Here is a 50,199-nt window from a genome sequence, read left to right as displayed (position 1 = left end):
TATTCTATTTACATAATATTGCACGCCATTGATGAATATGCTATATCACTAAAAGAGAGGTAAAAAATACCTCGTTCTTGTAACTTATTTGCTGGAAAACTTTGAAATTCAACAAAATACAATTATCTTTGTCTTACAAAAAGAATGTGACAATGTATAACTCATTAATAATCAATAAGTTATAATGACTAAAAATGACAAAAAATTAGACTTCTGTACCTTTTAGAGCTCCAAATGATTGATAATCAAAAACTTGCAATTACTGCATCGGGAAATAACCTGTAAAGCAATAAAAAGTAGCACACCAAAATACATAAACACATAACTTACAATCCATTAGATTAATAATTCAATAATAAAACAATAACTCAGCCCACTGATACAGTGACCACTAATATCCACTGAGCAAAATCAGAATACCCCATTCATAAATAGTTAAAAAATATACACAACAATCACACCTCATTCCCCAAACTCCTATGCGTTTTATTCTTTCGAAAATTTTATAACTAGCCACAAAAATTTTCCCAGTTAGCAAAAAACTTTTTCCTAACTATAAAAAAATCAAGCATCCAAATATCAATCACCACCAAACACTGAATAATAACAATGCGATAAAAACAAGAGCATTAAAAAAAGATAAAGAGATATTACAAATAATACAAGATCCCAATATAACATGTTTCCGATTGACCAAACATTTTCATCTCCTCTTCAACCCAAATTCCTCAAAAACTTATATATTTGGAAAGAGATTACAATAAAAATTGTATTGTATAAAGAGAAGTAACAGAAAATAAAGGTACTATAGATGGAAAAGGGAACATTGCATTCTTGCCCCGAATTGATTGACTATATCAACCACATCGGATTTCTGCCACTATTACGCATGGGCATTCCTGGATGGTCGGCCGAAGAAATAACGGATGAAGATTGCCAGTATACCCGCCTGCCCGATGGCGGATGGGAATGGCCGCTGTGGGAATGGAAAGGTGCTATCCTGCAGGAAAGTGGTTGTGCATACGGTAAGTTTTTCAATCGTAAAGCTGCCTTTATCAGTCGCGAATGGTGGCCTGACTTCTGCAACTACCGTCGAAGCGTTTTCCCTTCCCCCGAAGAGGGAAGCATCGAAGAAGCTATTCTTGATGTTTTAAAAACAGAAGGAAGCCTTATCACCCGTGAACTTCGCGCTGCATGTGGCTTCACTGGAACTAAAATGCGAAGCCGATTCGATGCTTATCTCACTCGCCTGGAAATGGGCGGATACATCGTTACACAAGACTTCATCTATCCTCGCGACCGCCACGGACACGAATACGGCTGGGGATGGTCGCTCTTAACCACTCCCGAAGCACTCTTCGGACGAGAAGCTTGCCACCCCAAACGCACCCCACAGGAATCACGCCAACGAATGCTTATCCAGTTAAAAAAAATATTGCCTGAAACTTCACCAAAAGTGTACGACTTCTTGTTGAAATAGTTCCCAAAAGTCAAACAAACCAATAAATAGACTACTTCTACAAGAACAATGTCAGCAAAGGAATGGTCAACACCGAAAGCAAAGTTGTAATAAAAGTTCCCTCGGCCATAATAACCTCCCCTTTAGCATATTGAATACAAAACAGTGTTCCATACGAAGCCACAGGCATAGCTGCCAGCACCACATTAATATTGGCAATAGTATTGTCGACACTGCAAAGGCGTGATATGTATAAGATGAACAGAGGAATTAGCATCAAACGCAAAGCCGACATAAGGTAAATGGCTACATTACCGAACATCCGAAGGACAGGTACCCGAGCTATCGACGACCCTATGATGAGCAAGGCTGCAGGTACGGTTACATTGCCCAATAATACAAAAGGTGTGCTGACAACACGGGGAGGCACCCATCCCGTCAGTACAACAAGGATAGAAAGGTACGAAGCAATCATAGCCGGACAATAAAGAGTATGCCAATTGAAACGCATATTGCCCTGGTCACCCGAAATAAAAAAGGTGCAAAAACAAAAATCAGCAAAGTGCTTGGAAAATTAAGGATACTGGCATAGAATACTGCATTCGGTCCGAAAATAGAAGCAACAATGGGATAACCGATAAAACCAACATTACCGAAAGCCAACATAAAGCTATAAATTCCACGGTCGGCCGCCTTGACAGGCAAATAACGAGGAAGCAGAAAAGCCGCACCTATCAACACCACATAAGTGGCAAACCCCACGAGAAGCAAGGGAACGATGAATGTTTTGTCAGGAAGCGTATCGCCCATCACCGATGAAAGTATCAGGCAAGGACACGTTACATTAATAACCAATCCCGAAAGCTTGCGGTCAAAATCCGCATCCATCATCTTCTTTTTACTCAGATAATAGCCGACGACTACCAGTACGAACAAGATAATCATCTGCGTTACTATTGCATCTATAAATCTTTTTACCTCCTAAAAAACTGGCGCAAAGATACAGATTATAGAATTTGGATATTCTCCACTCGGGCGGAAAATTGATAGCTAATATACTTTCCTCCTCACACTCACTTTACAGAAAAGTCATTGAACACCAGCCTATCCGTATCGTAACCACGCCGACGGAGTTTGTCAAGAAGTTCTTGAAGTACATTATCTGGTAAAGTCGCCTCACGACTCATAATCCAAAGATACTTATCGCTGCTACTTCCTACCAGCACATAACGATAGTCGGGATCGATGTCGAGCACATAATAATCAGCATAAAACCACAAGAAGAACGATACTTTCAACTTGCCCGGATCAGCAGCATCAGGTTGTTTGGCTTTTCCTTTAATCTCTTTGTACTTGCCGTCTTTATAACCAGCATTCAGCACTTCAATCCGTCCGTTATCAAGCAAGGTATAAGTAGCTGTCACCCGATTCATTCCCTCTTCAAAGCGATGATCATAACGTGCTATCTCGTACCATTTTCCCATAAAACGAGTCACATCGAAAGTCTGCACCGTCCGGTTGTCAATCTCCTTACTTGCAATATCAGAGCCACAACCACTCAATCCTAAGATAGAGCACAAAAGAATCAGAATGTTTTTCATACGCTTTCAAGTTTATTATGTGTAGAGAAGTCAACAAAATCGGTAATGTCACACAGTTGCCACCAGCATGTGCCACTCACTTCTCTCGTTCTACTCTTCCTATTGACAAAGATAAAACATTGCAGACACACAACCAAACAATCAGCCCTTGAATATTACGCAAACTTTACGTAATTTTGCCAACATCTTTTGTTCAGAAAATGAAAATCTACACATGGAATTGTTAGTATACAAAGCATCCGCCGGGTCAGGAAAAACATTCACTTTGGCCGTCGAGTACATCAAACACCTGATAGCAAACCCAAGAGCCTACCGGCAGATTCTGGCTGTGACCTTTACCAACAAGGCCACTACCGAAATGAAGGAACGTATCTTGCAGCAACTGTACGGTATCTGGCAGGCCGACCCCGCATCCGACGCTTACCTGAAACGTATAGAAGAGGACCTCACACGCCATCACCAGACAGGCATGCCCAAGCCCTGTACAACCAGCGAATTGAGGCAACGCGCCGGCATGGCTTTACAGTACATTCTACACGACTATAGCCGCTTCCGCGTAGAAACCATTGACTCCTTTTTCCAGTCCGTCATGCGTAATCTTGCACGCGAGCTGGAACTGAGTCCTAACCTGAATATCGAACTGAACAACAACGAAGTATTGAGCGATGCCGTCGACACCCTTATCGACCAACTCACTCCCACATCACCCGTATTGGCATGGCTTCTGGCCTACATCGACGAACGTATTGCCGACGACAAACGCTGGAATGTATCTGATGAAATAAAACGATTCGGACGAAACATCTTCGACGAAGGCTACATTGAACGTGGCGAAATGCTACGCCAGAAATTACGCGATCCGCAAGCCGTCAGACTTTATCGCGACGTGCTGCGTGAAATGCTGACAGATGCCCTTGAACAGATGAAAGCTTTCTACGATCAGTTCGTCGGCGAACTCGAAGCCCATGCCCTCACCTCCGACGATCTGAAAGGAGGGACACGAAGCATTGGAAGTTATTTCCGTAAATTGCGCGATGGAAAACTAGCCGACAAAGATGTATTGAACACTACCCTGAATAATTGCCTCGACGACCCGCAAAACTGGGCATCGAAGACCTCGACACGGAAAAAAGACATCATCCACTTGGCCGAAAGCAGTCTGATGCCCCTTTTGCGCGACTCAGAAAGACTACGTCCACAACGCAACCAAACGGTAAACAGTTGCCGCCTCTCTCTGCAACATCTCGACAAACTACAGCTGCTAAACCACATAGACGAACAGGTACGTATCCTTAATAAAGAACAGAACCGTTTTCTGCTGTCCGACACGAATGCCTTGCTGCATCGACTGCTGGGTGAAGGCGACTCATCGTTCGTCTTCGAAAAAATCGGAGCCAGCATACACAATGTGATGATTGATGAATTTCAAGACACCAGTCGGATGCAATGGGACAACTTCCGCATGTTGTTACTTGAAGGCCTCGCACAAGGTGCCGACAGCCTCATCGTGGGCGATGTCAAACAATCCATTTATCGCTGGCGCAACGGCGACTGGAGCATTCTGAATAACCTTGGCAGTTCTACCAACAAAGACTCTTTTGGTTCTAACCGTTTTCCCATTCGTGTGGAAACGCTGAAAACAAACCGTCGAAGCGAAACCAATATCATCCAGTTCAACAACCATTTCTTCACCCAAGCCGTCGATTATCTGAATGCTCTGCACTTGGACGAACTGCACGAAGAATGCTACCCACTGAAGAATGCCTACGCTGACGTCGCCCAAGAATCACCACGCAGCCTGTCGCGCGGCTATGTAAAGGCCAGTTTCCTTGAACCCGACAACGACCACAACTACACTGAACAGACTTTGATTGCATTAGGCAACGAAGTACGTCATTTACTCGATAGCGGTATACAGCTAAACGACATCACCATACTGGTACGTAAAAACAAAAACATTCCTCTCATTGCCGACTATTTCGATCAGGAACTCCACCTGCCTATCGTCTCTGACGAAGCTTTTCGTCTTGATGCATCCGTAGCAGTCGGCATGCTGATAGATGCCCTACGCATCCTGCTCGATTCTGATGACAAAATATCGCAAGCCTCGCTTGCGACAAACTACACCCAATACGTGGCTACCTCCCCGGTTCAATGGCATCAGTTATTCGCCGAACCGAACTCTGGCATACTGCCCGAAGCTTTCTGTGCACACACCGCAGAACTTCGCCTCATGCCTCTATACGAACTGTTAGAAGAACTATACAGCATCCTGCACCTCAACCTCGTCGCAAAGCAAGATGCCTACCTGTTCTCCTTCTTCGATGCCGTGACACAATATCTGCAAGACAATCCTTCGGACATCGGTCACTTCATCCGCCATTGGGAGGACACACTATGTGCCCAGACAATCCCTAGTGGCGAAGTGGATGGCATACGTATCCTCTCTATTCACAAATCGAAAGGACTTGAATTCCACACCGTGCTCATCCCATTCTGCGACTGGAAACTGGAAAACGAAACCAACAACCAGCTTGTCTGGTGCCAAGCGCCTTCTGCCCCCTACAATGCACTTGACTTGGTTCCCGTTACCTACAGTCCTCTCATGGCTGAATCTGTTTACCGTTCCGACTATCTGGATGAACGCCTTCAGTTATGGGTCGACAACCTGAATCTATTATACGTAGCTTTCACCCGCCCCGAAAAAAACCTCATCGTATGGAGCAAAAAGGACCAGCGTGGCACTGTAGCCGAATTGCTGGCCAACGCACTTCCTTCCGTAGCCAAAGCCATCGAAGGAAGCCTGTGGAACGAAGAATTCGCTACGTTTGAGAGTGGTTCTCTATGCCCTTCGACCCTATCCGGACAGGAAAATAAAACTTCTGCCAACAAGTTGGCTTTCAGTCCCCATAAACAACCGGTACGTATGGAAAGCCTGAAGCACGACATCGAATTCAGACAATCCAACCGCTCAGCCGATTTCATTGCCGGTATCGATGAAGAAGAATCTGCACAACGTTTCATCAACCGCGGACGCCTGCTTCACACCCTCTTCTCAGCCATCGAAACCGAAGCCGACATTGACAATGCAGTCTCACACCTTGTAGCCGAAGGTGTCATCGGCCACCAAACAACCGCAGACGAAATCAGAGAGCTTACCAGACGTGCCTTCTCCCTACCCGAAGTCAAACAATGGTATTCGGGAGAATGGCGCCTGTTCAACGAGTGCGACATCATCTGGCTTGACAACGGAAAACTGCTTAACCGCCGTCCCGACCGTGTAATGATGAAAGGAGATGATATCGTGGTTGTCGATTTTAAATTTGGTAAGCCTAGTAAACGATATAACCGACAGGTTCAAGACTACATGCGCCTGCTGGTACGTATGGGCTACACTGCCTCTCACATAAACGGTTACTTGTGGTATGTAGACATGCAACAAGTAGAAAAGGTAGATTTCGAGAAACAAGAAAAAACAAAAAACAAATAAAATAAAAATTCAGCAAGATGCAAACTTTCCTCCAACTGGTAGCCCACGACCTTTATCATAAGATAGGTAATGACCTGTCACGCACAGCCATTGTCTTCCCCAACAAACGTGCCAGCCTTTTCTTCAACGAATATCTGGCAGCCGAAGCCGACCGTCCCATCTGGTCGCCTTCGTATGTCAGCATCAGCGAATTATTCGGTCAGCTATCCCCCCTGAAACTTGGTGACCCCATTCGCTTGGTATGCGAACTCTACAACATATTCGTCCAAGAAACCCATAGCGACGAAACCCTCGACGACTTCTATTTTTGGGGTGAATTATTGATCAGCGATTTTGATGATGTCGACAAGAACCTTGTAGATGCCGACCGCCTTTTCACCAACTTACAAGACCTGAAAAATCTGATGGACGACTATAGCTTCCTCGATCACGAACAGGAAGAAGCCATCCGCCAATTCTTTCAGAACTTCTCTATCGAAAAACGTACGCTGCTGAAAGAACGTTTCATCTCCCTTTGGGACAAACTGAACGATATTTACCATCATTATCGCGACAGCCTGACCCAACTGGGCATTGCTTACGAAGGAATGATGTATCGCAACGTACTCGAACAACTTACAGCCGACTTCAATGCCGGTATCCCTCTGCTTCCCCGCTACGATCGTTATGTCTTCGTAGGCTTCAACGTATTAAATAAGGTAGAGAAAGCCTTCTTCTCCCTTCTGCAAGAGGCTGGCAAAGCTCTTTTCTACTGGGATTACGACATCTTCTACACCCGTCTGCCTCATGAACAGCAGCCACCCTATACACACGAAGCAGGTGAATTCATCTTGCAAAACCTCAAGATTTTTCCCAATCAGTTACCCGAATCGGTTTTCGACACCTTGCGGAGCAACAAAAAAATACAGTATATCTCCTCTCCCACCGAGAATGCACAGGCACGCTTCATTCCTCAATGGGGTCAAAGCATTGACACTACAAAGAACCTGAAAGAAAACGCCATTGTTCTTTGTAATGAAGCCCTTCTCTTGCCAGTGCTTCACTCGCTCCCGGCAGACATTAAAGACGTCAACGTCACCATGGGATTTCCACTGGCACAAACACCTGTGTACAACTTCATCAACGCCCTTGTCGAACTGCAAACCTCCGGCTATCGCACCGACACGGGCCGCTACACCTACGAAGCTGTGCTTAACGTGTTGAAGCATCCCTACACCCGTCAGTTATCCCCTTCGGCTCCGGCACTCGAATTGTCGCTTACACGCAACAACCGTTTCTATCCTCTTCCTTCCGAACTTAAACAAGATGCTTTTTTGGAGAAGGTATTCACCCCACAAAACGGCATTCAGGCTTTGTGCACCTACCTCATTGACATGATACAGGAAGTAGCTGTTCTCTACCGCCACGAAGACGATTCGTCCGACTTATACAACCAGCTCTACCGCGAATCGCTGTTCAAAGGTTATACTCTTATCAATCGTCTGCTCAGCCTGATCGAAGATGAGGTATTGACTTTACGTCTCGACACCCTGAAACGGTTGCTCAACCGCCTGCTGGTTTCGGCCAACATCCCTTTTCATGGCGAACCTGCCATCGGACTTCAGGTTATGGGAGTACTTGAAACACGTAACCTGGATTTCAAGAACCTGCTTATCCTCTCACTGAACGAAGGCAAGTTGCCCAAAGCCGAAGGCGAATCATCCTTCATCCCCTACAATCTGCGCAAAGCTTTCGGCATGACTACCATCGAACACAAAAATGCTGTCTACGCTTACTATTTTTATCGACTCATTCAACGTGCCGAAAATATCACCCTGCTCTACAATACTTCTTCCGACGGGCTGAACCGGGGAGAAATGTCACGTTTCATGTTGCAGTTTCTCATCGAATCGCCTCATACTGTTACCCACAGTTACCTCGAAGCAGCTCAATCACCTAAGCAAGGTCGCACCATCCAAATTGATAAAACCGATGAAGTAATACGTACAATGTACGCCACCTACAACAGCCGTCTCCATCCCGAGCGTCTGCTATCCCCCTCGGCTTTGAACTCTTATCTGGACTGCCGACTGAAGTTTTACTTCCGTTACATAGCCGGCCTTAAAGCACCTGATGAAGTCAATGCCGAAATCAATTCAGCTCTGTTTGGAACTATTTTCCACCGTTCTGCCGAACTGGTATATACCGACCTTACCAGCCACCAGAAGGAAATACATAAAACAGATCTCGAACAATTACTCAAAGACGACGCACGACTGCAAGAGTACGTCAACCGAGCTTTTAAAGAAGAGTTTTTCCATGTACCTCCTCAGGAAAAACCTGAATACAACGGAAGCCAACTCATCCACGCACGGGTCATTGTTTCCTATCTGAAACAACTGCTCAGAAACGACTTGCAATATGCCCCCTTCAGCATGGAAGCTATGGAAAAGACTGTAAAAGAAAGTATCGAGATTGAGACCTCCAAAGGAAAACTATCAGTAAACATTGGTGGCACTATTGACCGTATGGATAGCAAGGATGGTACTTTGCGCATTGTTGACTACAAAACAGGAGGCTTACCTAAGACACCTGAGAACATTGGACAGCTTTTCACCCCTTCTGAGAATCGCCCGGGTTACATTTTCCAGACCTTCTTGTATGCCGCCATCATGTGCCGCAAACAATCCCTAAAAGTAGCACCCGCCCTTCTCTATATCCACAAGGCTGCTTCCGACACCTATTCGCCGGTTATTGAGATAGGTGCTCCGCGTCAGCCCAAAATTCCAGTACTCAACTTTGCTCTTTACGAAGACGACTTCCGCGAACATTTACAAGCCTTGCTGAACGAGATATTCAATCCGCAAGAACCTTTTACCCAAACTGATGACACGAAAAAATGCGAATATTGCGATTTTCATAAATTATGCTGGGGATAAGTTGAAGTACGGAACACAATGCATAATGCCACCTATATGGCTTTATGCATCCAATTAAAAAACTTATTCAATATGTTAAAATAACAATATGAAATTAAAAAGCACAAATATGCTTTCAGTTTAGTGTATTTAATTACTAAATTATCAACCAATCGTAACCGTTTAAACAAATGCTTTAATTTTATTACAAACAAGATTATTGAAAATTTACCATTTTGAAATTAATACCATATATTTGCCGTGCATTTTGACACAAATAATAGGTATTACAGGAAATAAAGTTAATCAAGATGGTAAAACAAGAACTTTTTAACAACAAAACAAAGGAAAAGAGAGGACTATACGATCCGTCTTACGAACACGATGCATGTGGTGTAGGAATGATTGTAAACATCCACGGAAACAAAAGCCACGAATTGGTTGAATCGGCTCTGAAAGTGCTTGAAAACATGCGCCATCGCGGTGCTGAAGGTGCTGACAACAAGACTGGCGACGGGGCAGGTATCATGTTGCAGATCCCCCATGAGTTTATCTTACTACAGGGAATTCCCGTGCCCGAAAAAGGCCGATACGGAACAGGTATTCTATTTCTTCCCAAAGATAAAAAAGATCAGGAAGCTATTCTTAGCATCATCATTGAAGAGATTGAGAAAGATGGACTCACATTGATGCACCTGAGAAATGTACCCACATGTCCCGAAATTTTAGGGGAAGCAGCACTGACTGCTGAACCGGACATCAAACAAATCTTTATTACCGGATTCACCGACAGCCAGACAGCCGAAAGAAAACTATATATTATAAGGAAAAGAATAGAAAACCGCATAAGAAGGTCGGACATTCCTACCCGAAACGACTTCTACGTATGTTCGCTATCGACCCAGAACATTGTCTACAAAGGCATGTTATCGTCTATGCAATTAAGAGGGTACTTTCCTGACTTGACCAACAGTTACTTCACCAGTGGTCTGGCTTTGGTGCATAGCCGGTTCAGTACTAATACTTTCCCCACTTGGGGACTCGCCCAGCCTTTCCACTTGCTGGCACACAACGGCGAAATAAACACCATCCGAGGAAACCGCGGATGGATGGAAGCCCGCGAATCGGTATTGTCCACCCCCACATTGGGAGACATACGCGAAATACGCCCCATCGTACAACCAGGTATGAGCGACTCGGCCTCGTTGGACAATGTGCTTGAATTCCTAGTCATGTCCGGTATGAGTCTGCCTCATGCTATGGCCATGCTCGTACCCGAATCTTTCAATGAAAAGAATCCTATCAGCGAAGACCTGAAAGCTTTCTACGAATACCACTCCATCTTGATGGAACCATGGGACGGTCCTGCCGCTCTGCTCTTCAGCGACGGTAGATATGCTGGTGGTATGCTCGACCGAAACGGTCTCCGTCCTGCACGCTACCTCATTACAAAAAATGACACGATGGTAGTAGCCAGCGAAGTAGGTGTAATGGATTTTGAGCCAGGCGACATAAAAGAAAAAGGACGCCTTCAACCCGGAAAAATCCTGTTGGTTGACACACAGGAAGGACGTATCTACTATGATGACGAACTGAAGCGCCAACTGGCTGAAGCCAAGCCTTATCGCGCATGGCTTGCCACCAACCGAATCGAATTGGACGAACTGAAAAGCGGAAGAAAAGTTGCACATAGTGTACCTCATTATAGCGACATGCTCCACATCTTTGGATATACCCGCGAAGATATCGAAAAAATTATTCAGCCCATGGCCGAAAATGGTGCCGAGCCCGTAAGTGCCATGGGTAACGATACACCATTGGCTGTATTGAGTGATCGCCCACAATTGCTGTTCAACTATTTCCGCCAGCAATTCGCTCAAGTCACCAATCCGCCTATCGACCCAATCCGCGAAGAATTGGTCATGTCGCTCACCGAATACATCGGAGCTGTGGGAATGAACATCCTGACTCCTAATGCCGAACACTGCAAAATGGTAAGGTTGAACCACCCCATATTAACCAATACGCAACTTGACTTGCTTTGCAACATTCGCTACAAAGGATTTAAAACAGTAAAGCTTCCTATGCTCTACGATACTTCCAAAGGAAGAAACGGTTTGCAAGAAGCCATTGCCTCGTTGTGTAAGCAAGCAGAAGAAAGTGTCAATGAAGGAGTTAACTATATTGTTCTGACCGACCGTGAAGCAAACGACGCACATGCCCCCATCCCTTCACTCCTGGCCGTCAGTGCAGTACATCATTACCTGATTTCTGTAGGCAAACGTGTACAAACAGCCCTTGTAGTAGAAAGTGGCGAAATACGCGAAGTTATGCATGCAGCCCTGCTGCTCGGATTCGGAGCCAGTGCCCTGAACCCCTATATGGCTTTTGCTGTACTCGACCAACTGGTGGCCGACAAAGACATCCAGCTGGATTATGCTACAGCCGAGAAAAACTACATCAAAGCCGTATGCAAAGGTTTGTTCAAAGTGATGAGTAAAATGGGTATCAGTACCATCCGTTCTTATCGCGGTGCAAAAATATTCGAAGCTGTAGGGTTGAGTCAGGAATTGAGCGATGCCTACTTCGGTGGACTGAAATCATGCATAGGTGGTATCGGTTTGGAAGAAATTGTCAAATTCAGATTCAGAAATCCCCATCCTCAAATAGAGGGCTCGTATGCCGAAAGCGAAGATACGACAAAAGCCGGTAAAGAACTTCTGCCCAACGCAGGTATCTACGCCTTCCGTAAAGATGGCGAAAAACATGCATGGAATCCCGAAACCATAGCTACCCTGCAATTGGCTACACGTACGGGAAGTTACAAGAAGTTCAAAGAATTTACCCGCTTGGTAGATGAAAAAGAACAGCCTATCTTCTTGCGCGATTTCCTGGATTTCCGACATAATCCCATCGACATTAACTGTGTAGAGCCTGTCGAATCCATCGTGCGAAGGTTTGTCACCGGAGCCATGTCGTTCGGTGCCATCAGCCAGGAAGCCCACGAAGCCATTGCCATTGCCATGAACCGTCTGCACGGACGCAGCAATACCGGCGAAGGAGGAGAAGACAGCTCACGCTTCGACAACGAAACCAGAAGTGCCATCAAGCAGGTAGCTTCCGGACGTTTTGGCGTGACAACCGAATACTTGGTCAATGCTGACGAAATCCAAATCAAAGTGGCCCAAGGTGCCAAGCCTGGTGAGGGCGGACAATTGCCAGGATTCAAGGTAGATGAAGTCATAGCACGCACTCGTCACTCCATCCCGGGCATCTCGCTCATCTCGCCTCCACCTCATCACGACATCTACTCTATCGAGGATTTGGCACAACTGATTTTCGACCTGAAGAACGTGAACCCGCACGCCAAAATCAGTGTCAAGCTGGTTGCTGAAAGCGGTGTAGGAACCATCGCTGCCGGTGTGGCAAAAGCCAAGGCCGACTTAATCGTCATCTCTGGAGCCGAAGGAGGCACGGGAGCATCACCGGCATCAAGCATCCGGTATGCAGGTATCTCGCCCGAAATCGGATTGAGCGAAACGCAACAGACGCTGGTATTGAACGGTCTGCGAGGACAAGTCCTCCTGCAAGTAGACGGACAATTGAAGACTGGACGTGACATCGTACTGATGGCTATGCTCGGTGCCGAAGAATATGGATTCGCCACTGCCGCCCTGATCGTACTGGGATGCGTGATGATGCGGAAATGTAATCAGAACACATGTCCCGTAGGTGTAGCCACCCAGGATGCCGAACTTCGCAAACGCTTCAGAGGACGAAGCGAATACCTGGTGAACTATTTCACTTTCCTGGCACAAGAAGTACGCGAGTATTTGGCCGAAATCGGAGTCGAAAGAATGGACGACATCATCGGACGGACGGATCTCATCATCCGAAGTAAACGCGATTACAAGAACCCCAAGCATGCCTTGCTCGACTTCTCGCAATTGCTTACCCGTGTAGAGAACGGAGCTGCTATACGCCACGTCACCGACCAACAACACGGCATCGACCACGTAAAGGATGTAGAAATCCTCCACGCTGCTGCCGAAACATTGGAGAATCAAAAAGAAATCTCCTTAGAATATACCATTGCCAACACCGATCGTGCCTGTGGTGCCATGTTATCGGGAGCCATCGCCCAAAAGTATGGCGCTAAAGGGCTTCCGGAGCATACCCTGAATGTAAAGTTCAAAGGTTCTGCCGGACAAAGTTTCGGAGCCTTCTTGGTACCAGGTGTCAACTTCAAGTTGGAAGGCGAAGCCAACGACTATTTGGGCAAAGGACTCAGCGGTGGACGCATTGCCGTATTGCCTCCTGTTCGAAGCAACTTCGAAGCCGAAAAGAACACAATTGCCGGAAACACCCTGCTATACGGTGCAACCAGCGGAGAAGTATACATCAACGGATGTGTGGGCGAGCGATTTGCCGTACGTAACTCGGGAGCCATTGCTGTAGTCGAAGGTGTAGGTGATCACTGCTGCGAATACATGACCGGCGGACGTGTCGTTGTACTGGGTAAAACCGGACGAAACTTTGCCGCAGGTATGAGTGGAGGCGTAGCCTATGTATGGAATAAAGAAGGAAATTTCGACTATTTCTGTAACATGGAAATGGTAGAACTCTCGTTAATCGAAGAAGCATCGTACAGAAAAGAGCTGCACGAACTCATCCGGCAACATTATCTGTACACCGGTTCGAAACTGGCACGCGTCATGCTCGACGACTGGACACACTACGTCGACCAGTTCATCCAAGTAGTACCTATCGAATACAAAAAGGTATTGCAGGAAGAGCAAATGCGCAAGTTGCAACAGAAGATTGCCGACATGCAGAGAGACTATTAAACGATAAAGGAACAAAAGAAGCAAAACTTCCTTCCCAGACATGAAACCATCGTCTTTAATATCTAATGAAGCGAAACGGAAAGAAAACTTCTTTAACTCCTAATGAAGTGAACTTCATAAACTAATGACAACATGGGAACCTCAAAAGCATTTTTAAATATACCCCGCCAGGAAGCGGGTTACAGACCGATAGAAGAAAGAATCACCGACTTCAGCCAGGTAGAGCAAACCCTGAACAGCCACGACCGTAAACTTCAGGCCAGCCGGTGTATGGATTGTGGCGTACCTTTCTGCCACTGGGCATGCCCGCTGGGCAACAAAGACCCGGAGTTTCAGGCAGCTCTCAGCAAGGGAAAATGGGAAATGGCTTACAGAATATTATCGCAAACCAACGACTTTCCTGAATTCACCGGCCGAATATGCCCTGCGTTGTGCGAGAAGTCGTGTGTATTAAAACTGTCATTCGATGCTCCTGTCACTATCCGCGAAAACGAAGCAGCCATAGCCGAAGCAGCCTTCCGCGAAGGCTACATCCGTCCGCTGAAACCGGTAAGAAACGGTAAGAAAGTGGCGGTCATCGGTGCAGGCCCTGCCGGACTAAGCACAGCTGTCAGACTTAACGCCCAAGGATTCGAAGTCACTATCTTCGACAGGAATCCCATGCCGGGAGGACTGCTGCGATACGGCATCCCCAACTTCAAGCTTCCTAAAGAAATCATCGACCGACGCATGAAGCTTCTCAAGGAAGAAGGCATCCACATGGAAATGGGAGTAACCGTTGATGTAGAAAAGCTTCCGGAAGGATTCGATGCCTATGCATTGTGCACTGGTACTCCCGAAGCCCGCGACCTTAACATTCCCGGACGAGACCTGAAAGGTATCTACTTCGCACTCGACATGCTGGCACAGCAGAATCGGATATTGGACGGAGAAACCTTCCCCAAAGAACAACTGGTGAACGCTCATGGTAAGAAAGTGCTCGTTATAGGTGGCGGAGACACTGGAAGCGACTGTATCGGCACCAGTATCCGACAAGGAGCCGTAAGCGTCACTCAGATCGAAATCATGCCCCAGCCGCCCGTAGGATACAATCCGGCCACTCCTTGGCCCCAATGGCCTGTCGTGCTGAAAACAACTTCCAGTCACGAAGAAGGCTGTATCCGGCGGTGGAGCCTGAATTCGAACAAATTCATTGGACGGAACGGTCGTGTAACCGGTGTCGAAGTAGAAGAAGTAGAATGGATTCCGGCTGCCGACGGCGGACGTCCCACAATGAAACCCACCGGGAAAAAAGAAATTATCGAAGCAGATATGGTACTTCTGGCCATGGGTTTCCTGAAACCCAAACATCCGGAGCTTCCGTCCAATGTTGTGATAGTCGGCGATGCCGCCACAGGAGCCTCGCTCGTCGTGAAATGCCTTGCTGCCGGACGCCGTGCTGCTAAAGACATCGAACAGATGTTATCCGATAAGGAGAAATAAATTCATCACTAACCTTCAACAAAAAACGTAAATATTATGTGTGGAATAGCCTGCATCTTCAATATTAAACATCAAACGCCAGAACTGAGACAAAAGGCTCTCACCATGGCGAAACGCATACGCCACCGCGGTCCCGACTGGAGCGGAATCTATTGCGGCGGATCGGCCATACTGGCACACGAGCGACTCTCCATCGTTGATCCTCAAAGTGGAGGACAGCCGCTCTTCTCACCCGACCGCAAACAGATTCTGGCTGTAAACGGCGAAATCTATAACCATCGCGACATCCGGCGCGACTTCGCTGGCGACTATGAATTTCAAACTGGTAGCGATTGCGAAGTTATCCTTGCCCTATATCGCCGTTACGGAAAGGACTTCATCGAACATCTAAGCGGTATCTTTGCTTTCGCCCTTTACGACGAAGAACGCGACGAATTCCTCATTGCCCGCGACCCCATTGGTGTTATACCTCTTTATATAGGTAAAGACAAGGATGGTACCGTCTATTGTGCCAGCGAACTGAAAGCTCTGGAAGGCATGTGCGACGAATACGAACCATTCTTGCCCGGCCACTACTATTGGAGCCGCGAAGGAGAAATGCGCCCTTGGTACAAACGCGAATGGACTGAATACGATGCAGTCAAAGACAACTATACCGATAAAGCAGATAACGAGACACGCACTTCTGCCGCCTCGGCCTGCGATCCCGAAGCATATCGCATGCAAGTGTCAGCCATTCGTACCGCCCTTGAAGATGCCGTTCGCCGCCAGCTGATGAGTGATGTTCCTTACGGAGTACTGCTATCAGGCGGTCTTGATTCTTCCGTCATCTCGGCTGTAGCCAAACTTTATGCCGCCAAGCGTGTGGAAACAGACAGTACCCAGGCAGCCTGGTGGCCGCAACTGCATTCCTTTGCCGTCGGACTGAAAGGAGCTCCCGATTTGGAAAAGGCACGCCTCGTGGCCGAACATATCGGAACCGTACACCACGAAATCAACTATACCATTCAGGAAGGACTGGATGCCATCCGCGATGTTATCTACTACATCGAGACATACGATGTGACTACCGTACGTGCCTCTACTCCGATGTACCTGCTGGCTCGGGTCATCAAGTCGATGGGTATCAAAATGGTACTGAGTGGTGAAGGAGCCGACGAAGTTTTCGGAGGCTACCTCTACTTCCACAAAGCTCCTACTCCACAGGCCTTCCACGAAGAGACGGTACGCAAACTCTCCAAACTCTATATGTACGACTGCCTTCGTGCCAACAAATCCCTCTCGGCATGGGGAGTAGAAGGACGCGTGTCATTTCTCGACAAAGAGTTCCTCGATGTAGCCATGCGTATTAACCCTGCCGTAAAGATGTGCCCGGGTCATACCATCGAAAAGAAAGTGGTGCGCGACGCATTTGCCTCACTCCTGCCCGACAGTGTAGCCTGGCGACAGAAAGAACAGTTCTCAGACGGTGTAGGCTATTCCTGGATAGACACTTTGAAAGCTATAACCGCTTCTGCCGTAAGCGACGAACAAATGGCACATGCTGCCGATCGTTTCCCTATCAATCCGCCACAAAACAAGGAAGAATACTATTATCGCAGTATTTTCGAAGAACATTTCCCCAGTGAATCGGCAGCCCGCTCGGTACCCAGTATACCCAGCGTAGCATGTTCGACCGCCGAGGCTCTGGCTTGGGATGCCAGCTTCAAGAATCTGAACGACCCCAGCGGCCGTGCAGTTGCCGGAGTTCACGAACAGGCATATTGATAAATCTCTCCATCGTAAATCTTAAAAAGAACCGTATCTTTCCTTAATATAGGATAAAGATATGGTTCTTTTGCATTTTTATAGTATGCAAACGTTATCCTTACAACCAATAAACTGTCTACAATGTAGTTAATCACCTACTATCACACAATCCGAAACTTTTATCAATAGGACCAAGATACATAAAAAGGCTCTCCTCTATTCTGAAGTATTCCAGAAGTCATACTTTCAGATTGTAGAAATATATCCCCTATAATATTCCAATCTGAAACCTAAACACACAATATCTATTCATCTTGAAAGTAAAAGCTAAAATATTTAGAAAAAAGACAGGGATACAAATATAAAATAATCAAAACGTCGTATATTTGCATTGAAATAAAACAAAAAGATATACTAATCAATTATTAAAAGACAAAATGACAAGAGTGGTTAGATTTACTAAAATGCACGGAGCTGGAAACGACTACATCTATGTAGACACCCAACGTTACCCTATCGAGTATCCGGAAACACTTGCCATCAAATGGAGTGCTCCGCATACGGGAATAGGCAGCGACGGACTGGTGTTGATCGGATCATCGGAAAAAGGTGATTTCAGCATGCGCATCTTCAATGCCGACGGCTCAGAAGCCAAGATGTGCGGAAATGCCAGCCGATGCATAGGTAAATACCTCTACGAACATGGACTGACCCACAAACAAGAAATCAGACTTGAAACCTTGTCGGGCATTAAAATCCTGCAACTACATGTCAAGGACGGCAGCGTAAATTCCGTTACTGTAGACATGGGGATACCTGCCGACGAACCGGTCGACTACGACGGACTAGGAGCCAAACCGATGAAGGAACGTCCTATAGTTGCCGGAGGAAAACAATGGATCGGTACCACCATATCAATGGGAAACCCACATCTGGTGATCTTCGTAGAAGACCTTAACGAAATAGATATAGAAGATGCCGGACCGAAACTGGAAAATCATCCCTTATTCCCCGGACGAATCAATGTAGAATTTGCCCAAATTCTGGAAGACGGAAAAATCAGAATGAGAGTATGGGAACGCGGTTCGGGCATTACTCAGGCCTGTGGTACAGGTGCATGTGCTACCGCCGTAGCTGCTTGCATCACCGGACGTTGCGGAACAAAATCGGACATCATCATGGACGGAGGAACCCTTACTATTGAATGGAATCAAGAAACCCGACATGTACTGATGACAGGAGAAGCGACCCAAGTCTTCGAAGGAGAAATTAATATAGAAGATTGAGAAACAAAACGAGCTTTGCTCGTTCATTCAATTGACAGAAACTTAATTCAACTAACCAAATAAAAAAGATTATGGCTTTAATAAACGAACATTTCTTAAAATTACCTGGTAGTTACTTATTTTCAGATATAGCTAAAAAGGTAAACACATTCAGGATAACACATCCCAAACAAGATGTCATCCGTCTGGGCATCGGAGACGTTACCCGTCCACTGCCGCAGGCTTGCATCGAAGCCATGCATAAGGCAGTGGACGAGATGGCCAGCGAAAAAACGTTCCGCGGATACGGACCGGAGCAAGGATACGACTTCCTGATCGAAGCTATCCTTAAAAATGACTTTGCCTCCCGAGGAGTCCATCTGTCACCGGCCGAAATCTTCATTAACGACGGTGCAAAAAGCGATACCGGAAACATCGGCGAACTACTACGTTGGGACAACAGCATGGGGATTACCGACCCAGTATACCCGGTATACGTAGACAGTAACATCATGTGCGGACGTGCAGGAGTATTGGAAGAAGGAGGCCACTGGAGCAATGTCACCTATCTTCCCTGTACCGAAGAGAACGGATTCATTCCGCAAATCCCCGACCGACGCATCGACCTCATTTACTTATGTTACCCCAACAATCCGACCGGTACTACACTGACCAAAACGGAACTGAAAAAATGGGTAGACTATGCGCTGGACAACGACACCCTGATCGTATTTGATGCAGCCTACGAAGCCTTCATCCGCGAAGACGACGTGCCCCACTCCATCTACGAAATAAAGGGAGCCAAGAAATGTGCCATCGAGATACGAAGTTTTTCGAAAACCGCCGGTTTTACCGGGGTACGCTGCGGCTACACCGTAGTGCCCAAAGAACTGACTGCCGCCACTCTGACTGGCGACCGCGTAGCCTTGAACAAGCTATGGAACCGCCGCCAGTGCACCAAGTTCAACGGCACAAGCTACATAACCCAACGGGCTGCAGAAGCCATCTATACCCCCGAAGGCAAACAACAGGTAAAAGCCAACATCGACTATTACATGGAAAATGCCCGAAATCTGAAAGAAGGGCTCGAAGCTGCCGGATTAAAGGTATACGGTGGTGTCAACGCTCCCTACATCTGGTTGAAGACACCTCAGGGAATCAGTTCCTGGAAATTCTTCGAACAAATGCTCTACGAAGCCAATGTAGTAGGCACTCCAGGAGTAGGCTTCGGCCCCAGCGGAGAAGGATATATACGGTTGACAGCCTTTGGCAAACACGAAGACTGTACAGAAGCGCTGAAGCGCATCAGGAAGTGGCTGGCATAAAAAAGAATTTCTTTTTTACTCACTTTAAATAGTTTTAATAGGTATGAAAACAGGAAGATTGAAATCAGGAGTAATAGCCATCGCGCTATTATCTGCAGCTTTCGGAGCAAAAGCACAGGACAAAGTAGAAGCATCGGTCGGCGCCGACCTCGTAAGTGGTTACATCTGGCGCGGACAGGACTTGGGAGGCGTCAGCATACAGCCCGGCGTATCATTGTCCTACAAAGGTTTTTCACTGGCTGCATGGGCCTCGGTAGGCCTGGAAAGCTCCGATACAAAAGAAATGGACCTGACTTTAGGATACTCAACAGGAGGGTTCAGCGTATCGGTTACAGACTACTGGTTCAATAGCGGAAATGGTTACTTGCACTACGGTGCACACAGCACGGCACACGTGTTCGAAGCACAGGTTGGATATGACTTCGGCCCGTTGGCGGTTAACTGGTATACCAATTTCGCAGGTGCCGACTACGCGAAGTACGATGGCAGTCGCGCCTATTCTTCCTACATTTCGGTAGCAGCACCTTTCAAACTTGGCGGACTGGACTGGAGCGCAGAGATCGGTGCTACTCCATGGGAAACAGCTTTCTACAATAAGACAGGCAACTGCCCGGGGTCAAACGGTTTCACCGTATGCAACATCAGCCTGGAAGCAAGCAAGGCAATCCGGATCACCGATAGTTTTTCGCTTCCTTTGTTTGCCAAAGCCATCTGGAATCCACGTACCGAAGGGGCCTACTTCGTAGCCGGAATAAGTTTCTAACACAATCATAAATAGTTTAAGGTATGAAAAAGATTGAAGCTATCATCCGCAAGACCAAATTCGAGGAAGTGAAGGACGCACTGCTCGAAGCGGATATCGAATGGTTCTCCTACTACGATGTCAGGGGAATAGGAAAGTCCAGAGAAGCCCGTATCTACCGTGGTGTCATGTACGACACCAGTTCTATCGAACGTATTCTTATCTCGATTGTAGTGCGTGACAAAAATGCCGAGAAGACTGTACAAGCCATCCTGAAAGCAGCTCAAACGGGCGAGATAGGCGACGGACGTATCTTCGTCATTCCCATCGAAGATGCCATACGCATACGTACTGCCGAACGAGGCGACATTGCCCTCTACAACGCCGAACAGGAAAAATAGCACGCAACTCACAAACCACACAAAGACCAATTACAACAAATACAACTAAAGTAAAAAGATTATGGATACAACAACTGATACACTGGCGCAACTGGTTTCGGGCGTCAACACCGTATGGATGCTATTGGCAGCCATGCTGGTATTCTTCATGCAACCGGGTTTTGCATTGGTAGAGGCTGGATTCACTCGTACAAAAAACACTGCCAACATCCTGATGAAGAACTTTGTGGATTTCATGGTAGGTTCACTCCTTTATTGGCTGGTAGGTTTCAGCATTATGTTCGGACTGGGCGATTTCTTCGGTACGCCCCACTTCATGAGCTTGCTGTTCGACAGCAACGGTCTGCCCGATCCTGCCTCACTCCCTACCGAAGGCTTCCTCGTATTCCAGACCGTATTCTGTGCCACTTCGGCCACCATCGTTTCGGGTGCCATGGCCGAACGTACTAAATTCTCCATGTATTTGGTTTATACTATCTTCATCAGTGTACTGATCTATCCGGTATCGGGCCACTGGACATGGGGTGGCGGCTGGCTGATGAACGGCGATGAAGGTTCGTTCATGATGAATACGTTCGGAACTACTTTCCACGATTTTGCTGGTTCTACAATTGTACACTCCGTAGGTGGCTGGATTGCTTTGGTCGGAGCAGCTATCCTGGGCCCGCGCCTTGGCAAATACGGAAAAGACGGAAAGTCGAAAGCCATCCCTGGTCACAACTTGACTATCGCAGCCCTGGGGGTATTCATCCTGTGGTTTGGCTGGTTCGGATTCAACCCCGGCTCACAACTGGCTGCCGCTACAACCGACGATCAGGTAGCCATCTCACTGGTATTCCTCAACACCAACCTGGCAGCCTGTGCCGGTGGTTTCATGGCACTGCTGGTAAGCTGGTTCAAATATGGTAAACCGTCACTCTCACTTACCCTCAACGGTATCTTGGCCGGCTTGGTAGGTGTAACAGCCGGATGCGATGCCGTATCGCCACTGGGAGCTGTTATCATCGGAGTCATCTGCGGAACTTTGATGATCTATTCGGTAGAGTTCATCGACCGCGTACTGAAGATTGACGACCCCGTAGGAGCCAGCTCCGTACACGGCGTATGCGGATTCACCGGAACCATACTTACCGGACTGTTGTCTACCAGCGAAGGTCTGTTCTACGGTGCAGGCTGGGGATTCTTCGGAGCACAGGTATTCGGTGCAGTAATTGTAGGTAGTTGGGCAGCCATCATGGGCTTCATCATCTTCAAGGTGCTCGACAAGATTCATGGTCTGCGCGTACCGGCACGTATCGAAGAAGAAGGACTCGACATCTACGAACACGGAGAGTCGGCCTATAACTGATAGCTTAATCCCGGGCGGGCTTGGCCGCCTTCCCGGAAACCAGATAAAAAAGAAAATCTTTATTCTAACACATCATTTTTAAACCAACAAATTACAAAGGTATTATGTCAAAACTGAGATTCAGAGTAGTCGAAACGGCGTTCAAAAAGAAACCCGTTGCAGTGGCAATCCCCGAGGAACGACCTTCGGAATATTTTGCCAAGTATGTTTTCAACAAGGAAAAGATGTTCAGGTATCTGCCCAGCAAGGTATACGCAAAGTTGATCGACGTAATCGACAACGGTGCTCCACTGGATCGCAGCATTGCCGACGAGGTAGCTGCAGGAATGAAAAAATGGGCTCTTGAAATGGGAGCCACCCACTACACTCACTGGTTCCATCCGCTGACCGAAGGTACGGCCGAAAAGCACGATGCCTTCATCGAACACGACGGAAAAGGAGGCATGATGGAAGAGTTTACCGGCAAACTGCTGGTTCAGCAGGAACCGGATGCTTCGAGCTTCCCCAACGGTGGAATCCGTAATACGTTCGAGGCACGCGGCTACTCGGCATGGGACCCGTCGTCACCCGCTTTCATCGTAGACGACACTCTGTGTATTCCGACTATCTTTATCGCCTACACCGGCGAATCGCTCGACTATAAGGCACCGTTGCTGAAAGCACTGCGTGCCGTTGATAAGGCTGCCGTAGAGGTATGCCACTACTTCAACCCCGACGTCAAGAAAGTATATGCCTACCTGGGCTGGGAACAGGAATATTTCCTGGTTGACGAAGGTTTGTATGCTGCCCGCCCCGACTTGCTGATGACCGGACGTACACTGACCGGACACGACTCGGCCAAGAACCAGCAGCTGGAAGACCATTACTTCGGTGCCATTCCGCCCCGTGTGGCAGCCTTCATGAAGGAACTGGAAATCGAAGCGCTGAAACTGGGTATCCCCGTAAAGACACGTCACAACGAAGTGGCTCCCAACCAGTTCGAGCTGGCTCCTATCTTCGAGGAGTGCAATCTGGCTGTCGACCACAACATGCTTATCATGGCACTGATGCGTAAGGTAGCCCGCAACCACGGTTTCCGCGTACTGCTACACGAAAAACCCTTCAAGGGAGTAAACGGAAGCGGTAAGCACAACAACTGGTCGTTGGGTACCGATACCGGCATTCTGCTTCACGCGCCTGGCAAACAGCCCGAGGACAACTTGCGTTTCATCACGTTCGTAGTCAACACACTGATGGCTGTCTACCGTCACAATGGTCTGCTGAAGGCTTCCATATCGAGCGCTACCAACGCACACCGTCTGGGAGCCAACGAAGCACCTCCCGCCATCATCTCTTCTTTCCTGGGCAAGCAGCTGAGCCAGGTGCTCGAACACATTGAGGAAAGCACGAAGGACGAACTCATCAGCCTCAGCGGCAAGCAGGGCATGAAGCTGGACATTCCGCAGATTCCGGAATTGCTGATCGACAACACCGACCGCAACCGTACCAGTCCGTTCGCCTTCACCGGAAACCGCTTCGAGTTCCGTGCCGTAGGTTCCGAGGCCAACTGCGCCAGCGCCATGATCGCCCTGAATACTGCCCTTGCAGAACAGTTGACAGATTTCAAGAAAGACGTGGACGAACTGATCGAAAAAGGCGAACCTAAGATTTCGGCCATCCTCGACGTCATCCGCAGATACATCAAGATCTGTAAGCCCATCCATTTCGACGGAAACGGTTACAGCGACGAATGGAAAGCCGAAGCTGCACGCCGCGGCCTGGATTGCGAAACAAGCGTCCCCGTCATCTTCGACAACTACCTGAAACCGGAAAGCATCGCCATGTTCGAGTCGACAGGTGTCATGACCAAGAAGGAACTCGAAGCCCGCAACGAAGTGAAGTGGGAAACTTATACCAAGAAAATCCAGATTGAGGCCCGCGTATTGGGCGACCTGGCCATGAACCACATTATCCCCGTGGCCACTCAGTACCAGACCGAACTGATAGACAACGTCTACAAGATGAAAGAACTGTTCCCGGCAGAAAAAGCAGCCAAACTTTCGGCCAAGAACCTGGAACTGATAGAGGAAATTGCCGACCGCACCGCTTTCATCAAAGAACACGTGGATGCCATGATCGAGGCTCGCAAAGTGGCCAACAAGATTGAATGTGAACGTAGCAAAGCCATCGCCTACCACGATACCATCGTTCCGGCCATGGAAGAAATACGTTACCACATCGACAAGCTGGAACTGATTGTGGACAACCAGATGTGGACGTTGCCCAAATACAGAGAACTGCTGTTTATCAGGTAACAGACACAAATCTATAAAAACATCGGCATTCAGCCTCCTCATCACCGTCTGGCAGTCAAACAGACAGAGGCGGCGAATGCCGGTTGAAAATTCTTTTGTTGGTTGTTTTAAGTTTATAAAGGGAGAGGTGCCGTGAGGCAGTTCTCCCTTTGCTTTATGCCGTACATACTATCCGCCTGTCATCCACAACCGGCGTTTCCTTCGTTCCCTTTTAATAGGAACTCCAGTTTCCCTTAACGGGAACGGCAGTTTCCTTTAATGGGAACTCCGGTTCCCTCTAATGGGAACAGCCGTACCCACAAGTGGGGAACGGCGGTTCGACCAGAGAAAACCGGAGTCTGCCTAAATCTTCAGTATTCCGAATCGGTTTATTCTACGATTTCGGCGTCTTCAATGTCGCGGCGAGTCTTCAGCGAAGTGCTGCCTGCAGGCATGTCAGCCTTCGGACGACGGCGCATAAACATGGCCCAGTTCAGCAATTCGGAAGCCGCATACACCAGGCTGCTTACACCGATAATGATGAAAGCCGTAGAACGCACGCCCGTAGGATTGAACAAAGCCACCAGCCCGGCTATCAGAATGAGCGACGGAACGACGTAAAATCCTGCCGGAACGGGCACCCAGCGACGGGCACTGACCAGCGAAGCAATCTGCTGGACTCCACCCATCAGAAGCACGAAGCCCAAAACATACGTCAGCAGGTCGGCAAAGAATCCCGGCATAATGATGAGCCACAGGCCAAACAACAGACTGCCCACCCCTTCGACCGGAAAACGGCGGCGCAACTCTTTGTCCTGTGCAAAATATCCGATAAGGCTGATAAGCGAAGGAACCAGAAAAACGACTCCGATCGTTATCACAAAATAATCGCCTGCACGGTCGGGAAACAACACCAGTACCAACCCGACAACCAGCGCGCACACGGCACGCAGAAATGAATAACTTAATCCTTTCATAACTTCTATTCTTTTTTTGCGAAGATACGCTTTTATCACAACAATAGAACACATAACAACCGAAAAAAGATTGCTGGAGACAGCAATTTTACAAGAAACTTGGAAAAAAATTCCTCCAGCATTTGGAGTTTCCAACAAAATGACTACATTTGCCATCGTAAAACAACAAAAAGACAATGAAAACAAGATTCGTAAATACATATTGGTGGTGGCGCCCGTTACAACTCCTACAGTCGTAAGGGAGCAGCGCTCGTATGTATATATGTAATCAGTAACTGATATCGGAAAGAGCCCTGCCGCACTTGCGGCAGGGCTCTTTTTCGTTTATCACACTCTCAACATCCGAATAATAACTCTACTAAAACCATACAGATATGACTTTCTTAGTTGACAATCAAGGCTATTACGGCGAATTCGGTGGCGCCTACATCCCCGAAATCCTCCACCGTTGCGTAAAAGAACTTCAGGACACCTACCTCGACGTGCTGCAAAGCGAAAGCTTCCGCCGCCAGTACGACCAGTTGCTCCGCGACTACGTAGGTCGTCCCTCCCCACTCTACCTGGCCCACCGCCTTTCGCAGCAATACGGATGCAAAATCTATCTGAAGCGTGAAGACCTGAACCACACGGGAGCACACAAGATAAACAACACCATCGGACAAATTCTGCTGGCACGCCACATGGGCAAGAAACGCATCATTGCCGAAACCGGTGCCGGACAGCACGGCGTGGCCACCGCCACCGTATGCGCCCTGATGAACATGGAATGCATCGTCTACATGGGCAAGACCGACGTAGAACGCCAACGTGTCAACGTCGAGAAAATGAAGATGCTGGGTGCCACAGTCGTACCCGTCACCTCGGGCAACATGACCCTGAAAGACGCCACCAACGAAGCCATCCGCGACTGGTGCTGTCATCCGCAGGACACCTATTATATAATAGGTTCCACCGTAGGTCCTCACCCCTATCCCGACATGGTGGCTCGCCTGCAGTCGGTCATCAGCGAGGAAATCCGCAAACAGCTGCTCGAACAGGAAGGACGCGACTATCCCGACTACCTCATTGCCTGCGTAGGCGGCGGCAGCAACGCGGCTGGCACCATCTACCATTACGTCGACGACCGCCGTGTACAAATCGTCCTGGCCGAAGCCGGAGGCAAAGGCGTGAAAACCGGTATGACTGCCGCCACCATTGCCTTAGGCCAACTGGGCATCATACACGGCGCACGTACTTACGTCATTCAGGACGAAGACGGACAGATACAGGAGCCTTACTCCATATCTGCCGGTCTCGACTATCCCGGCATCGGCCCTATGCACGCCAACCTGGCCAAACAGAAACGCGCACTCGTCCTGGCTGTCAACGACGACGAAGCCATCCGTGCCGCCTACCAGCTGACGCGCCTCGAAGGCATCATTCCCGCCCTGGAAAGTGCCCACGCCCTCGGTGCTTTGGAAAAGGTCAACTTCCGTCCCGAGGACGTAGTTGTGCTGACCGTTTCGGGCCGGGGCGACAAAGACATTGAAACTTATCTGAAATATAATACATCTTCGTTCAACACCTCAAATACAACTGCACTATGACCCCAACTACATTCCGATACAAGACCGTCAGCCGCACCCTGCTCGGCGACCTGCACACGCCCGTAAGCACTTACCTGAAGGTGCGCGACATCTTTCCGCAAAGCGCCCTCATGGAGAGTTCCGACTATCACGGAAGCGAAAACAACCGCTCCTTCATCGCCCTCTGCCCGCTGGCAAGCATCAGCATCGACCACGGCACAGCCATATTCCGCCTGCCCGACGGCCGGCGCGAAGAACGGGCCGTGACCGACACCTACCGGGTGGAAAATGCCATCAACGATTTTCTGGGCCGCTTCCGGGTAGAGGGAGAGTACAGCAACTACTGTGGCCTGTACGGCTACACCTCGTTCAACGCTGTCCGCTACTTCGAGAACATCCCGATAAAGGACAGCCGCGAAGCCACCAACGACGCCCCCGACATGCTGTACATCCTCTACAAGTACCTGATCGTGTTCAACGACTTCCGCAACGAAATGATGCTCCTCGAAATGCAGGGCGAAGGCGAGGAAAGCCAGCTCGACGTGGTGCAACGGGCCATCCACAACCGCAACTACACCGCTTACGACTTCCATGCCTCGGGTCCCGTCACCTCGCCGCTCACCGACGAGCAGCACAAGGCCAACATCCGTCGGGGCATTGCCCACTGCCTGCGGGGCGACGTCTTCCAGATTGTGCTTTCGCGCCGCTTCGAACAACGCTTCACGGGCGACGACTTCAAGCTGTATCGCGCCTTGCGCAGCATCAACCCTTCGCCCTATCTGTTCTACTTCGACTTCGGCGGATTCCGTATCTTCGGCTCTTCGCCCGAAACTCATTGCCGCATCGAGGGAGGACGCGCCTACATCGACCCCATTGCCGGAACGACCAAACGTACCGGTGATCCGCAGCAGGATGCCGCCAACGCCCGCTACCTGCACGACGATCCTAAAGAGAATGCCGAACACGTAATGCTCGTCGACCTGGCCCGCAACGACCTCTCGCGCAACTGCCACGACGTCAAAGTCGACTTCTACAAAGAGACACAATACTACAGCCATGTCATTCACCTGGTCAGCCGTGTCAGCGGTACGCTGAACGACGATGCCGACCCCGTCAAGGCATTCATCGACACGTTCCCGGCCGGCACACTGAGCGGTGCTCCCAAAGTGCGCGCCATGCAGCTGATCAGCGAACTGGAGCCCCACAACCGCGGCGCCTACGGCGGCTGTATCGGATTCATCGGACTGAACGGTTCGCTCAACCAGGCCATCACCATCCGCACCTTCGTCAGCCGCAACGGCGTACTGTGGTTTCAGGCCGGCGGAGGAATCGTGGCCAAGAGCAACGAAGAATACGAGCTGCAGGAAGTGAACAACAAACTCGGCGCCCTGCGGAAAGCCATCGAAATGGCCGAGAAACTATAAACCACAATCCTTACAAAAACAACAAGAACCATGATAGCCATCATCGACAATTACGACTCCTTCACCTACAATCTGGTACATCTGGTGAAAGAGCTGGGCGCAGAAACCTGTGTATTGCGCAACGACTGTTTCCGCCTGGACGAACTGAAACGTTACGACAAGATCCTCCTGTCGCCCGGTCCGGGCATCCCCGAAGAAGCTGGCCTGCTGATGGACACCATCCGCACCTATGCCGAAAGCAAACCGATACTGGGCATCTGCCTGGGCGAACAGGCCATAGGCGAAGCCTTCGGTGCCCGGCTGACCAACCTGAAAGAAGTATTCCACGGCGTACAGACTCCCGTAAAGATACTCCGAGCAAATGAAGACTACCTCTTCAACGGCCTGCCCGACGAGATTCTGGCCGGACGTTACCACTCGTGGGTAGTAGACCAGACCGACCTGCCCGACGCCCTGGCCGTTACCGCCGTCAGCCCCGAAGGCCATATCATGGCGCTGAAGCACCGCCAACTCAACGTACACGGCATCCAGTTCCACCCCGAATCGGTACTGACTCCCGAGGGAAAGACAATCATACGAAACTGGCTCCGGCAATAACCGCTCAAGACAGCGCGAACCCAAAGAAAAATTCTCTATACAACATACACTCAACAAAGAAAGCATTATGAAAGAAATATTATCCCGACTCTTCAACCACGAAGAACTGACCTCGGCAGAGACCCGGCAGATTCTGCTCAACATCACCCGCGAGATGTATCCGGAAGCTCAGATAGCCGCCCTGCTCACCGCCTTCCAGATGCGCGGCATCACAGTCGACGAACTGATAGGATTTCGCGAAGCACTGATGGAAACACGCATTCCCGTCGACTTCAGTCCTTATCGCCCCATCGACATCGTAGGAACAGGTGGCGACGGTAAGAATACGTTCAACATCTCGACCTGCGCCTGTTTCGTCGTAGCCGGTGCCGGCTATAAAGTGGCCAAGCACGGCAACTACGGAGCCACGTCGGTCAGTGGTGCCAGCAACGTCATCGAGCAGCACGGTATCCGTTTCACCAACAATGCCGACACCCTGAAACGCAGCATGGACCGATGCAACATAGCCTACCTGCACGCCCAGCTTTTCAACCCGGCTATGAAGTTTGTCGGCCCCGTACGCAAGGCATTGGGTGTCCGCACCCTGTTCAACCTGCTCGGACCGCTCGTCAATCCATGCCGTCCTGCCTACCAGCTGCTCGGCGTGGCCGACCTTGCCCAAATGCGCCTTTACACCAATGTATTTTATAAACTGGGCATCGACTTTGCCGTGGTCAACAGCCTAGACAGTTACGACGAAATCTCCCTGACCGACGAGTTCAAGGTAATGACCCGCCACTACGAACGCATCTACCGCCCGCAGGCTTTGGGCTTCAGTGCAGCCCGCCCCGAAGAACTGTTCGGCGGCAGCAGCAAGGAAGACGCCGCCCGCATCTTCGACAACATCCTGCACTGCCGTGCCACACCGTCACAGACACAGTGCGTAGTGGTCAATGCAGCCTTTGCCATTCAGGTGATGGAGCCGGAAAAGGAAATCGAAGAGTGCATCGCCATCGCCCGCGAATCGCTGGAAAGCGGGAAAGCACTGAATACACTGAAAACATTCATCGAAATAAACAGCTAAGGACATGAAGGATATACTATCGCAAATCATCGAGCACAAAAAGACAGAGGTACAGGCACAGAAGCAGGCCATCGGTCTGGAGCAACTGCGCGAACAGGTGAAGGAGCAACTGAAAACAGATAACACCCCCCGCCGCAGCATGAAGCAGGCACTTGCCCAATCGGCAACCGGCATCATTGCCGAGTTCAAACGCCGCTCTCCTTCGAAAGGCTGGATCAACCGACAGGCACAGGCCGACCTCATCCCTCCCGGCTACGAAGCGTCGGGAGCAAGTGCCCTGTCCATTCTGACAGACGAAACATTCTTCGGCGGTACTTTGGACGACATACGCACGGCACGCCCACTCACCCGTCTGCCCATCCTGCGCAAAGATTTCATCATCGACGAATATCAGCTGTTGCAGGCACGCCTGGCTGGTGCCGATGCCGTCTTGCTTATTGCTGCCTGCCTGACCTGCGAGGAATGTGCCACACTGGCCGAACAGGCTCATGCGCTCGGACTGGAAGTCTTGCTGGAGCTCCACAGCGAAAGCGAGCTGGCATATCTCAGCACTGTAGCGGCCGACATGGTAGGCATCAACAACCGGAACCTCGGAAGCTTTGTCACGGATGTAGCCAACTCATTCCGGATAGCCGACCGGCTCAGGCAACAGACCTCGGCGTTACTTGTTTCGGAAAGCGGCATCTCCAGCATGGAGACCATACAACGGCTGCGCGCTGCCGGCTATCGGGGCTTCCTGTTGGGAGAAGTCTTCATGAAGCACTCCTCACCCGCCGAAGCCCTGAAACAGTTTCTTCAATCAGAAATACAACCGCGTGTTTAACTACTAATTTATCTTCAAACAACTATGATCATCAAAGTCTGCGGAATGACCGATGCGGAAAACATCCGCCAAATAGAACAACTGGGAGTAGACATGATAGGCTTCATCTTCTACCCCAAGTCACCCCGCTATCTGTACGGCATTCCTGAATATCTTCCACAACATGCCAGGCGAGTCGGTGTCTTTGTCAATGAAAGCAAGGAAAACGTCTGCGTCTATGCCGACCGTTTCGGCCTGGACTACATACAGCTGCACGGCAACGAATCGCCCGAGTATTGCCGTTCGCTCCGCCAGCAGGGACTACAGCTGATCAAAGCTTTCTCCATCGCTTCGCCCAAAGACCTGAACAGCATCTCGGCTTTCGAAGGCATATGCAGCTACTACCTGTTCGACACGAAAAGCGAGAAATTCGGCGGATCGGGCAATCAGTTCGACTGGAACCTCCTGCACCGCTACCAGGGACACACTCCCTTTCTGCTGAGTGGAGGCATCAACCAGTACAGCACACAGGCGATAAAGCAGTTCCATCATCCCCGACTGGCTGGCATCGACATCAACAGCCGCTTCGAAACATCACCCGGGCTGAAGGACGTAACGCGCATAAAAAATTTCCTCCAGACAATCCGGTAACGGACATTATCAACCCCCATTTATGTATAACCCTATAAAAAGAATATTATTATGAACCGCATCAACCAGCTTTTTCAGCATAATCCCCACAACCTGCTTTCCATCTATTTCTGTGCCGGTTGCCCCAGCCTTGAAGGTACTGCCGACGTCATCCGCACACTCGAAGAAAACGGTGTCGACATGATCGAAATCGGCATTCCCTTCAGCGACCCGATGGCCGACGGTGTCGTCATACAGGCTGCTGCCACCCAGGCACTGCGCAACGGTATGTCGGTACGCAAACTGTTCGAACAGCTGCACGACATCCGCCGCCATGTCCGCATCCCGCTCATCCTGATGGGCTACCTGAACCCCATCCTGCACTACGGATTCGAAGCCTTCTGCCAGCAGTGTGTCGCGTGCGGCATCGACGGCATCATCATTCCCGATCTTCCTTTCCGCGATTACGAAGAACATTATAAAGACATCGCCCAAAAGTACGACCTCCGCATCATCATGCTCATCACCCCCGAAACCAGCGAAGAACGCATCCGTCAGATCGATGCCCATACCGACGGTTTCATCTACATGGTTTCCTCGGCTGCTACCACAGGTGCCCAGCACGATTTTGACGCACAAAAGCAAGCCTATTTCCGCAAAATCGAGGATATGCAACTGCGCAATCCCCGCATGGTAGGCTTCGGCATCAGCAACAAGGCCACCTTCGACGCCGCCTGTGCACATGCCTCGGGAGGCATCATAGGCAGCCGCTTCGTCACCCTTTTGAACGAATCGGACGGCGATGCCGGCAAAGCCATCCGGAAACTGAAGACTGACATCGGTCTTTTGCAACCGGAATAACCCCACAACAGCCCTGCACAGCAGAAAAACCAACCTATCAATGGCATATTTCCACACGTATTACAGAAATGTGTCATTGATACCTGTAAACAAAAGTGGATTTTTCATATTTTATATTAACTTTGCCGCTGAAATAAAAAGCGATATGTCTATGCAGATAAATTGTCCTTCCGTATTGTTGATTTATACCGGCGGAACTATTGGCATGATAGAAAATCCGGAAACCGGCGCACTTGAGAATTTCAATTTCGATCATTTACTAAAACACGTTCCCGAACTGAAACGTTTCAACTATCACATCTCATCCTATCAGTTCAACCCTCCTATCGACTCTTCGGACATGGAGCCCGCCTTTTGGGCAAAAATCGTAAAAATCATCAGCTACAACTATGATTATTTCGACGGTTTTGTTATTCTGCACGGTACCGATACCATGGCCTATACCGCTTCTGCCTTGAGCTTTATGCTCGAAAACCTGTCCAAACCTGTCATCCTGACCGGCTCGCAACTCCCCATCGGTACACTGAGAACCGACGGAAAAGAAAATCTGATCACCGCCATCGAAATCGCAGCCGCCAAGCATCCCGACGGCACGCCTGTCGTACCGGAAGTCTGCATCTTCTTCGAGAACGAACTGATGAGAGGAAACCGTACCACCAAAATCAATGCGGAAAACTTCAATGCATTCCGTTCCTTCAACTATCCCTCGTTGGCCAAAGTCGGCATTCACATCCGTTACAACGAGCATCTGATTCGGCGTCCGGATCCTACACGTCCACTAAAACCGCATTATCTGTTCGACACCAATGTAGTAGTCCTCACCCTTTTTCCCGGCATACAAGAAAAAATCATTCATTCCGTTCTGCACGTACCGGGCCTGAAGGCTGTTGTACTGAAAACATTCGGATCGGGCAATGCACCGCAAAAAGACTGGTTGATCAATTTATTGAAAGACGCCACCGAGCGCGGCATCATCATTGTCAACATCACCCAGTGCCAAAGTGGAGCAGTCGAAATGGAACGCTACGAAACAGGTTTGCAATTACTGCAGGCCGGCGTCATCAGCGGCTACGACAGTACGCCCGAATGCGCTGTCACCAAACTGATGTTCCTCCTGGGACACGGACTTAGCCAATCCGAAATACGCTACCGGATGAACTCCTGTCTGGCAGGAGAAATAACCAAGGAATAACCACACAAAAGTTACTTTCCTTCCCCTTCCTTCGTCTGTCTAAACAGGCGAAGATATCCTCTTTTTCCCTTGTCCGTAACTTTATCCTGTTTTCGTATGCCCCATGCAGGTGGGTATACGAAAAATAGGCCCTGTCTCCCGACAAGGCCTATTCACAACACAAACACAAAATAAAACACGACAAAACTACTATGCAATCTATCCTGTCTATGCCGGGGAGGCATAAGTATCTATCTAAGTATATTCACATACACCAAAGATAAAATCAGGAAGATTAGCCTCTATATAACAAATGCGGGGAAGCATTTGTTTTTCCAATTTCCTTAAAAAATGTTATTTTATTGAATTCCTCTTTCTCTTAACTTCAATTGCCAGTTCCATGCCGAACGCAAAGTATCTTCAATAGTGCTTTCTGCCTTCCAGCCCAACTCTTCATTGGCCAAAGCAGGATTAGCCCATACTTTCTCGATATCACCGGCACGGCGACCTACAATCTGATAGTTCAATTTCACACCTGTTGCTTTCTCAAATGCATGAATCAGCTCCAATACAGAAAGTCCGCGTCCTGTTCCAATGTTGAACACTTCTACTTTTTCTTTCTGCTTCTTTTCCAGAATTCGTGCAATAGCTACAACATGTGCCTTAGCCAAATCAACCACATTGATAAAGTCGCGGATACATGAACCGTCAGGAGTATCATAGTCATCTCCGAATACGCTCAGTTTCTCGCGGATACCAATGGCTGTCTGAGTCAGATAAGGAACAAGGTTTTGAGGCACACCGTTCGGCAGTTCACCCAACAAAGCAGTAGGATGAGCACCAATCGGATTGAAATAACGCAGCAAAATAGCATTGATAGGTGATCCGGAAGCAACAGTATCACGGATAATCTCTTCATTGATCTGCTTCGTATTTCCGTAAGGAGACTCAGCCTTCTTGATCGGAGCCTGTTCTGTTACCGGCAATTCATCCGGCTGTCCGTATACCGTACACGAAGAAGAGAATACAATTCCTTCCACTCCGTGCTTGGGCATCAGCTCCAGCAAATTGATCAAAGAAACCAGATTATTACGATAGTACAGCAAAGGCTTCTGAACAGATTCACCCACAGCCTTGCTGGCTGCAAAATGAATAATCGCCTTTATACCTTTATATTTTGCAAACACGGCATCAAGTCCGGCAAAATCCAAACAATCCAACTTTTCAAAAGCTGGACGAATGCCTGATACCTTTTCGATATTATCTACAACATCTGCACTCGAATTCGACAAGTTGTCTACAATAACAACATCGTAACCTGCATTCTGTAATTCCACCACAGTATGAGAACCAATATATCCAGTTCCACCTGTAACTAAGATTCTTTCTTTCATAAAAAAATAGATATTTAGCCGTTAGCTTTTCAATACGAACGCAAATGTAGAAAAATAAATCAAGAAAAAACAGAAAGAAGAGAAAAAAATAAAAAAAACGCGAATGACAGCCCTTTTCGCGGCCATCATTCGCGTCCAAATTCACATTATGATCGATTAAATTTTCACTACACCCGAGAAGCCCATAAAAGCCATCGCCAACAAGCCGGCTGTAATAAGTGCAATAGGAGTGCCCTGCATTCCTTTAGGCACGTTCACCAGGCTCATCTGTTCGCGCAGACCGGCAAACAGTGTCAATGCCAATCCAAAGCCCAATGCTGTTGAAAAAGCATAAACCACACCTGTCAGCAGATCATAGTCTTTCTGGATAACAAGGATCGCTACACCCAGAATACAGCAGTTCGTCGTAATCAGCGGCAAGAATACGCCTAATGCCTGATACAAAGAAGGAGATACCTTTTTCAGGATGATCTCCACCATCTGAACCAATGCTGCAATCACCAGGATGAAGGTAATGGTCTGCAGATAGCCCAGGCCGAATGCGTCGAGAACATATTTCTGAATAAGGAATGTCACAATGGTAGCAATAGTAAGCACAAACGCTACTGCTGCCGACATACCCAGTGCCGTATCAATCTTCTTGGATACACCCAGGAACGGGCAGATTCCCAAGAACTGCGACAATACGATGTTGTTCACAAAGATTGCCGAAATAAATATCAATATATATTCCATACTTTCTTCAATTGATCGTTAAATTCATGATTCATTCTCCTTGTTTCAGGCCTTCTTCAAACGGTTTACCACAGCAATCAGATAGCCCAATGCGATAAATGCACCCGGAGCAAGAACAAACAACAGCATACCGTAGTCTTCCGGGAAAACAGTCAGACCGAATATCTTGCCCGTACCCAGCAACTCGCGTACAGCTCCCAGAAGAGTCAGACCCAACGTGAAGCCCAGACCCATGCCCAGACCATCGAACATGGAAGCCAACGGACCGTTCTTGGCCGCAAAAGCCTCGGCACGTCCCAGTACAATACAGTTCACCACAATCAAGGGGATAAACAATCCCAGTGTTGCGTACAGTCCGGGAACATAAGCCTGCATAATCATCTGCAGCAATGTCACAAACGAAGCGATAACGACAATAAACGACGGAATACGTACCATATCCGGGATCAGATTCTTGATCGCTGAGATTACGACGTTGGAGCAAATCAGCACAAACATCGTGGCCAATCCCATGCCCATACCATTGATTGCCGAAGAAGTAGTACCCAAAGTAGGACACATACCAAGCAGAAGCACAAACGTCGGGTTTTCCTTGATAACCCCGTTCATCAATACTTTAAAATTGTTCATAGCTTTCTACTCCTTTCATTAATTAACGCTAACCGAGTCCGTAGCAGCAGAGTCGGCATCATTAGCAGGTTCAACATGTTTTTGTGTAGCGCCCGTTGCTCCATCGGCCGTATTCTGGCCGGCATAAGCGGCATAGGCTGCATTTACTGCATTCAGAAAAGCACGTGAAGTAATGGTAGAAGCAGTAATGGCATCTACCTGACCGCCATCTTTGCTCACGGTCAGCGGAGTCTCTCCCGGGTTAAGTCCTACGATATCTCCCTTATTGCCCTTCTTAAACCAGTCGGCAGCTTTCGAGCCAAGTCCCGGAGTTTCGGCATGAGCCAACAGAGAATAATCGATGATCTTGCCTTCGGCATCAAATCCGACCAATACTTTCAGTTCACCGCCAAACCCCATAGACGTAGCCTCAACAGCTGCTCCAATATATTCTCCGCCTTTTGTAGCCGGATAAACAGCATATTGTACTCCGTTCACTTCCTGAATTTTCTTTTCCGCTATCGGGTCATTGTCAAATCCGGGAACAACGGCGCTGACAGCGTCGCTCAATGTTTTGGCATTGGCTTGCGCAATGGGTTCTTTTGTCAGTTCATTGACATAAGCCAACAATGCTACAGAAACGGCAGTCACACCAGTGAGCACCAGTAACATATTCTTTAAGGATGATTCTAACTTTTTCATTTCTTTTTCGCTACCTCCCCAAAGCGTTTAGGTTTAACATATGTATTGATCAAAGGAGTGAATGCATTCATGATAAGAATGGCAAACGACATACCCTCGGGATAAGCACCGAACAGACGGATAATGACCGTCAGCAGACCAATGCAAACACCATAGATCAACATTCCTCTATGATTCATCGGCGAAGTCACATAATCGGTAGCCATGAAAATAGCACCCAGCATCAGACCACCCGAAAGCAGGTGTACCAGACCAGACGCATACTTTTCAGGATCAACCCAGTGCATGATCGAGCTGAATACAAATACTGTCACAAGAATCGATACAGGAATATGCCAGGTAATGATTTTCTTCCACAGCATATAAGCCAGTCCGATGAGCAGTGCCAATGCGCTGACCTCACCGATACAGCCACTGTTGTTACCGATCAGCAGGTGGAAAGACTGCGGCAGGTCGCTCAACGACATTCCGGGAGCGCCGTTGATCACACCTTTCATAATAGCCAGCGGAGTGGCAGTTGTCGTAGCATCCGTATAAGCCATCAGTTGTCCTACTTCCGGCCAGCTGGTCATCTGCACCGGGAAAGAAAGCAGCAGGAATACACGTCCGGCCAAAGCAGGATTGAAAGGATTACATCCCAAACCGCCAAACGACATCTTGGCTACGCCAATGGCAAAAAGTGCACCAATGATGATGATCCACACAGGCAGGTTGGAAGGCAGGTTGAATGCCAGCAGCACACCGGTTATGATGGCCGAACCGTCTGTAATGGTTGTATGAGGGTTCTTCAGCAGATACTTGCCGATCACCCATTCGAAAAAGAGACAGGCCAGCACCGAAGTAGCAGTAACGATCAGTGCTCCCAGTCCGAAGAAATATAGCGACACCAGAAAAGCCGGGATCAGTGCCACAAGCACCCCGTACATATTCTTCTTCACGCTATCACCTCCATGCACATGGGGTGAAAGGGATACAATTAACTTATTCATAGATTTGTGCTAATTTATTTTTTTACTTGGCGTGCACGTATCATGGCACCGACCTTTGCCTTGCCCAGACGTATAAAGTCCAGCATAGGACGATTGGAAGGACAGGTAAACTGGCAGGAGCCACATTCTATACACGACATAATATCTTCTTTTTCCACTCTCTCGAAATCGCCATGAGCCGACACAGTTGCAAGCAAATAAGGTTCCAGACCCATCGGGCAGGCTCCTACGCACTTGGCACAACGGATACAGGGCTGAACACTGCCACGCTTGGCTTCCTTATCGTTCATGATAAGTATGCCCGAGCTTCCCTTGGCAGTAGGAACATCGGTATTTACCAGCGCCTTACCCATCATCGGTCCACCACCGATAATCTTACCGGTATCTTCCGGCAGTCCGCCGCAAGCGTCAATCAGCTGCTTCATCGGCGTACCGATACGAGCCAGGAAGTTAGACGGCTTGGCCAGCGACTTTCCGGTCACTGAAATCACACGCTCAAACAGCGGTTTGTTTTTCTGAACGGCCTGATATACCGCAAAGGCTGTACCTACATTCTGTACCACAGCTCCTGTAGAGATAGGCAGTGCACCGGCAGCCACCTGACGTTTGATGATGGCATCGATCAGCTGCTTTTCACCTCCCTGCGGATATTTCACCTTCAAAGGCACAACCTCGATACCAGCATACGAAGCGGCAACTTTCGTCATCAGCTGGATAGCATCAGGCTTGTTGTTCTCGATACCGATAAAGGCCTTGTTCACCTTTACTGCCTTCATCAGGATTGATACGCCTACCATAATTTCTTCAGCGTGCTCCAGCATCAGCTGATGGTCGGCGGTCAGATAAGGTTCACATTCTACAGCATTGATAATGACACATTCGGCTTTGAATGCAGGCGGCGGACACAGCTTGACCTGTGTAGGGAAGCAGGCACCTCCCATACCAACAATACCTGCATCAGCTATTTTCTTCACAATTTCTTCGGCAGACAGGTTGCACTCTTTCACCAAAGTTTCACTACGGTCGATGCTTTCCTCCCACTCGTCACCTTCCACGTCAATAAAGATAGCCGGTTTGGCATAACCGCTGGCATCGATAACCGTATCAATTTTAGCAACTTTTCCACTGACAGAAGAGTGGATGGCCGCAGAGACAAAACCTCCGGGCTCGGCTATTTTTGTTCCAACCTTCACCATGTCACCTTTTGCCACAATCGGCTTTGCCGGCGCACCAATATGCTGGCTCAACAAAATCACTGCTTTGGCAGGGATCTCTGCCTTGACAATCGGCTGATGTGCTGAAAGTTTATTTTCGTGTGGATGTACTCCACCAATTGAAAATGTCTTCAACATACGATCTTGTATTTTAATTCGTTTATTTCTCTAATCTTTATTTCTTTGCATCAGCGGCCACTTCAGCAGCCTTTACTTCAGCGGCTTTCGGAGCCTCGCCCTGTGCGGCTTCTTCCGTCTTAGGTTTACGCGGTGGGAAGTTCAGAGCCACGATAGCTCCCTGCGGACAGGCTTCTTCGCACTTGCGGCACGACTTACATTTGTTATAGTCGATATAAGCCAAGTTGTTTTCCAACGTAATGGCCTCGAACGGACATACCTTCACGCACTTTCCGCAACCGATGCAGGCAGCCGTACATGCCTTACGGGCCACAGCTCCCTTGTCCTTATTGACGCATTGTACGTAAACCCGACGCGATTTCTTACCCTGCGGACGGATTTCGATGATATTACGCGGACAAGCTTTCGCACAGGCACCGCATGCCGTACATTTGGCTTCGTCCACTTCGGGCAACCCTGTTTCAGGGTTCATGCGAATGGCACCGAACTGACACGCTGAGACACAGTCGCCACATCCCAGACAGCCATAGCTGCAACCCGTTTCGCCTCCATACAGAGAAGACATGATAGCACAACTTTTAGCACCGTCGTACTGATTGATTCGAGGACGGTTGGCACACGTACCGTTACATCTCACCACTGCCACCATCGGTTCGGATGCAGCAGCATCCAATCCCAGGATTTCAGCGACCTGAGTCATAACAGCCTGTCCACCTACAGGACACAATTTCCCTTCCAAAGAACCAGCCTTCACACATGCGTCGGCAAATCCGCTACAACCAGGGTACCCACATCCACCACAATTGGCCTGGGGCAGCACAGCAGCCACCTTGGCTATTCGTGGATCTTCATACACGGCAAACTTCTTGGAAGCCACATAGAGCACAATCGCCGAAACGAGCGCTATGACTCCCAAAGAGATCACTGCAATCAGAATTACATTCATAGATCTGTTGTTTATTAGTTATTTATTTTAAATTAGTTAATCATCGGTTTGATCGAAAAGGAAAATTTCTTGCTCATCCGCGACCTGTTCATCCATAAGACACCATAGTATAATGCCAGCAACAAGAACGACACAAGCGCCGAAGACAATTCTTCCTTCCAAATACTCATAAAGACAAAAAGAGAAATTACCAAAATCAGGAAAGGGAATATAAAAGCATAGAGTACGGCCAATGCACCCATCGACACTTCTCCGACTACACAGACCCGATCCCCTACCCGATAAGAAGACGTATCTGTCACCGTTACATCAATCAGCTTTTCCTTTACGTCGGCCGAAGTGCAATGTCCCTTTATACTGCAAGCCGCACAAGCAGAAGTCTGAACAATCCGCACCTGAAGATGCGAATTTGTTATGTTTTCCACAATACCTTGATGTTCTATAGTATTCGCCATTTTGCAAAGTGAGCATTACAAATCGCGGCAAATTTACTCATTATTTACGAACTGCAAGGGATTAAATAGTTTTTTTGTGTGCGATAACGTTCATTTTTTGCATTTGAATGGTATTTATACTCATTTTACAATAAGCAGAGCCGATGAAATGCTCAAAATCACCCGAAAAGCCATTTCCGGGATTCTGCGACAGGGGGAAAGAAAAAGGATGTTTTCCCCTCCGCATCGCATCCCGATACGGCAGAGAGAACATCCTTTTGTATTGAGAAGAGGGTGTGTCGAAATGAAGATACACTCTCTCCACTATCATTCTGACCAATCTTCAGCCTTTGCTTACCATGAATAGTTGATACCGAAGCTCAACAGTTCTTTTACCTGGAAATAGCTGTCACCCTCGGTCGGCAAACTACTGTCATCAAAACGGGCATGAATATAAAGCTTGGTCGACAGGTATCTGTTCAGCACAAAGTTGAATGTATTTTCCCATTCGATGCGCACCCACTCGTAACTCGTCAGGAAGTCAAGACGAGACTCCAGCGAAATCGAAGGTATGATCTGCCACGTCAAGGTCGGCTTAATCTGCGAACCGAAATTATGTTTCACCGATTTTCCTTCCTCCAGACCAAAGCTCACCTCATTCACCTCACTGTTGCCCACATAACGCATGGTCCACGTCAAAGGTGCCATGAACACAGACAGATTTATCTTACTCTTCACCAGCTTATAATCCATACCGACACTGGCCGACCAGTCAGCCGGTGCCAGGAAAGACGAAACCAACGGTTCTTCGTTGGCCTTATAGCCATGACAGAACTGGGTCTTGAATTCGGTCGATATAGTATAATACCACTTCGAAGCAGCCTGGATACCCAGCTTGCTGTAGATACGCAGCTGGTCGGTATTCACCAGAAAATCGTGAAACTTGTCCGAGGGTGCAGATGTAAAGCCCAGCTTGGCATCCAACAGACTTTCCCACTGGATCTTTTCACGGTCGTTGTAGTTGGCAAACATCTGCAGGTTGGCGAGCACCGAATTGGTACTTTCTCCACCCTTGTACCAGTTGTCCGAAATGTAGTTCTGCGTTATCTGCAACGAACCGTTTCCACCCGTTGTCCACCAGTTGGGTTTATGAATCACAACTCCTGCATCTTTCTTCACCGTCATTTTCTCCTGCGAGAACAGTTTGATGACAGACGGTTTGGACGATGCTTCCTTTTCGATGTCATCCTTGAACAGTCTTCCCTGGTTAATCACATCCTCCGTCCGTGTAACCTTCCGCGGGCAATGCACATAGGCCGACAGCAGTGTACGGTCTACCACCTCACCGATGCGGTCCAACGACGAAAAGCTCAGCGTATCGTACGGCAGCAGGTCGCGCGTCAGTTCGGGCACTGTATCTGGCTGCTGAAACTTCCACTCCAACGTAGAATAACGCTTCAGCGGACCATAAAAATACGTAAAGGGCACAAACATCCGGTAATAATACGGATTCCAGGCGATATAACGTTCCGAAGTAGCCGGATCGTTCAGATAGTTCAGTATCCCCAGATACTTTTCATACAGCACGGATACAGTATCTACCTTATAAAGTGAATCCACCTTATTCAATTTCAACATCAGATTTTCCTTTAAAATTCCAGATAAGGTATCGACCTTTGCAGTATCCTGTACACTGGTCTTTACCGTCTTCCCTTTATCGGGAAGAGCACTTGTGGAGTTCTGCGCCATCAGCACCGATGGGAAAAGCATGGTGGCTGCCATTATCCACATACAAAAACGTCTATTCTTCATAAAGCCCTGAATTTATGATTTGAGCGCAAAAATAACTTAATTTTATATAGGAAACAACCGACAATAAGTTAAAATCTGCTCTTTATGCTGCTGGCGGCTTTACTTTTCTGCGGAATGAAGCCAAGTGGCAACTTCTGTAAATCCTAAACTCTACAGGGATATTAAATCCGAAAATCAGGTAAAATAGTCGTCTCCAGCGGTTTTTCACAATTGTTTTTGCCAAACCTTATGAACTTCCTCATTTTTTTCATAATTTTGCGCTTTAAATTGAAAACAAATTAATTAAAAACAGTATAGCTGTGGGAGAAACAAAGTATATTTTCGTCACTGGTGGCGTTGCCTCTTCCTTAGGAAAAGGCATTATCTCATCCTCCATCGGTAAATTGCTGCAAGCAAGAGGTTACAAAGTTACAATCCAGAAATTCGACCCGTACATCAACATCGACCCGGGTACACTGAACCCTTACGAACACGGAGAGTGTTACGTAACTGTAGACGGTCACGAAGCCGACCTGGACTTAGGACACTATGAACGCTTTTTAGGTATCCAGACTACCAAAGCCAACAATATCACAACCGGGCGCATCTACAAAAGCGTTATCGACAAAGAACGTCGAGGCGATTATTTAGGAAAAACCATCCAGATAATCCCCCACATCACCGACGAAATCAAACGCAACGTCAAGCTGTTGGGCAATAAATACAAATTCGATTTCGTCATCACCGAAATCGGAGGTACCGTGGGCGATATCGAATCATTGCCCTACCTGGAAAGCATCCGTCAGCTGAAAAGAGAATTAGGTAAAGACGCCTTGTGCGTACACCTTACTTATGTTCCCTACCTGGCTGCTGCCGGCGAACTGAAGACCAAGCCGACCCAGCACTCGGTAAAAGAACTTCAAAGCGTTGGTATCCAGCCCGACATCCTCGTGCTGCGTACCGAACACGAACTGAATGCCAACCTCCGAAGAAAAGTGGCACAGTTCTGCAACGTTGACGAAGAAGCCGTTGTACAAAGCATCGACGCACCTACCATCTACGAAGTTCCTATCCTGATGCAGGCACAGAAGCTCGACGCAACCATTCTGAAGAAGATGAATCTGCCGGTGGGCGATACTCCGGGACTGGGTCCGTGGCGTGCTTTCCTGGAGCGCCGTCACAAAGCCGAGGCAACAGCTCCTCTGCACATAGCCCTGGTCGGAAAATATGACCTGCAGGACGCTTACAAGTCCATCCGCGAAGCCCTGTCACAAGCCGGTACCTACAACGACCGCAAAGTGGAAGTAGACTTCGTAAACAGCGAAAAGCTTACAGACGAAAATGTAGCCGAAGCTCTGAAGGGAAAGGCCGGTGTACTGATCGGACCGGGATTCGGAGAGCGTGGAATCCCCGGCAAGTTTGTAGCCATCAAGTACGCACGTACCCACGACATCCCCACTTTCGGTATCTGTCTGGGCATGCAGTGCATCGCCATCGAGTTTGCCCGTAACGTACTGGGATACGCCGACGCCAACTCACGCGAAATGGACGAAAAGACTCCCCACAATGTCATCGACATCATGGAAGAACAGAAGTCCATCACCAACATGGGAGGCACCATGCGTCTGGGTGCTTACGAATGCGTGCTGAAGAAAGGCAGCAAGGCATACGAAGCCTACGGCGAAGAGCACATTCAGGAGCGTCACCGTCACCGCTACGAATTCAACAACCAATATAAGGAAGAATACGAAGCAGCAGGCATGAAGTGTGTGGGCATCAACCCCGAGTCCGACCTGGTAGAAATTGTCGAAATACCTGCACTGAAGTGGTACATCGGCACCCAGTTCCACCCGGAATACAGCAGTACCGTGCTGAAACCGCACCCGCTGTTTGTTTCATTTGTGAAAGCCGCCATCGAAAACGAACGCGAACATGCTGCAAATGAAGATGCGAACGTAGAAAAATGACAACATCATTCATAGAAAAACTTTAAACATACTTTATTGACTACATGGACAAAAATACCATTACAGGTCTGGTTCTGATTGCCATATTACTGGTGGTCTTCAGCTTTCTGAGCCGCCCCAGTAAGGAAGAAATAGCAGCCCAGCAACGCTACTACGACTCCATCGCACAAGTACAACAACGCGAAGCCGATCTGAGAGCCAAAGCCGAAGCCGCACTGGCCAACGAGAAAGAAAAGCAGAGTCTGGACTCTACCAGCCTGTTCTTCAATGCCCGCAAAGGCACAGATACGCAGATTACCATCCAAAACGACGTAGCCCAGATTAGCGTCAGCACCAAAGGCGGACGCATTTCAGCAGCTACATTGAAAGATTGGAAGGAACAGGACAAGACAACTCCCGTCACCCTGTTCAGCGGTGAAGATGCTTCGATGAACTTCCTGTTCTACAACAAGAAGGAGACCATACAGACCGAAGACTATTACTTCACCCCCGTCAATCAGACGGATACAGCCGTAACCATGCGTCTGGCAGCCGATAGCGCAAGCTACATCGACTTCATCTACACCATGCATCCCGAAAGCTACCTGGTCGACTTCAAGATTCAGGCAGTGAACATGGACGGAAAGCTGGCATCAAGCAACAAGTCGGTCGACATCGAATGGTCGCAGCGTGCCCGCCAGATTGAAAAAGGCTATACGTACGAGAACCGCCTGGCCGAACTTACCTACAAAGTAACCGGCGAGAGCACCGACTACCTCTCTCCTTCGAAAAACGACGAGAAAGAGTTGTCCGAACCCCTCGACTGGATTGCTTTCAAGAACCAGTTCTTCTCTACCGTATTCCTTTCCGAATCGAGCTTCGAGAAGAGCAAGCTGACGTCGAAACTGGAAGCACAGGGCAGCGGTTACATCAAGGACTATGCAGCCGAAATGAGCACCGCGTTCGATCCTGCCGGCCAGACACCTACCCAGCTCTACTTCTACTTCGGTCCCAACCACTACAAGACCCTGACCGCCCTCGACAAAGGACGCGACGACAAGTGGGAACTGAACCGTCTGGTCTACCTGGGATGGCCTCTCATCCGCTGGATCAACAAATGGTTCACCATCAACATCTTCGACTGGTTGTCCAGCTGGGGTCTGAGCATGGGTCTCGTACTGCTGTTTATGACGCTCATCGTCAAAGCCGTCGTATTCCCTGCCACGTGGAAGACCTACATGTCATCGGCCAAGATGCGCGTACTGAAGCCGAAAATCGACGAAATCAACAAGAAATATCCCAAGCAGGAAGACGCGATGAAGAAGCAGCAGGAAATCATGGGACTCTATAGCCAGTACGGTGTCAGCCCGATGGGTGGCTGCTTGCCGATGCTCATCCAGTTCCCCATCCTGATGGCCTTGTTCCTCTTTGTGCCGAGTGCCATCGAGTTGCGTCAGCAAAGCTTCCTGTGGGCCGACGACCTTTCGACGTACGACGCGTTCATCAACTTCCCGTTCCACATACCGTTCCTGGGCAGCCACCTCAGTCTGTTCTGCCTGCTGATGACGGTTACGAACATCCTGAACACCAAGTACATGATGCAACAGCAGGACACTGGTGCCAATCCGCAGATGGCAGCCATGAAGTGGATGTCCTACCTGATGCCTATCATGTTCCTGTTCATCCTGAACGATTATCCTTCAGGCTTGAACTACTACTACTTCCTCTCCACCCTGATCAGTGTGGCAACCACCATCATCATGCGCAAGATGACCAATGAGGAAGCCCTGCTGGCACAGCTCGAAGCCAACAAGAAGGATCCCCGTAAAATGAAGAAATCGGGATTCGCCGCCCGTCTGGAAGCCATGCAGAAGCAACAGGAAGAACTGATGAGACAACGTCAGAACCAAGGTCGCAAATAAAATATCAGCCAACGGCTGCAAACCGGCAGATACCCTCTCCGCAACTTGCCAGCCCACGTGTCTGAGTGAATGACGCGGACAACATAGATTTTTATCCATCGCCCCTACGGGAAACGATGTATCATAAGAATTTGTGTATTCCGCGTCATTCTTATTCTAACCTATTCCAAAAACAATATGAAAACAACCTATCCTACCCACTACACCAACAAGCAAATCTGGCTCATAGCCTATCCCATCCTTATCAGCCTGATCATGGAACAGATGATCGGAATGACCGATACCGCCTTTCTGGGCCGTGTAGGCGAAATCGAACTTGGCGCTTCGGCCATCGCCGGCGTATTCTATACGGTCATCTTCATGGTAGCGTTCGGCTTCAGCATCGGCACCCAGATACTCATCGCCCGGCGCAACGGCGAAGCGAACTACAAAACCATCGGTTCGCTCCTCTACCAGGGCATCTATTTCCAGACCTTCCTGGCAGCCGTCCTGTTCCTGCTCTCCTACTGCTTCTCGCCCATCCTGCTGAAGCACATCATCGAATCGCCGCAAATCTACGAAGCAGCCAACAGCTACCTGCACTGGCGTGTGTTCGGTGCCTTCTTTTCTTTCAGCGCCATCATCTTCCGTGCCTTCTTTCTGGGCACCATGCAGACCAAGACCCTGACGCTGAACTCCATCGTCATGGTCCTGAGCAACATTGTCCTCAACTACATCCTCATCTTCGGCAAGCTGGGCTTCCCCGCGCTGGGCATTGCCGGCGCAGCCATCGGTTCGTCGCTGGCCGAGCTGATATCACTCGTCTTTTTCATCGTCTACACGCGCTACCGCATCGACTGCCCCAAGTACGGCCTCAACCGCATTCCCCGGTTGCAGCTGTCCGTATTGCGCCACATGCTCAACGTCTCTTTCTGGACCATGCTGCAGAACTTCCTGTCCCTGTCCACCTGGTTCCTGTTCTTCCTCTACATTGAGCATCTGGGCGAACGTCCGCTGGCCATTACCAACATCATACGCAGCGTCAGCGGCATCCTCTTCATGGTCATGATGGCCTTCGCATCGACCTGCGGTTCGCTCGTCAGCAACCTGATCGGCGCCGGCCACGCCTCCAGCGTGCACTCCACCATCCTCCAGCACATCCGTCTGGCCTATCTGCTGGTGCTGCCCCTGGCCTTGCTCTTCAGCCTTTTTCCCGAGCTGATACTGGGCATCTACACCGACATTCCCGAGCTGCGTCAGGCCTCCATACCTTCGCTGTGGGTCATGTGTTCCACCTACTTCTTCCTAATCCCCGCTAACGTCTATTTTCAGGCCGTTTCGGGCACAGGTAATACTCGCACTGCCCTCGGCCTCGAACTGTCCGTATTGGTCATCTATGTGGCCTATATCACGTTCATTATTCTCTACCTGCGCCTCGATGTTGCCCTATGCTGGACTTCCGAGATCGTCTACGCCACTTTCATCTTCCTTTTCTGCTCCTACTACCTGCACAAAGGAAACTGGATGCTGAAGAAGATTTAAAGGCAGCGATGAACCCCGCGAATCTTGCAATCTTGCAATCTTGCATCCTTCCTCACACGCACCCACGCTCACGCACGTACGCGCGCGTATATAAGGAGTGAAGAAGTTAAGGAGTTAAGAGGTTATAGAAGTTATGGAAGTTATAGAAGTTATCACTCCGCTTTGCTCTGTTAGAAGTGGAAGCCGATAGTCTTGCAAAAGGAGGAAATTGGCAGCAACAGGCCTATTTGCATATTAACACTTTATGTTTTCACCTGCCACCTCCCCCTCCGGGTACTCACCCCCTCTTAACTCCCCCGCTATCGGGCGGGAACAGCCTTCTGATCCTGAAAGGTTATCATGGGCAAGAAGAACTCAACTCCTCCATTATCGGGAGAGAACAACCTTCAGGAAGGAGGAGTGTTTCAAAAACCTTTGTTTGGGCATATCACCGAAAACTTCTTTCCTACTTCTAACTTCTGCAAAGCACCTGCCTCCCCTCCTTCGGGAAGGAGGGGTGCCCAATGGGTGGGGTGGTAGGCAACACTAAACCTTATAACACGCGCGCGCACGCATGCGCGTGGGTGCGTGTGAGGAAGGATGCAAGATTGCAAGATTGCAAGATTGCAAGATTCTACTTCCCCAGTTAGGAAAATATTTTTTCCCAGTTGGGAAAAAAAGATTGGGCAGTTAGGGAAAAATGGGAATAGTTTTGCGGCATGTCTGAACATAAATTTAAAACGACAAAATTATGTCAACAATCGGAACATTGAAGTACAGATATCACCAAGATTCCATAAAGTTCAAAAGGACACTCGGCTCCCACCGTTTTCGAGCGTCTTTCGCACAAAGAACATTGCCTTCTCAGGCTTGTTGAAATATTTGTCTATGATATATTTGTGATGTCCCCAAGGTACATACTCCAGCGGATACCCGTTCAGCATTTCCACTAATATCCGTTCAGTCCCCAGTTAGTATTCAGTACCGTTGGCCAAGTTAATACTTCTTTCTTAGATTTTCTCCTGATAGATTAAATTTAATGACCTTATACACGATTCTGTCCAGGCATACTTCCGCAATAAGCTCGCTTATTATCAGAAGGTCATGTGCATTCAGTTTTCGGAAGAAGTTTGTTTCCCGTCAAGTTTCAGGTTCTCGATGAGCATGTTCACCGTGAAGTACAGTACCTTCCGGTTGTTCCTGCATACCCTGCCACCAAGAGCACCAGAGCCTTCTGTGTCGGCGATGCAGGGTCACATGGAAAAACCACAAAGTGATAGTAGTTACCCATGTCCTTGGAAGATACTTTCCAAGGTGAGACTCTCCGGCCAGCTTGAGCTGGAGTACTTGTCTTATGAGACTTATTCCCTTTGTTGTTCCTGCTATGATTGTGGTGCTTTGTGGTAAAATAGTTTTATATGATTCAATAATTCTTTTCTCATTAAAGACTATTTAAAATCCATAAGATACAATTTAAGAGGAAATTCTTAACGGTAAGCTACCACTTTATGTCGAAAATCAATTCCATAAGGTACGATTAAAAGCTTTACCGTCACACCGTCATCCTCGTATGTATAAACGTTTCAATTCCATAAGGTACGATTAAAAGGAAACAAAATTAACCGAAAACAGTATTATTAATACCGTTTCAATTCCATAAGGTACGATTAAAAGTCGCTTATTCTCGATGTCGAAATAAGTTTGGAGATAGTTTCAATTCCATAAGGTACGATTAAAAGCCGGTCATCATTTCTTTTAAGTCCTTCATTGAACTTGTTTCAATTCCATAAGGTACGATTAAAAGTACGAAATTGTGGAAGGAAGTATATTCAATCGAGGTTTCAATTCCATAAGGTACGATTAAAAGACAAAAAAACCACACCATGTTAACCTATTTGCAGATACGTTTC

General features: G+C 48.5%; 37 protein-coding genes and 1 CRISPR repeat array. Of the genes, 24 read left to right on the top strand and 13 right to left on the bottom strand.

The genetic code is table 11. The features are described from left to right. Nucleotides 1-811 precede the first annotated feature (811 nt). Complete coding sequence (locus tag Q3C19_RS13605; protein WP_277121392.1) at nucleotides 812-1,480, top strand: hypothetical protein; 669 nt, start codon at nucleotides 812-814, stop codon at nucleotides 1,478-1,480. A gap of 37 nt (nucleotides 1,481-1,517) precedes the next feature. On the opposite strand, the gene Q3C19_RS13600 is transcribed toward Q3C19_RS13605, so the two are convergent. From Q3C19_RS13600 to Q3C19_RS13590, 3 genes are all read right to left on the bottom strand, one after another. Continuing rightward, nucleotides 1,518-1,934: an AEC family transporter gene (locus Q3C19_RS13600; protein WP_277121393.1), complete on the bottom strand. Its 417-nt coding sequence runs from the start codon at nucleotides 1,932-1,934 to the stop codon at nucleotides 1,518-1,520. Then, entirely contained in the window at nucleotides 1,931-2,404 is a 474-nt protein-coding gene (locus tag Q3C19_RS13595) for an AEC family transporter (protein WP_277121394.1), read from the bottom strand. The genes Q3C19_RS13600 and Q3C19_RS13595 overlap by 4 nt, the downstream gene beginning before the upstream one ends. 128 nt (nucleotides 2,405-2,532) lie before the next feature. Further along, nucleotides 2,533-3,060 carry a lipocalin family protein gene (locus tag Q3C19_RS13590; RefSeq protein WP_277121395.1) on the bottom strand — a complete coding sequence of 176 codons (528 nt, stop codon included), beginning with the start codon at nucleotides 3,058-3,060 and terminating at the stop codon, nucleotides 2,533-2,535. Between the two features lie 214 nt (nucleotides 3,061-3,274). Here Q3C19_RS13590 and Q3C19_RS13585 point away from each other — a divergent pair, with 214 nt between their 5' ends. The 11 genes from Q3C19_RS13585 to Q3C19_RS13535 all read left to right on the top strand — a co-directional run bounded on the left by Q3C19_RS13585 (nucleotide 3,275) and on the right by Q3C19_RS13535 (nucleotide 24,900). Beyond that, nucleotides 3,275-6,550: an exodeoxyribonuclease V subunit beta gene (locus tag Q3C19_RS13585; protein ID WP_277121396.1), complete on the top strand. Its 3,276-nt coding sequence runs from the start codon at nucleotides 3,275-3,277 to the stop codon at nucleotides 6,548-6,550. 17 nt (nucleotides 6,551-6,567) lie between these two features. Continuing rightward, nucleotides 6,568-9,468, top strand: coding sequence for a PD-(D/E)XK nuclease family protein (locus Q3C19_RS13580; protein WP_071149315.1), 2,901 nt, complete (start codon nucleotides 6,568-6,570; stop codon nucleotides 9,466-9,468). A gap of 290 nt (nucleotides 9,469-9,758) precedes the next feature. After that, nucleotides 9,759-14,294, top strand: a complete 4,536-nt coding sequence (gene gltB, locus Q3C19_RS13575) for a glutamate synthase large subunit (RefSeq protein ID WP_277121397.1) — start codon at nucleotides 9,759-9,761, stop codon at nucleotides 14,292-14,294. A 132-nt stretch (nucleotides 14,295-14,426) separates the two neighbouring features. After that, nucleotides 14,427-15,776: a glutamate synthase subunit beta gene (locus Q3C19_RS13570; protein WP_071149313.1), complete on the top strand. Its 1,350-nt coding sequence runs from the start codon at nucleotides 14,427-14,429 to the stop codon at nucleotides 15,774-15,776. Between the two features lie 36 nt (nucleotides 15,777-15,812). After that, on the top strand, nucleotides 15,813-17,543 hold the full coding sequence (gene asnB / locus Q3C19_RS13565) for an asparagine synthase B (protein ID WP_302729966.1): 1,731 nt from the start codon (nucleotides 15,813-15,815) through the stop codon (nucleotides 17,541-17,543). Nucleotides 17,544-17,962: 419 nt separating this feature from the next. Further along, nucleotides 17,963-18,811 (top strand): diaminopimelate epimerase, encoded by an 849-nt coding sequence (dapF, locus tag Q3C19_RS13560; RefSeq protein WP_302729964.1) that lies wholly within the window; start codon nucleotides 17,963-17,965, stop codon nucleotides 18,809-18,811. Nucleotides 18,812-18,882: 71 nt separating this feature from the next. Further along, a complete protein-coding gene (locus Q3C19_RS13555; RefSeq protein WP_022163815.1) occupies nucleotides 18,883-20,115 on the top strand; it encodes an LL-diaminopimelate aminotransferase in 1,233 nt (410 codons plus the stop codon). A 43-nt stretch (nucleotides 20,116-20,158) separates the two neighbouring features. Continuing rightward, nucleotides 20,159-20,878: a hypothetical protein gene (locus tag Q3C19_RS13550; RefSeq protein WP_022163816.1), complete on the top strand. Its 720-nt coding sequence runs from the start codon at nucleotides 20,159-20,161 to the stop codon at nucleotides 20,876-20,878. 23 nt (nucleotides 20,879-20,901) lie between these two features. Then, complete coding sequence (locus Q3C19_RS13545; protein ID WP_022163817.1) at nucleotides 20,902-21,258, top strand: P-II family nitrogen regulator; 357 nt, start codon at nucleotides 20,902-20,904, stop codon at nucleotides 21,256-21,258. 61 nt (nucleotides 21,259-21,319) lie between these two features. Next, nucleotides 21,320-22,606, top strand: a complete 1,287-nt coding sequence (locus Q3C19_RS13540) for an ammonium transporter (RefSeq protein ID WP_071149309.1) — start codon at nucleotides 21,320-21,322, stop codon at nucleotides 22,604-22,606. 104 nt (nucleotides 22,607-22,710) lie between these two features. Next, entirely contained in the window at nucleotides 22,711-24,900 is a 2,190-nt protein-coding gene (locus Q3C19_RS13535) for a glutamine synthetase III (protein ID WP_302729959.1), read from the top strand. 368 nt (nucleotides 24,901-25,268) lie between these two features. Here the strand turns inward: Q3C19_RS13535 and Q3C19_RS13530 are convergent, their stop codons facing one another. Continuing rightward, on the bottom strand, nucleotides 25,269-25,856 hold the full coding sequence (locus tag Q3C19_RS13530) for an HdeD family acid-resistance protein (RefSeq protein ID WP_071149307.1): 588 nt from the start codon (nucleotides 25,854-25,856) through the stop codon (nucleotides 25,269-25,271). A gap of 139 nt (nucleotides 25,857-25,995) precedes the next feature. Here Q3C19_RS13530 and Q3C19_RS13525 point away from each other — a divergent pair, with 139 nt between their 5' ends. The 9 genes from Q3C19_RS13525 (at nucleotide 25,996) to Q3C19_RS13485 (ending at nucleotide 33,990) form a co-directional block, all read left to right on the top strand. Then, entirely contained in the window at nucleotides 25,996-26,124 is a 129-nt protein-coding gene (locus Q3C19_RS13525) for a hypothetical protein (RefSeq protein ID WP_262483109.1), read from the top strand. 106 nt (nucleotides 26,125-26,230) lie between these two features. Next, nucleotides 26,231-27,442, top strand: coding sequence for a tryptophan synthase subunit beta (gene trpB / locus Q3C19_RS13520; protein ID WP_302729956.1), 1,212 nt, complete (start codon nucleotides 26,231-26,233; stop codon nucleotides 27,440-27,442). Further along, entirely contained in the window at nucleotides 27,439-28,845 is a 1,407-nt protein-coding gene (locus Q3C19_RS13515) for an anthranilate synthase component I family protein (protein WP_302729954.1), read from the top strand. Before trpB ends, Q3C19_RS13515 begins: the two co-directional genes overlap by 4 nt. A 30-nt stretch (nucleotides 28,846-28,875) precedes the next feature. After that, a complete protein-coding gene (locus tag Q3C19_RS13510; RefSeq protein WP_071149303.1) occupies nucleotides 28,876-29,442 on the top strand; it encodes an aminodeoxychorismate/anthranilate synthase component II in 567 nt (188 codons plus the stop codon). 67 nt (nucleotides 29,443-29,509) lie between these two features. Continuing rightward, nucleotides 29,510-30,505: an anthranilate phosphoribosyltransferase gene (gene trpD, locus Q3C19_RS13505; RefSeq protein WP_022162938.1), complete on the top strand. Its 996-nt coding sequence runs from the start codon at nucleotides 29,510-29,512 to the stop codon at nucleotides 30,503-30,505. 4 nt (nucleotides 30,506-30,509) lie between these two features. Further along, nucleotides 30,510-31,328 (top strand): indole-3-glycerol phosphate synthase TrpC, encoded by an 819-nt coding sequence (trpC, locus tag Q3C19_RS13500; RefSeq protein ID WP_302729951.1) that lies wholly within the window; start codon nucleotides 30,510-30,512, stop codon nucleotides 31,326-31,328. A 24-nt stretch (nucleotides 31,329-31,352) separates the two neighbouring features. Beyond that, nucleotides 31,353-31,958 (top strand): phosphoribosylanthranilate isomerase, encoded by a 606-nt coding sequence (locus Q3C19_RS13495; protein WP_022162940.1) that lies wholly within the window; start codon nucleotides 31,353-31,355, stop codon nucleotides 31,956-31,958. 51 nt (nucleotides 31,959-32,009) lie between these two features. After that, the gene (trpA, locus tag Q3C19_RS13490; protein WP_022162941.1) at nucleotides 32,010-32,798 is read left to right on the top strand and encodes a tryptophan synthase subunit alpha; all 789 of its coding nucleotides are present in this window, start codon (nucleotides 32,010-32,012) and stop codon (nucleotides 32,796-32,798) included. A gap of 151 nt (nucleotides 32,799-32,949) precedes the next feature. Continuing rightward, on the top strand, nucleotides 32,950-33,990 hold the full coding sequence (locus tag Q3C19_RS13485; RefSeq protein ID WP_022162942.1) for an asparaginase: 1,041 nt from the start codon (nucleotides 32,950-32,952) through the stop codon (nucleotides 33,988-33,990). Between the two features lie 338 nt (nucleotides 33,991-34,328). Here the strand turns inward: Q3C19_RS13485 and galE are convergent, their stop codons facing one another. The 9 genes from galE to Q3C19_RS13440 form a co-directional block, all read right to left on the bottom strand. Continuing rightward, nucleotides 34,329-35,363, bottom strand: a complete 1,035-nt coding sequence (gene galE, locus Q3C19_RS13480; RefSeq protein ID WP_022162943.1) for a UDP-glucose 4-epimerase GalE — start codon at nucleotides 35,361-35,363, stop codon at nucleotides 34,329-34,331. Between the two features lie 156 nt (nucleotides 35,364-35,519). Further along, nucleotides 35,520-36,098: an electron transport complex subunit RsxA gene (gene rsxA, locus Q3C19_RS13475; protein ID WP_022162944.1), complete on the bottom strand. Its 579-nt coding sequence runs from the start codon at nucleotides 36,096-36,098 to the stop codon at nucleotides 35,520-35,522. Nucleotides 36,099-36,143: 45 nt separating this feature from the next. Continuing rightward, nucleotides 36,144-36,728: an electron transport complex subunit RsxE gene (rsxE, locus tag Q3C19_RS13470; RefSeq protein WP_022162945.1), complete on the bottom strand. Its 585-nt coding sequence runs from the start codon at nucleotides 36,726-36,728 to the stop codon at nucleotides 36,144-36,146. Between the two features lie 18 nt (nucleotides 36,729-36,746). Beyond that, nucleotides 36,747-37,409 (bottom strand): RnfABCDGE type electron transport complex subunit G, encoded by a 663-nt coding sequence (locus Q3C19_RS13465; protein WP_277121407.1) that lies wholly within the window; start codon nucleotides 37,407-37,409, stop codon nucleotides 36,747-36,749. Further along, nucleotides 37,406-38,398: an RnfABCDGE type electron transport complex subunit D gene (locus Q3C19_RS13460; RefSeq protein ID WP_022162947.1), complete on the bottom strand. Its 993-nt coding sequence runs from the start codon at nucleotides 38,396-38,398 to the stop codon at nucleotides 37,406-37,408. The genes Q3C19_RS13465 and Q3C19_RS13460 overlap by 4 nt, the downstream gene beginning before the upstream one ends. A 14-nt stretch (nucleotides 38,399-38,412) precedes the next feature. Beyond that, entirely contained in the window at nucleotides 38,413-39,750 is a 1,338-nt protein-coding gene (gene rsxC, locus Q3C19_RS13455) for an electron transport complex subunit RsxC (protein ID WP_022162948.1), read from the bottom strand. A 37-nt stretch (nucleotides 39,751-39,787) separates the two neighbouring features. Continuing rightward, nucleotides 39,788-40,696 (bottom strand): Fe-S cluster domain-containing protein, encoded by a 909-nt coding sequence (locus Q3C19_RS13450; RefSeq protein ID WP_071149298.1) that lies wholly within the window; start codon nucleotides 40,694-40,696, stop codon nucleotides 39,788-39,790. 32 nt (nucleotides 40,697-40,728) lie between these two features. Further along, the gene (locus Q3C19_RS13445; protein ID WP_302729944.1) at nucleotides 40,729-41,151 is read right to left on the bottom strand and encodes a SoxR reducing system RseC family protein; all 423 of its coding nucleotides are present in this window, start codon (nucleotides 41,149-41,151) and stop codon (nucleotides 40,729-40,731) included. Nucleotides 41,152-41,484: 333 nt separating this feature from the next. Beyond that, a complete protein-coding gene (locus tag Q3C19_RS13440) occupies nucleotides 41,485-42,942 on the bottom strand; it encodes a DUF3078 domain-containing protein (protein ID WP_071149295.1) in 1,458 nt (485 codons plus the stop codon). Between the two features lie 299 nt (nucleotides 42,943-43,241). On the opposite strand from Q3C19_RS13440, the gene Q3C19_RS13435 reads away from it, so the two are divergent. The 3 genes from Q3C19_RS13435 to Q3C19_RS13425 all read left to right on the top strand — a co-directional run bounded on the left by Q3C19_RS13435 (nucleotide 43,242) and on the right by Q3C19_RS13425 (nucleotide 48,310). Beyond that, nucleotides 43,242-44,888 carry a CTP synthase gene (locus tag Q3C19_RS13435; RefSeq protein WP_302729941.1) on the top strand — a complete coding sequence of 549 codons (1,647 nt, stop codon included), beginning with the start codon at nucleotides 43,242-43,244 and terminating at the stop codon, nucleotides 44,886-44,888. Nucleotides 44,889-44,932: 44 nt separating this feature from the next. Then, nucleotides 44,933-46,789: a membrane protein insertase YidC gene (yidC, locus tag Q3C19_RS13430; RefSeq protein WP_022163904.1), complete on the top strand. Its 1,857-nt coding sequence runs from the start codon at nucleotides 44,933-44,935 to the stop codon at nucleotides 46,787-46,789. A 177-nt stretch (nucleotides 46,790-46,966) separates the two neighbouring features. Further along, nucleotides 46,967-48,310, top strand: coding sequence for an MATE family efflux transporter (locus Q3C19_RS13425; protein WP_302729939.1), 1,344 nt, complete (start codon nucleotides 46,967-46,969; stop codon nucleotides 48,308-48,310). 1,494 nt (nucleotides 48,311-49,804) lie between these two features. Next, nucleotides 49,805-50,156: direct repeats of the CRISPR family, unit length 29 nt; unit sequence GTTTCAATTCCATAAGGTACGATTAAAAG. Nucleotides 50,157-50,199 lie beyond the last annotated feature (43 nt).

Source organism: Bacteroides sp. ET489, assembly GCF_030518095.1.
In the GTDB taxonomy this organism is placed as follows: Bacteria; Bacteroidota; Bacteroidia; order Bacteroidales; family Bacteroidaceae; genus Bacteroides; species Bacteroides ndongoniae.
This window is presented reverse-complemented; position numbering and strand designations above follow the sequence as displayed.

Bases quoted from the DNA above. Each gene is read 5' to 3' on its own strand.
- Q3C19_RS13605 (WP_277121392.1), top strand. From the start codon at position 812: ATGGAAAAGGGAACATTGCATTCTTGCCCCGAATTGATTGACTATATC.
- Q3C19_RS13600 (WP_277121393.1), bottom strand. From the start codon at position 1,934: ATGATTGCTTCGTACCTTTCTATCCTTGTTGTACTGACGGGATGGGTG.
- Q3C19_RS13595 (WP_277121394.1), bottom strand. From the start codon at position 2,404: ATGATTATCTTGTTCGTACTGGTAGTCGTCGGCTATTATCTGAGTAAA.
- Q3C19_RS13590 (WP_277121395.1), bottom strand. From the start codon at position 3,060: ATGAAAAACATTCTGATTCTTTTGTGCTCTATCTTAGGATTGAGTGGT.
- Q3C19_RS13585 (WP_277121396.1), top strand. From the start codon at position 3,275: ATGGAATTGTTAGTATACAAAGCATCCGCCGGGTCAGGAAAAACATTC.
- Q3C19_RS13580 (WP_071149315.1), top strand. From the start codon at position 6,568: ATGCAAACTTTCCTCCAACTGGTAGCCCACGACCTTTATCATAAGATA.
- gltB (WP_277121397.1), top strand. From the start codon at position 9,759: ATGGTAAAACAAGAACTTTTTAACAACAAAACAAAGGAAAAGAGAGGA.
- Q3C19_RS13570 (WP_071149313.1), top strand. From the start codon at position 14,427: ATGGGAACCTCAAAAGCATTTTTAAATATACCCCGCCAGGAAGCGGGT.
- asnB (WP_302729966.1), top strand. From the start codon at position 15,813: ATGTGTGGAATAGCCTGCATCTTCAATATTAAACATCAAACGCCAGAA.
- dapF (WP_302729964.1), top strand. From the start codon at position 17,963: ATGACAAGAGTGGTTAGATTTACTAAAATGCACGGAGCTGGAAACGAC.
- Q3C19_RS13555 (WP_022163815.1), top strand. From the start codon at position 18,883: ATGGCTTTAATAAACGAACATTTCTTAAAATTACCTGGTAGTTACTTA.
- Q3C19_RS13550 (WP_022163816.1), top strand. From the start codon at position 20,159: ATGAAAACAGGAAGATTGAAATCAGGAGTAATAGCCATCGCGCTATTA.
- Q3C19_RS13545 (WP_022163817.1), top strand. From the start codon at position 20,902: ATGAAAAAGATTGAAGCTATCATCCGCAAGACCAAATTCGAGGAAGTG.
- Q3C19_RS13540 (WP_071149309.1), top strand. From the start codon at position 21,320: ATGGATACAACAACTGATACACTGGCGCAACTGGTTTCGGGCGTCAAC.
- Q3C19_RS13535 (WP_302729959.1), top strand. From the start codon at position 22,711: ATGTCAAAACTGAGATTCAGAGTAGTCGAAACGGCGTTCAAAAAGAAA.
- Q3C19_RS13530 (WP_071149307.1), bottom strand. From the start codon at position 25,856: ATGAAAGGATTAAGTTATTCATTTCTGCGTGCCGTGTGCGCGCTGGTT.
- Q3C19_RS13525 (WP_262483109.1), top strand. From the start codon at position 25,996: ATGACTACATTTGCCATCGTAAAACAACAAAAAGACAATGAAAACAAG.
- trpB (WP_302729956.1), top strand. From the start codon at position 26,231: ATGACTTTCTTAGTTGACAATCAAGGCTATTACGGCGAATTCGGTGGC.
- Q3C19_RS13515 (WP_302729954.1), top strand. From the start codon at position 27,439: ATGACCCCAACTACATTCCGATACAAGACCGTCAGCCGCACCCTGCTC.
- Q3C19_RS13510 (WP_071149303.1), top strand. From the start codon at position 28,876: ATGATAGCCATCATCGACAATTACGACTCCTTCACCTACAATCTGGTA.
- trpD (WP_022162938.1), top strand. From the start codon at position 29,510: ATGAAAGAAATATTATCCCGACTCTTCAACCACGAAGAACTGACCTCG.
- trpC (WP_302729951.1), top strand. From the start codon at position 30,510: ATGAAGGATATACTATCGCAAATCATCGAGCACAAAAAGACAGAGGTA.
- Q3C19_RS13495 (WP_022162940.1), top strand. From the start codon at position 31,353: ATGATCATCAAAGTCTGCGGAATGACCGATGCGGAAAACATCCGCCAA.
- trpA (WP_022162941.1), top strand. From the start codon at position 32,010: ATGAACCGCATCAACCAGCTTTTTCAGCATAATCCCCACAACCTGCTT.
- Q3C19_RS13485 (WP_022162942.1), top strand. From the start codon at position 32,950: ATGCAGATAAATTGTCCTTCCGTATTGTTGATTTATACCGGCGGAACT.
- galE (WP_022162943.1), bottom strand. From the start codon at position 35,363: ATGAAAGAAAGAATCTTAGTTACAGGTGGAACTGGATATATTGGTTCT.
- rsxA (WP_022162944.1), bottom strand. From the start codon at position 36,098: ATGGAATATATATTGATATTTATTTCGGCAATCTTTGTGAACAACATC.
- rsxE (WP_022162945.1), bottom strand. From the start codon at position 36,728: ATGAACAATTTTAAAGTATTGATGAACGGGGTTATCAAGGAAAACCCG.
- Q3C19_RS13465 (WP_277121407.1), bottom strand. From the start codon at position 37,409: ATGAAAAAGTTAGAATCATCCTTAAAGAATATGTTACTGGTGCTCACT.
- Q3C19_RS13460 (WP_022162947.1), bottom strand. From the start codon at position 38,398: ATGAATAAGTTAATTGTATCCCTTTCACCCCATGTGCATGGAGGTGAT.
- rsxC (WP_022162948.1), bottom strand. From the start codon at position 39,750: ATGTTGAAGACATTTTCAATTGGTGGAGTACATCCACACGAAAATAAA.
- Q3C19_RS13450 (WP_071149298.1), bottom strand. From the start codon at position 40,696: ATGAATGTAATTCTGATTGCAGTGATCTCTTTGGGAGTCATAGCGCTC.
- Q3C19_RS13445 (WP_302729944.1), bottom strand. From the start codon at position 41,151: ATGGCGAATACTATAGAACATCAAGGTATTGTGGAAAACATAACAAAT.
- Q3C19_RS13440 (WP_071149295.1), bottom strand. From the start codon at position 42,942: ATGAAGAATAGACGTTTTTGTATGTGGATAATGGCAGCCACCATGCTT.
- yidC (WP_022163904.1), top strand. From the start codon at position 44,933: ATGGACAAAAATACCATTACAGGTCTGGTTCTGATTGCCATATTACTG.
- Q3C19_RS13425 (WP_302729939.1), top strand. From the start codon at position 46,967: ATGAAAACAACCTATCCTACCCACTACACCAACAAGCAAATCTGGCTC.